Consider the following 54,830-nt stretch of genomic DNA (forward strand, 5'->3'; position numbering starts at 1 on the left):
CTCGTCCTTCTGGAGAAACAGTTCTGCTGGCGGCAGGATAGGACGCATCCGGTCGTGGCGACGGTCCTCGTAGCGTGCACGGGTGTCGGCGTCGAAGGCGCTGGCGGCCTCGTTAAGTCCGGATGCTGTGAATACCAGGGTTTCGCCGGGCAGGTAGTCAAAGAGCGTTGCGGTCTGGTCGAAGAACAGGGGCAGGTAGTACTCGATCCCCGGCGGTGTAATGCTGTGGGTGACGTCCTGGTAGATCGGGGCGTCTTTATCGGCATGGGGAAACTGCTCAAACCACCGGTTACGGAACCCTGATCGGGCTTCTTTGTGCCAGGGAAACTCGTTGGCGGGCAACAGCTCAATGCGTTCAATTCGGTCGATCGAGCGCTGGGTTTCCGGATCAAAGGTTCGCAGTGTTTCAATTTCGTCATCGAACAGGTCGATGCGGTAGGGACGGGTGGCGCCCATGGGGAAGATGTCCAGGATAGCCCCGCGCACCGCGTACTCGCCGTGTTCATAGACATTATCGGCGTGCCGGTATCCGGCCGATTCCAGCTGCATGCGCCAGTTGTCGATATCCAGTGACTGGCCAACCTCAAGAAGCAGGGTGTTGCCTTGCAGGTAACTGACCGGCGGCAACCGGTGCATCAAGGTGCGGGCCGGCACCACCAGGACGCCGTGGTTTGTGGTTGGCAACCGGTGTAGAGCCCGGATTCGACGGGAGGTAATGTCCTGGTGTGGTGAAAACAGATCGTAGGGCAGGGTTTCCCAGTCGGGCAGCGACAGTAGCTCGAGTCCATCCGGTGTGATGGCCGGTTGGTCTTCATCGGTGGGCAGGCCCAGATAGAATCGCATGGACTGCTCGAGGCGGATGGACTCCTCGGTGCTGCGGGTTATTACCAGTGTCAGGCCCTGATGGGCCCTGGCGCTCTCGCAGATGGCCAGGGCGTCGCTGCTGCCATGCAGTTGCCCCCAGATGCGGTGATCCGCAGCCTTGACAGGTGCGACCGGCGCAACCAGTGCGGTGTGTCTGTCGGAGTGGGCGGCGGCTTGCGTCATGGGCTGGTTCTTTCTCCTGGATGCATTGGGAGCCGGGGAGTGGCGAGGCGCGTATTCTACCGGCCAGAAGTGTCGCTGTCATGACAGCGGTCCAACAGTTACGAAAGGATTAACGGGGTGTATTTGCTGTCTGAGAAATAACGTTGGATAATACTGCCCCAATTTTCCAGGTTCCAACTGCAGAGGTTCAAGCGTGAGTCACGAACAGATCAACCAGCACCTGTCTAACTGGACGGAAAGAGAATCCACTGCGGAAGCCATGATTCCGCTGATCGGTCGCCTCTACCGTAAAAACAATGTGGTCACGTCCGTGTATGGCCGGTCCATTATCAACCAGTCGGTCATCGACATCATCCGCGCACACCGCTTCGTGCGTCAGGTTGAAGACAGCGAACTGTCCGTTCACAACACCCTGCCTATTCTGCAGGCGATGGACAAGATGGATCTCGGGCGTGGCCATGTCGATATTGGCAAGCTTGCGGTGAAGTTCAAGGAAGAAGGCGGGGCTCTTGACGACTTCCTCAAACGTGAGATTGGCCCGATTATCGGCGAGTACCAGACCCAGTCTCAGGAAGATGCCGAAAACGACACCAAGGATGTGGTGCTGTACGGTTTCGGACGGATCGGGCGGCTGCTGGCGCGGATCATGATCGAAAAGGCCGGTGGCGGCAACAATCTGCGCCTGCGCGCCATCGTGGTCCGTCAGGGTGGGGCAAGCAATGACCTCGAAAAGCGTGCCAGCCTGCTGCGCCGTGATTCGGTTCACGGTCCTTTCAACGGTACGATTACCGTGGATGAAGAGAACTCTGCGCTGATCGCCAATGGCAACTTTATCAAGGTGATCTACTCGCCGGGCCCTGATCAGGTGGATTACACCCAATACGGTATCAACAATGCGATCGTCATTGATAACACGGGTATCTGGCGTGACGAGGCTGGTCTTGGGCTGCACCTGAAATCCAAGGGCGTCAGCCGGGTTTTGCTGACTGCGCCGGGCAAGGGCGACATCAAGAATATTGTTCACGGCATTAACAACGACTGGATCACCCGTGAAGACAGGATCCTGTCAGCGGCGTCCTGTACCACCAACGCCATTACGCCGGTGCTCAAGGCCATTTATGATGAGTATGGTGTTGAGGACGGTCATGTCGAGACGGTTCACTCCTACACTAACGACCAGAACCTGATCGATAACTACCACAAGGGTAGCCGTCGTGGTCGCAGTGCCCCACTAAACATGGTTATTACCGAAACCGGTGCTGCGAAGGCCGTCGCCAAGGCGCTTCCGGAGTTGAAGGGCAAGCTTTCCGGTAACGCCATTCGCGTTCCCACTCCGAACGTGTCCATGGCAATCCTCAATCTCAACCTGGAAAAAGACGTAACGGTGGAGGGTGTTAACGAATACCTTCGCGATATGGCGCTGCACTCCGAGCTGCAGAAGCAGATTGACTTCGTCAACTCGCCGGAAGTGGTTTCCACCGATTTTGTCGGTTCCCGCCATGCCGGCATTGTGGATGCGCAGGCCACCATCGCCAATGGCAAGCGCCTGATCCTCTACGTTTGGTATGACAATGAGGCTGGTTACAGCGCTCAGGTGATTCGCGTGGTTAATCAGATGGCGGGTGTTACCTATCCGATCTTCCCGAAGCGGGTTAGAGGCTGACGAGCCCAAAAGTGCTCTGAGGCAATTAAGAAACCCCGGTCGTTTTCGCGACCGGGGTTTCTTTTTGGGCCCATGTAAACCACTCTCTGATTACGTTAAGGCACAAACTCCGTAGGGTTTCTGGTGGAAATAGTATTCCTTAATCTCTATAATTGGCGCGATTTTGGGTACGTCTGACACCCGCTTCCCATCGCTTTTCCTTAACCGGATGCCTGGCTGTGATTAACGCCGGTGGATCCGTTGCCCTGGCGCCATCATTCGGTTCAGGCCGGATTGGCACAACTGGGCGGCACGCGTCGGGCGTTACAAATCCATCGAATAGTTTCTGATGATTGGATGAGGCTAATGATCAAGATCAAAAAAGGCCTGGATCTTCCCATCAGCGGCGCTCCTGAACAGACCATTACAGACGGCAAACCCGTTCGCCATGTGGCGTTGATCGGTTTTGACTACGTAGGCATGAAGCCAACGATGGCTGTGAAAGAAGGTGACCGTGTAAAGCGCGGCACGCTGCTGTTTACGGACAAGAAGACCGAAGGCGTTCGTTATACTTCACCGGCAGCCGGTGTGGTCAAGGAAATCAACCGCGGCGAGCGCCGTGTGTTTCAGTCGGTTGTCGTTGAAATCGACGGCGACGAAGCTGAGACCTTTGCGCGTTACGATGCGTCTGATGTTGCTGGTCTGGAGCGTCAGCAAGTCGTCGATAACCTGGTCGAGTCCGGGTTGTGGACAACCTTCAAGACCCGTCCCTACAGTAAGGTGCCTGCCATTGATACGGCGCCGCATTCCATCTTCGTGTCCGTCATGGACACTAACCCGCTGGCAGCAGATCCCACAGTGATCATCCGTGAAAACGGTGCGGCCTTCGAACAGGGGCTGAAGATTCTCTCCAAGCTGACCACCGGTAAGGTGTTTGTGACCGGCAAGCCGGGCTCTGATGTGCCGGTTCCGTCTGACGACAGCGTGGAAGTTCAGCAGTTTGAGGGTGTTCATCCGGCGGGTAACGTAGGTACTCATATTCATTACCTCGATCCCATTGCCGGGGACAAAGTGGTATGGAGTATCGGCTACCAGGACGTCATTGATATCGCAAAACTGTTCGAGACCGGCGAGCTGTCGGTGAACCGTATTGTTGCGGTCGGTGGTCCGAAGGCCCTCAAGCCGCGCCTGATTCGTACCCGTGTCGGCGCCAACCTTGATGAACTTCTTGATGGTGAAATCGCCACGGACTGCGAGGTTCGCAAAATTTCCGGCTCTGTGTTCGGTGGTCGTCGTGGTGACGGGCCCTGTAACTACCTTGGTCGTTTCGCCAACCAGATCTCGGTTCTGGAAGAGGGCAACAAACGAGAGTTTATGGGCTGGCTGTCGCCGGGAGCCAACAAGTTCTCGGTTATGAACATCTACCTGTCCAAACTGGTCGGCGGAAAGCGGTTTGATATGACGACCACGACCAACGGCAGTGAGCGGGCGATGGTGCCAGTAGGGATGTACGAAAAGGTCATGCCTCTGGACATTCTGCCTACCCAGTTGTTGCGGTCTTTGATCGTGGGCGACACTGAAATGGCACAAAAACTGGGTGCGTTGGAGCTGGATGAAGAAGATCTGGCGCTGTGTACCTTCGTGTGCCCGGGTAAATACGAGTACGGTCCGATTCTCCGTGAGAACCTGACCAGAATCGAGATCGAGGGCTAAAACGATGGCAATCCGACAGTTTCTCGATGGTATCGAGCATCATTTCGAAAAAGGTGGCAAGTACGAGCGCTGGTATGCGCTTTACGAAGCGGTGGATACGATTTTCTATTCACCGGCTAGCGTGACATCCACTACCTCTCATGTGCGTGATGGTATTGATCTTAAACGCATCATGATTACGGTATGGCTGTGTACCTTTCCCGCAATGTTCTTCGGTATGTGGAACATTGGCTTCCAGGCCAACAGCTTCCTGGCTGAGAATCCTGACGCGCTGATGGGTGACGGTGGTCTGCGTACTGCCTTTATCAGTGCCCTGGCCGGCAATAATGCCGCCAGCATCTGGGACAACTTTGTCTACGGCATGGCGTACTTCGTACCCATTTACTTCGTCACCTTCGTGGTGGGCGGTTTCTGGGAAGTGCTATTTGCCACGGTACGTCGTCACGAAGTGAACGAAGGCTTCTTCGTGACATCCGTGCTGTTCGCGTTGATATGCCCGCCAACCATTCCGCTGTGGCAGGTTGCCCTTGGTATCACCTTCGGTGTGGTCATTGGCAAGGAAGTGTTTGGCGGCACCGGCAAGAACTTCCTGAACCCGGCCCTCACCGGTCGTGCGTTCCTGTATTTTGCCTATCCGGCCCAGATTTCCGGTGACACGGTATGGACGGCCGTCGACGGTTTCAGTGGCGCGACCGCGCTGAGCTGGGCTGCCAGTGGTGGCCTGGAAGCACTGGAAACCCAGATTGGCTGGATGTCAGCCTTTATGGGTTCGATTCAGGGCTCTATGGGTGAGACCTCAACGCTGGCGGTGTTGATCGGCGGCATTATCCTGCTGGTGATGAAAATCGCGTCCTATCGCATCGTCGGTGGCGTGTTGATCGGTATGATTGCCATGTCGCTGCTGCTGAACGTGATTGGCTCGGATACCAACCCAATGTTTGACGTGCCGGCTCACTGGCATCTGGTGATGGGTGGCTTTGCCTTTGGCATGATGTTCATGGCGACCGATCCGGTGTCGGCGGCGATGACCAACACGGGTCGCTGGTGCTTCGGTATCCTGGTCGGCGTGATGACCGTACTGATTCGCGTGATCAACCCGGCATTCCCGGAAGGCATCATGCTGGCAATTCTGTTTGCCAACCTCTTTGCACCGCTGATGGACCATTATGTGGTTCAGGCCAACATCAAACGGAGGCTTGCCCGTGGCTAAAGCTAAAGAAACTGTCTCCAGAACACTGATGGTTGCTCTGGTGCTGAGCGTTGCGTTTTCTGTCGTGGTATCGACAGCGGCGGTAATGCTTCGACCGGCGCAGATCCAGAACCAGAACCTGGACATTCGTTCCAACATCCTGGCGGCTGCCGGAATGCTGAAAGAGGGCGCAACGGCTGAAGAGATTGAGGAGACCTTCTCTCGCTTCGACGTTCGGTTGGTTGACCTCGAGTCTGGTGATTACGTTGATCCCGGGGCCGTTGGTGTGAAGGAGCCGATGAAGTACGACATGTACAAGGCGGCTTCTGATCCGTCCATGTCGGTCAATATTCCTGCATCGGAAGACAAGGCCGGCATCAAGCGCCGTCCGAACGTTGCCAAGATCTACACCCTGAGTGAAAACGGTGAACTGGTCAGGGTAGTCCTTCCGATTCATGGCTACGGTCTGTGGTCCACCCTTTACGGGTTCGTATCGCTTGAGGGCGATGCCAACACCATTGAGGGCCTGGGCTTCTATGACCACGCTGAAACTCCGGGGCTTGGTGGCGAGGTGGATAACCCCCGCTGGAAAAGCCAATGGGTCGGCAAGGAAGTGTACGGCGATGAGTTGGAAGAGCCGCAGATTCGCCTGGTCAAGGGTGGCGTGGGCGCCGGTGCATCCGACAAGGAGCACAAGGTGGATGCCCTGTCCGGTGCGACCCTGACGAGCCGAGGTGTTGAGCAGTTGGTCAACTACTGGATGGGTGACCGGGGCTTCGCACCGTACCTGAAAAAACTTCGTGAAGGGGAGGTCTGATCATGGCAGACGCTTCAGCCAAACAGGTTCTCTTCGAGCCGATATTCAGTAACAACCCTATTGCCTTGCAGATTCTCGGTATCTGCTCGGCACTGGCGGTGACCACCAGCATGAACGTAACTCTGGTTATGTGCATGGCGGTTATCGCGGTAACGGCCTTCTCTAACCTGGCCGTGTCGCTGGTTCGCACGCAGATTCCCGGTAGTATCCGGATTATCGTGCAAATGACCATTATCGCCTCCCTGGTTATCGTTGTTGATCAGGTCCTCAAGGCGTATGCCTACGAAATCAGTAAGCAGCTGTCGGTATTCGTTGGTTTGATCATCACCAACTGTATCGTCATGGGCCGTGCTGAGGGTTTCGCCATGAAGAACGGCCCCTGGCTGAGCTTCCTGGATGGCGTTGGTAACGGCATGGGCTATTCCGTTCTGCTTATTTTCGTGGCGTTCTTCCGGGAGCTGCTGGGCGCGGGATCGCTGTTCGGCGTGTCTCTGATGCCGGTCGTCAACGAGGGTGGTTGGTACATTCCCAACGGTCTGTTGCTGCTGCCGCCGAGTGCGTTCTTTATCATCGGCCTGGCGATCTGGGGTCTGCGTACCTGGAAGCCTGAGCAGGTAGAAGAAGCGGACTTCAAAATGTCCCGCCACACCGTTAAGGAGGCCTTCTGATGGAGCATTATATCAGCCTGATCCTGAAGGCCATCTTTGTTGAAAACATGGCGTTGGCCTTCTTCCTGGGGATGTGTACCTTCCTGGCGATCTCCAAGAAGATTGAAGCGGCCGCTGGCCTCGGTATTGCCGTTGTCGTGGTACTGACGATCACGGTGCCGGTGAACAACCTGCTCTACAACACTATCCTCAGGGAAGGTGCGTTGGACTGGGCGGGTCTACCGAATGTTGACCTGAGCTTTTTGGGCCTTATTACGTACATTGGTGTCATTGCGGCACTTATCCAGATCATGGAGATGGTTCTGGACAAGTATATGCCGGCTTTGTATGCCGCTCTTGGGGTGTTTTTGCCGCTGATTACCGTGAACTGCGCCATCCTGGGTGCATCACTGTTCATGGTCGAGCGGGACTACACCTTCAGTGAAAGCGTGGTTTACGGGTTTGGTGCCGGTGTCGGCTGGGCGTTGGCCATACTCGCATTGGCCGGTATCCGCGAAAAGCTCAAATACAGCGATGTTCCCGAAGGGCTACGAGGCCTGGGTATCACCTTCATTACGGTTGGTTTGATGTCCCTCGGTTTTATGTCGTTCTCAGGTATTTCACTGTAATCAACCCGGTGATTCGGTTTAACGAAAAGGCGAGACCATGAATACAGAAATTATTCTCGGCGTGGTCATGTTCACCGTTATCGTGCTGGCCCTTGTCGCGGTCATTCTCGCGGCACGGTCCAGACTCGTAAGCACCGGTGATGTGACCATTGAAGTCAACGACGACCCAGAGCATACGCTGACAACGGAAGCCGGCGGCAAGTTGCTCGGAACCCTGGCCGGAAGTGGCATATTCCTGTCCTCCGCCTGTGGCGGCGGCGGTACTTGCGCCCAGTGTAAGTGCAAGGTCCTGGAGGGTGGCGGTGCCATGTTGCCCACCGAAAAGACCCACTTCACCAATCGCGAGGAAAAGGAAGGCTGGCGCCTGTCCTGTCAGGTTCCGGTGAAGCAGGACATGAAAGTGGAAGTGCCAGAGGAGTTCTTTGGCGTCAAGAAGTGGGAATGTGAGGTTATCTCCAACCATAACGTGGCCACGTTCATCAAGGAACTGGTACTGAAGCTTCCCGAAGGTGAAGAAGTCGACTTCCGTGCCGGTGGTTACGTGCAGCTTGAGTGCCCCCCCTACGAAATCCCGTTCAAGGATTTCAAGATTGAGGAGGAGTTCCATGAAGATTGGGACAAGCACGATATCTGGCGTTACAAGGCCATCAACAAGGAGGAGACCATTCGCGCCTACTCCATGGCCAACTACCCGGAAGAGAAGGGTGTTCTCAAGTTCAACATCCGTATTGCCACGCCGCCTCCGGGCACGGATCATCCGCCGGGCATCATGTCATCCTACGTCTTCAACCTGAAGGCCGGTGACAAGGTGACGGTTATGGGGCCATTCGGTGAGTTCTTCGCCAAGAAGACCGAAGCTGAAATGGTGTTCATCGGCGGCGGTGCCGGTATGGCGCCCATGCGGTCCCATATCTTTGATCAGCTCAAGCGCCTGGAGTCCAAGCGTAAGATCAGTTTCTGGTACGGCGCACGAAGCGTCCGGGAGATGTTCTACGTCGAGGATTTCGACCAGCTGTCGGAAGAAAACGACAACTTCGAGTGGCATGTGGCTCTATCAGACCCGCAGCCAACCGATAACTGGGAAGGCGAGACCGGCTTCATCCATAACGTGCTCTATGAAAAATACCTGAAGGAGCACCCGGCTCCGGAGGACTGCGAGTACTATATGTGTGGGCCCCCAATCATGAACGCCTCGTGCATCAAGATGCTCAAGGATCTGGGTGTTGAGGACGAAAACATCATGCTGGATGACTTCGGGGGTTAATTAGCTCACATGACATTCAGCATGTTCCGACCCGTCAGGGTGGTTGCGGCCGGCGCCTTACTGGTGCTGGCCCTGGCCGCGCTGGCGGGTTGTTCGTTTGAGGAAGAGGAAAAAGTCTGGGAAATCGCCGGGCCGGTGTTTGGTACGCGTTATCATATCAACGTCGTATTGACGGACAATCCGGAGCGGCTGGAGAATCTGGCGCAAGGCATTGAAAAGGTTCTGGAAGGCGTGGACGCGTCGATGTCCACATGGCGTGAAGATTCCGAGCTTTCGCGCTTTAACCGTCTGGACGATCAGTCTGAGTGGGTGGAGATCTCAACGCCGCTCTACGAAGTGCTTGCAACAGCTGATCAGGTTTCCGAACTGACCGGTGGCGCTTTCGATGTCACCATTGGCCCGGTGGTCAATCTGTGGGGTTTTGGGCCGGATGCCCGTCCGGAGACGATCCCCAGCGACGATGAGCTCGCGGCCAGGATGGCAGTCACCGGTTACGGTAAACTGGACCTTCAGGCGGATCCTCCGGCACTGAGAGCGAGTCCCAATCAATACATCGATCTGTCAGCCATTGCCAAGGGCTACGGCGTGGACGCGGTGGCCCGTTACCTGAAAGATGAAGGTATCGCCGCGTATCTTGTCGAAATAGGTGGCGAAGTTCAGGCTCATGGGCATAAGCCGGATGGTGAAGCATGGCGCCTGGCCATTGAGCAGCCGGTGTCGGAAATGCGTGAAATCAACCGTGTGGTTGCCCTTGACCGACATGCAATGGCAACCTCGGGTGACTATCGTAACTACTACGAATCGGATGGCCGCCGGTTTTCGCATACAATAGACCCGAAAGACGGTCGACCGATTAGCCATACATTGGCATCGGTAACGGTCATTTCGGATGACTGCATGACGGCAGATGCCCTCGCCACGGCCTTTAATGTGATGGGGCATGATCGGGCAAAGGCGCTTGCCACGCGTGAGAACATAGCCGCGTATTTTATTGTGCGGGGTGACAACGGGTTTGAAACGGATTACACGCCTGCGTTTTCCTCGTTCCTAACACATTGACGGAGAGACCTTATGGGTACTTTTCTGCTGGTCCTGATGATTGTCGTGCTGCTGGTTGCAGCGATGTCCGTCGGGGTAATTTTCGGCCGCAAGCCGATCAGTGGCACTTGCGGTGGCATTGGTGCCATGGGTATCAGCAAGTCCTGTGATATCTGTGGCGGCAACACCCAGAAGTGTGAAGAAGAAAACGAACGCCTTGCCAACGACGGCAAGTCCGCGGAGGCACTGACGTATGACGCCTCCCGCTCAGACGACCGCTGATCCGGCGTCCACCAACCTATAAAAATTCCGGGAGCTTCTGAAAAGCGCCTGCGCCCTGCCAGTGCGTGCCTGCAGGGTCTTTTCAGAGGCTCCCTCACGACGTAGATAAGGAGTCACTGCAGAATGGCAGAACATCATTACGACGTCGTCGTTATCGGCGCAGGCCCTTCGGGAGAAGGTGCAGCGATGAATGCGACGAAACACGGCAAGCGTGTCGCAATCATCGAAGATAAACCCACGGTTGGCGGTAACTGCACCCACTGGGGCACTATTCCTTCCAAAGCGTTGCGTCACTCGGTCAAGCAGATCATCACCTTTAATACCAACCAGATGTTCCGTGATATCGGCGAGCCACGCTGGTTTTCTTTTCCCCGTGTTTTGCAGAATGCACAGAAGGTGATCGGCAAGCAGGTCAAGTTGAGAACCCAGTTCTATGCACGGAACCGCGTGGATCTGATTAACGGCCGTGCCAGTTTTATCGATAGCAACCGGCTCGAGATACGGGGTAATAAATCCCATGAAGTCCTGCATTTCAAGCAGGCGATTATTGCAACGGGCTCTCGTCCGTACCTTCCGCCGGATGTAGACTTCCGTCACCATCGCATCTACAACTCAGATACCATTCTGAATCTGTCCCACACGCCCCGCACGCTGATTATTTATGGAGCGGGCGTCATTGGTTCGGAATACGCCTCGATTTTCGCCGGCCTGGGTGTGAAGGTGGACCTGATCAACCCGGGAAGCCGCTTGCTCACGTTCCTGGACGATGAGATTTCGGATGCTCTGAGTTATCACCTGCGCAATAACGGTGTGCTGGTTCGACACAACGAGGAGTATGAATCGGTCGATGGTGATGATCACGGGGTCGTGCTGTCGCTGAAGTCCGGCAAGAAAATCCGTGCGGATGCGTTTCTCTGGTGCAATGGCCGTAGCGGCAACACCGAAAAGCTGGGCCTGGACAACATCGGTCTGACGCCCAACGGCCGTGGACAGTTGGCGGTTGACGACCATTATCGGACTGAAGTGGAGAATGTCTACGCGGCCGGTGATGTGATTGGCTGGCCAAGCCTCGCCAGCGCCGCCTACGATCAGGGGCGCTCTGCATCCTCCGACATCGTGAAGGACGACTATTTCCGGCTGGTATCGGATGTGCCGACGGGTATCTATACCCTGCCGGAGATCAGCTCGGTGGGTAAAACCGAGCGGGAACTAACCGAAGCCAAGGTTCCCTACGAAGTGGGGCAGGCGTTCTTCAAGGACCTGGCGCGGGCCCAGATCACCGGGGACCCGGTGGGCATGCTCAAGATCTTGTTTCACCGCGAATCCCGTCAACTGCTGGGGATTCACTGTTTTGGCGACCAGGCCGCAGAAATCGTTCACATCGGCCAGGCCATCATGAATCAGGAAGGCGAGGCCAACTCCCTGAACTATTTCATCAATACGACCTTTAACTACCCGACCATGGCTGAGGCTTATCGGGTAGCGGCGCTCAACGGTCTCAATCGGATTTTCTAGCTGCTGATTGCGGGCCGAGTGCTGTCCGTGCTTTCCGCGCTCTCTTGGGGCGTTGGAAGGTGGAGAGCTGCTTTCGCGCGGTTGTCGAAGAACATCCGCGTGCTTGTCGGATAGTCGGTGATGATGCTATCGACGCCCTTGGCTTCAAGCTGAACCATGTCGTGAATGCGGTTTACCGTCCAGGTGGATACGTGCATGCCGCGCCTGTGGGCATCGTCAACGATGGCACTGGTGCAGATACGCCAGCCGATACAGAGAAAATCGCAGTGCAAACGGGCTGCGGTATTGACCGGTCTCGGAAACTTCCGGTCCGTTACGAGTCCGATCCGCACCTTGCGGTCCCGGCGGCGGGCTTCCTGCAGGAACCAGCTGTCGGAGGAGGTAATGACCACCCGCTTGTAAAGATCGCGACGTTGAATGATTTCTGTCAGGCGATTGCACAGAATATTCAGTCGGTGACGGTTGTCTTTCTTTACCTCCAGTTGCAGGTGCTCGAAATCCGGGAATTCGTTGAGCAACGCCTCCAGAGTGGGAATGCCTGCTTTCCGCGGCCAGGCTGTGGTGTTGCGCCGGGCGTCCATGTCTGCCAGTTCGGATGCCGTGTAGTTGGCAACGTTGCCTTCCTGTCCGGTTGTGCGATCAACGGTCAGGTCGTGAATGACCATTGGCATACCATCTTTTGATAGAACCAGGTCAAGCTCAAAGTGCCGAACCCCGTGGCGGTAGGCGTGGGTAAAACCGGCCAGGGTATTTTCGGGGGCTTCCCCCTTAGCGCCCCTGTGTCCATACACGATCATTCTGGAGAAGATTCCTTCAGACGGTTATAGATTTGCTGGCGTTGCTTCCAGGTGTCGTGGCACAGCTGAATGTCTTCCAGATACGCCGGTAGTTCCCGCATCAGCAGGGCCTGAGGGCCATCCACCAAGGCTTTCTCCGGCTTCGGGTGGAAGTCCACCAGTACCATGTTGGCGCCCGCTATCACGCCCTGTGCGGTTGCGTGCATGACATCCAGGACGCCGTCGGGTGCGCGTTCGCGGCTGCCGACTGAGTGGGATGGGTCAACGCATACCGGCATGCGGGTAAGGCGCTTTACCGCCGGGACATGGGCGAAGTCCACCATGTTGCGGTGGGGTTGCCCAGCCTCGGTCTTCATACCACGCAGGCAGAAAATCACATTGGCGTTGCCTTCGCTGGCCAGGTATTCGGCCGCGTTCAGAGATTCATTCAGGGTGATGCCGAAGCCGCGTTTAAGCAACACCGGGTAAGTGCTCTGGCGGCCAATGGCTTTGAGCAACTCAAAGTTTTGCGTGTTGCGCGTGCCTACCTGCAGCATGACACCGGTAGGGCGCCCCAGTTGCTCCAGGCAATGGTCGATCTCTTCAATGTGGCTCTCGTGGGTGATCTCCATGGCAATCACCTTGATGCCATGTTTGCCGGCTTTCTCAAACACCCAGGGCAGGCAACCCTTGCCGTGGCCCTGAAAGGAATACGGATTGGTCCGGGGCTTGTAGGCGCCCATGCGGGTGCAAACCTGGCCATTGTCCTCAAGGGCCTGCATCATCTGCTCCACGTGCTCTGGCACGTCGACGGCGCACAGGCCGGCGAAAATGTTCAGGTTGGACTGGTCGAAGGTCACGCCGTTATAGGTAAAGCCACTCTGGCGCTTGTCGTCCTTGTGCCGCCCCAGAATCCGGTAGTCGTCGGAGATGCGTATCGCGCGCTCCACGGCAGGCAGGGCCTCGATCTCGTCCTTGTCCAGGGATTTGGTGTCGCCCAACAGGTACACCTCTGTCAGGCGCTGCTTGGCACCCTGGACTTCATGCACCCTGACCGATACCCCTGGCAGGTTCTCCAGAAAGTGCATGGTTTGGCGATAGGCTTCACTGTCCAGCGCGGTATCCGGGTGGAGAATGGCTAACATACTTGCTCCTTGAGGTTCAGTCAGCGCCTTCAGCGCGATGGCGGGCCTGCATGAACTCCCTGTGGTTAAGATGCAGCAGATCCGACATGCGGCGAATAAGGTGTTCCTCGTACTTGTCAATTCGGCCGTCAGCAAATGCAACCCGCCAGATGCTTTCAAGAAGTGCCTGTTTTTCTTCCTGACTCAACTGCTCGTTGATAAGGCCGGTAAACTCATAAAGGGAAGTGGCGTCGTCTGCCTGGTTGAGCGCATCCTGAAGGATCTCTTCGGCTTCGTCACGGGTGACCTGGTGCGCTTCAACCGCAAAGTTGACAATCGTCTTCAGTTCTTCGTCATCCTGATCGTTGTCGACCCTGGACAGCTGCACCATCAGCGCCGTGGCGGCCACCGCAAGCTGGTGGCTGTCAGGTTGTGTCGGTTCATCTTCGGGCGAGCCAAACAGGCTTTTCAGGCGCTCAATCATGGTGTCAGGAATCTCCTCCCGGTGGTGGCTGGCGTCAGGCGGCCTGGGACAGCCGGCGGACGCGGTTTTCAAGCTCTATCTGGTCGTTGGTAAAACGACGTATGCCATCGGCCAGTTTTTCCGTGGCCATGGCATCTTCATTGGACTCCCAGCGGAACAGGCGCTCATCAATGTCGCCTGGCCTGTCTGAGCTCTTTGCGCCCTCTGCGGACAACTGGCGTGTCAGCGCGCCGGAGTCGTTCTCCAGCTCCTGAAGCAGGGCCGGACTGATGGTCAGGCGGTCACAACCAGCCAGCATTTCGATTTCGCCGGTGTTGCGGAAACTGGCCCCCATCACCACCGTCTTGTAGCCATTGGTCTTGTAGTAGTTGTAGATGCGGGTTACCGACTGGACCCCGGGGTCTTCTGCCGCCGGGAAGGCATCACGCCCCGTCGCAGCCAGATGCCAGTCCAGGATACGGCCCACGAACGGCGAGATCAGGAAGGCGCCGGCATCGGCGCAGGCAGCGGCCTGGATATAAGAGAACAGCAGGGTGAGGTTGCAGTGTATACCCTCTTTCTCCAACTGTTCAGCGGCGCGAATGCCTTCCCAGGTGGACGCAATCTTGATCAGCACTCGGCTGGTATCCATGCCGAGGTGGTCATACAGCTCGACCAGGCGACGTGCGCGGGTGAGGGTGGCATCGGTATCGAAGGACAACCGGGCATCCACTTCGGTTGAAACCACACCAGGTATGCGCCCGAGAATTTGCTTGCCTGCGAGTACGGCCAGCATGTCAGTCGCGTAGGTCAGCTGCTCCGCATCGGAACCGCCGTGTTTGCGAGCGGCTGCCACGGCTTCGTCCAGCATCGGGCGGTAGGCCTCGGATGCCGCGGCCTTGAGAAGAAGCGACGGATTGGTGGTGGCGTCTTCCGGCTTCCACTGGGCAATGGCCTCCAGGTCCCCGGTGTCTGCAACCACCGTGGTCATGGCTTTCAGTTGTTCGAGCTTGCTGGTCATTCGTCCTGTCATCCTGATCGATTTGTTATTGATCGCCCGTTTGGCGGGCGCTTTGGGTCATACGCCTACAATAACGGGCCGCTCTGACAGGAACAAGGCAGTATTAAGGTAACAAGGTGCTCAGGCTGGCACTACCGTGGCCTCGGCAGGCTCGGGAACTTTCGCCATGGCCCGTTCGATGACTTCAATGCCGGACCCGGGCTTGTGGGCGTTCTCACTGATGTAGCGCCGGAACTGGCGACCCCCGGGCTGCCCGTGGAACAGGCCCATCAGGTGACGAGAGATGTGACTGAGGTAAACGCCACGGTCCAGTTCACTCTGAATGAATGGTAATACAGCTCGTAATGCTTCGTGCCGTGAAGAAATCGGCATGGGCTGCCCGAAAAACTCGGTATCCACGCCAGCCAGCAGCCAGGGGTTATGGTAGGCCTCGCGCCCCAGCATGACGCCGTCGGTATGTTCGAGGTGCTCCCGGCATTCGGCAAAGGTCTTGATACCACCGTTAATGATGATCTCAAGATGCGGGTAGCGGGCTTTAAGGCGATAGACCCAGTCGTATTTCAGCGGGGGTATGTCCCGGTTCTCTTTTGGGCTTAGACCTTCGAGAACGGCAATCCGGGCATGCACGATAAAGGTACGACAACCGGCCTGGGATACCTTCTCGATAAACTCACAAAGGTCATCCCAGGATTCACGGCCATCAATCCCGATACGGTGTTTGACGGTTACCGGCAGGCTGGTGGCGGCGATCATTGCCTGCACGCCCTCAGCCACTTTATCGGGGTGTGCCATCAGGCAGGCACCGATCATGTTGTTCTGTACCCGGTCGCTGGGGCAGCCCACGTTCAGGTTTACTTCATCAAACCCGTACTGTTCAGCCAGTTTGGCGCAATGGGCCAGTTCCTGCGGATTGCCGCCACCCAGTTGCAGCGCCAGCGGGTATTCCGTCGGGTCGTGCCGCAGAAATCGAGCGGTATCACCGTGGATCAGTGCGCCGGTCGTGACCATTTCGGTGTAGAGCAGGGTGTGCCGGCTGAGTTGGCGCGCCAGATAGCGATAGTGGCTGGTGGTCCAGTCCATCATCGGGGCCACACAGAAGCGGCGGGAGGGCTTCAGAGTGGGAGTTTCCTGGGGCGCGTTCATGTTCATTGACTGCTCAGTTATACCGTTCACAAGTGATTCGAGGGGGCACAGTTTATCAGGAAAACGCACCTTTTGGCGTGAGGGGGTGTGCGAAAGGTAGTGTAAACACGGATGTCGCGACTGGATTCACGAGTCGTTGACGTGGCGATCAATGCGCGACAAAATACTGTATAAATAATCAGTATTGGGTCGAAGGCATGCTCGATTCGGCCTTTCAAAATTTCAACCAGGCAGGTGGATCCGTCATGACTGGACAAGGCCCGGTATCTTTTGTTGACGTTAGGCGCCGGTTCGAATTCCGGAGCATTGAAGTGGGTCGTTGGGTTACACCGCCTGAACGGGACCGGGCGGCAGGCAGGTTCTATGAGGCTTTGTGCGATCTTATGAGTATCCTCCAGGGCCCGGAACATCTGATCTCGTTGCGTGGATCACTGGGGTTGCAGTACGGGATCGGCGGCCGGCCGGGCGTTGCCGCGCACTACATCCCTGCAACCCGACAATTGGCGCTTGCGAAGAATGCGGGGGCAGGAAGCCTGGCCCACGAATGGTTTCACGCTTTCGATCATTACATGGGGCATAAGGCGTTCCGCCGCCTGGGGAGTGGCGGATTCGCGTCCAGTGGTTGGCTGGATAGCGCTGACCAGAAGGAGCATCCTCTCAACAAACGATTGGGCGCCTGTTTTCAGGCCATCTTGCTGAATGAGGATGGCACCAGCCCCAGTTCGTTGTTTCAGTGTTCGAAGCGGGCGGATACGCAGATGAAGGTGCTTTATTACGCGAGGCCTGAAGAACTCTGTGCCCGGGCATTTGAAGCGTTTGTTGAAGACAGTCAGCCGCAGAGCAATTTTCTGGTCAGGGGGACCGTCTACTCTGACGAGGCCAGGGCAGGTCTTTATCCGGAAGGAAAGCAGCGCCAGCGAATCAACGACGCGTTTGAAGGCTACTTTATGGCACTGGGTGGAGCACTTTATCGTGAGCATGCTGAAGATGGCCCTGTTGGCCAATCTTTGTCGTCAACTTCCTGAGATCATCCACATTCGATCGATAACAAAGACAGGGTTGCCTCATGAACAACTGCATTTTTATCACTGGCGCTGCCGCCGGTATTGGCCGGGAGACCGCCCGTCTTTTTGCCTCCAAGGGATGGTTTGTCGGTGCTGCTGACCGGGATGAGGCGGCCCTGGCATCGCTTGAGAGTGAACTGGGGGATGATCGGTGCAGTACCCACATTGTGGACGTGGTGGACGAGACATCGGTCAGGCAGGGCCTGGCAGACTTTGCCAGTCGTACGGGTGGCCGGTTGAGGTTGCTTCACAATAATGCCGGCATTCTGAAAGTCGGCCCGTTCGAGAAGATCAATTTGGCCGCGCATCGGGCCGTGGTAGAGGTCAATGTGATTGGGCTGATGACGGTTCTGCACGGCGCCTTCCCGTATCTGAAGGCAACGCCGGGTGCCCAGGTGGTGAACATGAGCTCGGCATCTGCCGCCTATGGGATTCCGGACTTCGCGTCTTACTCCGCCAGCAAGCACGCCGTACGTGCGATGACCGAGGCTCTGGATATTGAATGGGAGCCACACGATATCCGCGTGTGTGATCTGATGCCTCCGTTCGTGAATACCGGCATGGTGCAGCAGAACGAGCAGGGATCCCGTTTATTTGAGCGCCTGGGTGTTAACCTGACTCCGGACGTCGTTGCAGCACAGGTGTGGGCTCAGGTCGAGCAGCCACGTCTGCACCGACCAGTTTCCATGCAGTTCCGGGCATTGTGGCCCATCGCCAAATCCGCGCCCACGTCCCTGACCCGGCGTGTGTTGAGAAAACTCTGGCGTCAGTAGTTGCCATCCGGGCAGGGCGACAGACGGCTATCTTTGATACTCTTTCAGACCTCGTCCATGAGGTATTCGGGAGAACTGTGTAATGCCGGTCATGATTCAGGCGCTGTTGCCGGTGTTTGTGTTGATCCTGTTGGGTTATCTGTTCCGGCGCTGGCATTTTCCAGGGGGCGACTTTTGGCCCCAGGCGGAGCGCTTCACCTACTACGTCCTTTTCCCGGCGATGTTGATCTTCAAGTTGGGCCAGGCTCAGGTGCCAGCGTCAGCCTACGGCGATATCCTCATTTTGATCGTTGCCATGCTGGCCGCAATGACCCTGTTGCTCATTGCGCTGCAATGGCTCTGGCGTTGGCCGGGGCCGGTATTTTCCTCGGTATTTCAGGGCGGTATCCGTTTCAATTCCTACGTGGCCCTGGCAACAGCTGGTATGTTGCTTGGGGATGACGGCCTGTCGCTGATTGCCATTGCCGTGGCAGTGAAAGTGCCGTTGCTGAACCTGCTTTGCATCCTGATGTTCTCCGTGGTGGCGGGGCAGGGTGCGGTGAAGCTGAAGCCCGTATTCAAGGCTGTCGTCTCCAACCCTCTGATCATTGGTTCGGTGGTTGGGATGTTCTGGAGCTATTTTCAGATTGGCTTCCATCCACTGGTGGCAGGTATTCTCGAGCCATTAAGTGACCTTGCGTTGCCACTGGGTTTGATGACGGTGGGTGCTGGCCTGCAGCTAAAGGCGCTACGCGGCGCCTCCATGCCATTCCTGGTGTCCTCGATGGCAAAGCTGGTAGGTTTCCCGCTGCTTACGGCAGGGTTGGCACTGCTGCTGGGCCTGGAAGGGATGATGGTTCAGGTGGCCATACTGATGGCAGCGCTGCCAACAGCCACTTCTTCATACATCCTGGCGCGCCAGCTTGGTGGTGACGCGCCCTTGATGGCGGGCATCATCAGTGGCCAGACCTTGCTGGCCATGGTGACTATTCCCCTTCTACTTGGCATCCTCTGGTAAGCACTTGAGCACAGCGTCTGCAAGGCTCTGTTGAAAAGTGATGTAGCCGTCTTGATCGGTTTCAATATCGGTGGCGAGCGGGTCCCAGGTACTGAATGTTATGTCCAGACCTTCGGTGATTGAGCGCCACCATTGACGGTTGAACTGAGGCTCAGTCAGCAGGCAGGGTTGATTGGCGTTGCGCAGTTTTTCCTGGACTTCTGCGATGTGGCCGGCACCTGGAGACAGTTCCGGGTTCAGCGTCAGAATGCCTTCCAGGTTCATGTTGTAGTGTCCCACGAAGCGGGTGAATGCGTCGTGGTATGTGAAGAGATCAATGTCGCGAGCAGTATCCAGGCGTTGATTGATCGCTGTCTCGGTCTCGGCCATAGCCCGCTCGAAACGCGCCAGATTGGCGTCAAGCACGTGGGTGTCTGCACTTTTCAGGGTTGCGAGTACCCGGTGAATATCCCGCGCCATCTCAACCGCCAGGGCCGGATCCAGCCAAATGTGCGGATCCTCTCCGGAGCCGTGGTCGTGGTGATGGTCGTCATGACCGCCTGATTCTTCATGGTCGTCATGGTGGTTGTGATGTTCATGTTCGTCATGGTCACCGTGATTGTTGTCTAACTGCACTTCCGGCACGTTTTCGCCGTGCATGAGTGAATAGGTGCGATCCCGGAACTCGCTTCCGCCGAGCAGTCGGGTCAGGAAGGTTTCCATCTCAGGGCCCACCCAAAAAATGGCGTCAGCAGCTTCCAGTGCCCTGCGCTGTGAGGGTTTCATTGAGTAGTTGTGCGGGCTGGCGCCAGGCTGAACCAGCGTGGTGATTTCCACATCGTCAGTGGCTATGGCTTTCACCAGCAGTTCGATGGGCTTGAGGGAGGTGACAACCTGGGTGCTTGCCAGGGTGCTGGTGGATGCCAGGAGTGTGGCGGCACCCAATGCGATGAGGCCTGTAAAGCGGCTAGTGGTCATGTGACTGAGACTCTGGAAAATTAATGGTACGTTATAATATAACAATACGAGCGGCGAATGAAGAGGGCGATCGCCTGACCATGCGAAATCCGGCTGTGGCCGGTATAATGCGTGGCTTTTAATGCATAGCCTTTTTCAGGCTGACACCATCAGGATGTTTTCATGACCGTACGTACCCGAATCGCACCGTCTCCCACCGGTGATCCCCACGTTGGCACCGCCTTCGTGGCGTTGTTTAACCTGTGCTTCGCCCGTCAGCACGGTGGCCAGTTCATCCTGCGGATTGAAGACACGGATCAGGTTCGCAGTACGCAGGAGTCTGAACAGGACATCCTGAATGCCTTGCGCTGGCTTGGGCTGGAGTGGGACGAAGGCCCTGACGTAGGTGGCCCCCATGGTCCCTACAGGCAATCAGAGCGGAAGGATTCGTATCGTCAATACGCGTTGGACCTTGTCACCCAGGGGCATGCGTTTTATTGCTTCCGCACACCTGAAGAGCTGGATGCCATTCGCGAAGAGCGTAAGGCTCAGGGCCTGAATCCAGGTATCAAGGGCAATCTGGAGCTGACTGAGGAAGAGGTCAAGCGTCGCCTGGATGCTGGTGACCCCTATGTTATCCGGATGAAAGTACCGGAAGACGGCGTTTGTGAAATCGACGATATGCTACGCGGCACCATCGAAATCGACTGGTCCCAGGTAGATAGTCAGATCCTGCTGAAATCCGACGGCATGCCCACCTACCACCTGGCCAATGTGGTTGACGATCACCTGATGGAAATCACCCACGTGTTGCGTGGAGAAGAGTGGATCAACTCTGCGCCCAAGCACAAATTGCTGTACGAATACTTTGGCTGGGACATGCCGGTACTGTGCCACCTGCCGCTACTGCGCAATCCGGATAAGAGCAAGCTGTCCAAGCGCAAGAACCCCACCAGCATCAACTTCTACGAGCGCATGGGATTCCTGCCGGAAGCGGTTACCAACTACCTGGGCCGTATGGGCTGGTCCATGCCGGATGAGCGCGAGAAATTCACCCTGGATGAAATGATCGAAAACTTCGACATCCAGCGGGTTTCCCTGGGCGGCCCGGTTTTCGACGTGGAAAAGCTGCGCTGGCTCAACGGTCAGTGGATCCGTGACGAACTCAGCGACGACCAGTTCGTCGAGCGCATGCGCCACTGGTGGTTCAACGAGCAGGCGCTGCGGGATCTGGTGCCTCACATCAAGGGCCGGGCGGAAGTGTTCAGTGATGTATCGCCGATGGCCTCGTTCATGTTCTCCGGCATGCTCAACCTCAAGCCGGAAGACTTCGGTCACAACAAGCTGGATGAAAGCCAGGTCAAGCGGGTGCTCCAGTTTACCCTGTGGAAGCTTGAAGCCCAGCGCCATTGGAGCAAAGAGAATATCTTTGCCGACGTTAAAGCTCTGGCCAAAGCCATGGAGCTGAAGATGGGTGATTTCATGTTCGCCATCTTCGTCGCTGTCGCCGGTACCCCTAACTCCTGGTCCGTTATGGACTCCATGGCTATCCTTGGTCCGGACATGACCCGGTCTCGCCTGCGTCATGCTCTTGAGGTAATGGGTGGATTTTCCAAGAAGGAAACCAAGCGGGTGGAAAAAGAATACGCGGCATTGCTGACGGAATAACCAATCTGTTGAATTAGTAAGCGACCAGAACAGGGATGTTCACGAAACTGAAAAAACGTTGGAAAAAAGGTTGACGCCCCAAGGGTCGATCCTTAATATACGCAGCCGTTGAGGGGCCATAGCTCAGCTGGGAGAGCGCAACACTGGCAGTGTTGAGGTCAGCGGTTCGATCCCGCTTGGCTCCACCAATTTCTAGTCCCCTTCGTCTAGTGGCCTAGGACTCCGCCCTTTCACGGCGGCAACAGGGGTTCGAACCCCCTAGGGGACGCCAATACGGCTCAACCGGTTTAGTCCGCCGGTAAGCCATCAAAAAAACCGCCTTCGGGCGGTTTTTTTGTGTCTGAAGGAAATGTCAGCGGGACGCTATAGCCCCTTTGCCGACGCCTTCATAGGCCTTGACACGAATGGCGTCCTCCGGAAACTCGGATTTCAACTGTCCGGCAATGTGCGCCGCAATAAGCTCCACTGTGGTGTCCGAATCCAGCATATAAACCCGGCTCTCCGGCAACGTCAGCGCAAATTCCCCCTGATTCGCCTCGTATTCAAAGGTGACGTACGCTGTGCCATCCTCGGCCACCCAGCGTTGGGTTACGTCCTCCTCGGAGCCCACATAGATATCCTGCCACCGCTTGGCCCATTGGTTCTCAAGATCCCGGTCTCTGTGCTCATTGCGGTCGATCCGAATAGGCGAGCGATGCCCATGGGCGATTCGCTGGCAATTACCCATGTGTTTCTTCAGGCCGTGAACATAGTGGTAGTAGGCCCCTTCAATCACATCTTCACGTAACGCAATATCCACATCCGTCACGTTTGCCGGCAAGACTGCCCGTAACTCCTGCTCCAACAGCCGGGCAACGGCAGATGGCACTACACGGTCAGACGACAGCCACACCACCGCTTCGTCCGGGGACCGATGAAGAATCCGGGTGCCGTCGGTCAGATGCCAGGTGAAGCTGTCTGGCTCATCCTCATTCCACTCAAGCCCCTTATAGGCTCTTGGGATCACCAGTCGGTGGTCCACGCGCTCGTCGATGACCCGTTTGATGGTGCGTTTGACGTTGCTGAAATCAAACACCATGCCTTGGTCATCCAGTTCGCCACCGAGCACCACATCCACAATCCAGCTTTCACCGACGAGCCCTCTGGAAGCATCCAGGTAGGCGAAGTCGATAACCGTTAGATTGTCTACGAAAAGGTGATTCATCGGAGGGGCCTGGCAAGAAAAGGTTGATTGATGCGCAGATTCTAGCAAAAATCCGCCAACGCTAGCAGCCTTGTATGACTTGCGTCAGGGGTAGCGAGGAGACCCAAGTACAAATGCACACTATTGCCGGTTCCGATTACCACGCTTTTCCTGTTCTACTCCTGGCGGCAGGAGCCTCCAGGCGTATGGGAAGGCCGAAGGCGCTACTTAAATTCAATGATGGCACGTTAATGGATCACGCTGTGTCCCAGGCCAAGCAATTGGGAGCGAACGTTACGGTTGTCTCTGGTTCTGGATACCCCTTGGTACGGTATCGATGTCGTAATCAGCCCTCTGCCTGGTGTTACACGCCTGATTGGGTATTTGGGATGGCTGCTTCATTGAAATCCGGGCTCCAGACTATAGGCCCACGAGCCAAGGGCGTATTTGTCACTCTTCTTGATCAACCGTTAGTTTCGGAGTCTGATCTTCGCTCTCTGGCATTTTGTGCGAGGCAAGAGGTGAGTGAGCCGTTTGCGGCAGATATCTACGGTAATCCCGGCGCTCCCGCCTACATACCCAGGCGCCTATGGAAAGAGATAATGATGCTGGAGGGTGATCGCGGTGCGGCTCGTATACTGACTCGTCATCAGGCCAAAACGCTTGCCATCAAGGGTGTTGAATCCGATGTGGATACGCCAGAGGATTGGAGGCGAATCCGCTACGATTAAGGCATTGCAGGTGCAGAGGATCTGTCTCTGGGCGGCCCAACGGTGTCAGGTTTTTATGCATATAGCGCTCGGATAGAAATCGAAAACACCCCTTACTCTATGAAACTCCGATGAATTGTGATTTTGGCGCGAGCTATGCTTTGGTCATGTGAGGAGGCTGGGGATTCGGCGTTGTCTCCGTGGTGGTTTGGGCATTGATCGAGCTCCCAGGCCAAAATCAAGCATGGAGGGTTAATCATGCATAACCTGACTAGAAACTCACTGACGCCTTGCCTGCTGGCATCGGCGTTACTCTTTTCCAGTGGCAACTCGTCTGCAGCGTTACTTGACGCTTTTGAAAACGGTGGATTCGAAGGTTATACCGGCAATACGAACTCATTCAACAGTGATGTGCCTCCCGGCTGGACTACAACAGAGGGTACGCCGGATGTGTTCAATGCTGGTACAACCATGAATAATTTCGCCTGGCAATCAAGCAGCACCGGCGGTGATTTTCTTCATGGTATTGGCTGGGATGGTCGAGCAGGATCGCCCTATGTGGAGAGTGCCTTGCAGGTTGGTCTCGAAGGGCTGGTTATTGGGCAGCAGTATGAGATTTCCTTTGAGCAGAGTATAAGCAATAGCGCGTTCTCCGAGGCAGGAGGTTATTGGGAGATCATCTTTGGGACAGAGAGTCAGAATTCCTCTGCTATGGAGATGCCCGACCTGGGCACAATCGCGGATTGGATGTGGGAAACCATGATTTTTACCGCGACTGCTGAGATCCAGACACTTGAAGTTATAGCGCATAGTACCTTTGGGCCAAGGGCCGACCTGGGCATAGACAGCTTTTTCCTGGGTGATCCGGGTACCAACCCGGACAATCCGGACACTCCAGATGTCCCTCCAACGGCATCTGTGCCGACTCCAGCAAGTCTTCCGTTGTTTGCGTTGGGGTTGACCGGGGTTCTGATAGCGGGATTGAGAAGACGTCGTCAGTGCTAAGAGCAGAAATACCGAGCCGGGTAACCCGGCTCGGTATTTCCGTCGTTTTGTTGTCCTGCCTTCAGGCGAACAACCCTGAAAGCCAGGCGATGCCCACCGCAAAAATACCAAGGCTGGCGGCCAGGCCGACGGTGTAGATGCGAGAGGTGGCGGAGCGCTGTTGTGCCACGAACAGGTCAATGGTGCGCTGGGCGATGTCCTCCGCGGTTTCCCGGGAAATTTCATGGGCCTGCTGGATGGCCTCGGATTGCAGGGTCTGCCAGAACTCGGTATCAATGGTTTGTACGCTGGTGATGTGATCCTTGAGTTCCGCCATGTGGTCACTGGTGAAGCCGGTATTGCGAGAGAGGTCTTTGCGCAGGTCAGCGAGTTCCCGGCCCAGGTTCAGGTTAACTTCCGCCGCCACGTCGTCACGCAGGTTGCGGGTGCGCTCTTCGATCATTTCGGTCACCGCGTTCAGGCGTTCCTCAACCGCGGTTTCCTGCTTTTTGCTGGATTCGTCCAGTACCCGCTTAAGATGGTCAAACTGCTCGTCGAACAGCGAGCTGAGTAACTCGTGCAGGCGGTTGTTAATGTGGGTTTTTACCGCTGAGCGGGCGATCTGTTCGATCAGATCGCTGGTCAGTGGGACAACCTGGGGGCCGCTGTTGTCGCTCGCGTGTAGCCCATCGTCGGCTTTTGGTGACATTTCCAGGGAGGCATCGGAGGGAATGTCGAGGATGTCATCGTCCAATTCATTTGGCTCAGCATCCAGTTCCGGCGGTTCGGGCAGATTGCCTTCGGTCACATCACTGTCGAGCTGGTCGAGAACGAGGCTAAGCCCCTCGGTGTGTGGGGGCTTGGTCAGAATGTTGTAAACGCCGAAGTTGCGGGCTTCCTCCATGAACGACGACGATTTCTTGGAGGTACACATAATGATGGGGATGGCGGCAGTGTCGGGGTTGCCCTTGATGGCCTTGGTGGCCTCCACACCGTTCATGCCCGGCATAAGGTGATCCATGAAAATCACGTCTGGACGTTGATGGGAGCTCAAAAAATCCAATGCCTCCTCTGCCGAGCCAGCCATGTTCACCTCCATGTCCCGGCCTTCCAGCAGTTTGCTCAGGGCAAATCGAGCCACTTTCGAGTCGTCTACCAGGAGTGCATTCTTGATCGCCATGTCACAACCTCAACCTTTACAGCGTGTGTGTTCATTATCGGGCCGGCGTTTACCAGCCTTCAAGTGTCGGGCACTGGGTGGCCCGGTAGCTTTTCTCCCGATAACAAACACCGGGTTCCTTGGTCCGGGCAGTAAATACCTCCCCGGCTGCCGTTGTCAGGCGTACCTGTCCATAGGGTTCGCCGTACCGGAAGGTCGCTTCAATCGAACTGCCATTGGGGTTCAGTAGCAGCCCTTTGCCGTGGAACGAGCCTTCAATATACTGGCCTTCGTATTTTTTTCCATCAGCGAAGACTTCCTTGCCGTTCCCGTGGAACTCGCCGTTGGAGAATTCCCCTTCGTAGTGGCGCCCGTCGGGGTAGGTAAGAGTGCCTTCACCATGGAATTCGTCATCCTTGAAGCCACCGACATAGAGCATGCCGTCCGAGGTGGTGAGCGAGCCATGCCCGTTGAGCCTGCCGCCTGACCATTGTCCGGTGAGAATGTCGCCATTGGCCATGGTGAGCGTGCCCTGGCCGTCAAACTGGTCATTGCGGAACTGGCCGGTGTAGCGGGTGTCATCCGCGTCACGCCAGGTGCCTTCGCCATGACGCTGGCCTTTTTCCCAGTCGCCTTCATAGCGGCTGCCGTCCGGGAGCCAGGCGGTGCCCTTGCCGTCAAATTCGCCGTCCACGAAGTGCCCCTCATACCTGAGTCCGTCGGCGTCTTCGTAGGTGCCATCGCCGGTTTTGATGCCGCCAACCCAGGTACCGTCCCGGTACTCCACCCTCGTATAGGCCTCCAGTTTGCCCACCAGGGTTTTCTCATTGCCGGCGGCGATAGCCACGGTCTGTTGCCAGGGCTTGTAACCTTCCTTGCGGATGGTGATGTCGTATTTGCCCGGCTCCAATTCCAGATCCAGCCGTGTGGCCCCGTGGTTCTTACCATTGATGGTGACGTTGTCGCCGACGACATTGGAGCGCAGGATCAGCAGCCCGGTTGTGGGAGGCTCTGGCGCATCGCTCCGAGCCTCCGTTTCCGGCATGACAGACACTGGCTCTGCCATCGCCAGCATCTTGGGGTCTTCCGGCAGGTCGGGAACGGAAAAAGGCTCTGCGTTTATGCGGTTGGCGTCGGACGCGGTCTCGGAACCGTTGACTGGCTTCTCTCCGGATGCCGCCAGGGCATCGTTTTCCAAGGGCAGTTCGAGGTCGTTTTCGGCTACGTCTTCCCTGCTATTCGGCTGGTAAAGTTCGTCCGAACGCTGCGCGTCCACTGGGGTATCCATGGACGCACGGGCAATGGTCTCTTCGGTGTCCGGGGCGGTGGCTACCGGTTTCATGCCCCTGGACAGGTCATCGCGGACAGACGCAAAGCCTGCCGTCACCAGAAGCATCAGTGCCAGTGCGTTGACAAACAGGAGGGGTCTGAAATCGACCATGGACAACCTCTCAATTCTGCATTCGTGTAACTGCCAATGTTTCGCCCGTTTCATCGTCGTTGTTCAACGGGTATGAGGGATGGCACCGCTTCATCTTACCCAGTCGGGGCAATGTTATGTAACACAAAGTCACTGAAGTTCACGAGAATGCAGGACAAATCACACTTTGTCCGGAAGCTGGTCATGGTTGAGCTGTTCCCAGGAGCGCATGTAGACGTCTGCTTCATATTCGTAGGGGGATTTGAACGGCGTTAGCACAAAATCGAAGACCAGAAAAAAGAACCCGATCGATGCCCAGGCGATGACCAACGTGCTCAGGGTGTTTGCCTGAATTTCCGGGTTGGCGTCGACGAACCCTTCGAGCAACGGGATCAGGTCGGACGCCATGACCACCGGGTTGAAGCTGGAAAGTACAAAAGGCACCCAGAACGCGATGAAAACCGGAAAGAAACCAAAGGACCAGAGCACCCGGCGAAGCAGATACATACCGATGGCGCGCCAGTAACGCTGCCTTATTTCCGGAACGCGGCGTATGCGTTCCAGGTAGCGTCGGCGCTCGGCCCAATAGGCGGCCACCTCCGGAGCGTGGATGGCGCGGCGATTGCCAGCGGCCTGGTGGGCGGTTCTGGCCGACTTTGGCGAAGCGTCCGATGTGTGGATTTCGTGGGGTTCGGTGGTCATGGCGTTGGGTACTGCCTTGTCGCTTCTGGTTAGTGCATGATAATAGAAAGTACGTGTTACCCTACAATCCCCATTTAGTTAAAGACAGGACAGTTTGAATGGCTGCAGTGATCGAAAACACCGTCCATCCGGCCTTTGAAAAGCTTCGCAGTCACCGGATCAGCACGCTGAACGTGACGGTCGAGGAATACCGTCACCGCAAAACCGGTGCCCGCCACTTGCACCTAGCGGCGGATAACGACGAAAACGTGTTCTTTGTGGCCCTGCGAACCTTTCCCATGGACTCCACCGGTGTTGCTCATATCCTGGAGCATACGGCGCTGTGTGGCAGCGAGCGTTTTCCGGTGCGCGATCCGTTTTTCATGATGATTCGCCGGTCCCTGAACACCTTTATGAATGCCTTTACCAGTAGTGACTGGACGGCTTATCCCTTCGCCAGCATGAACCGCAAGGATTTCGACAACCTGTTGACGGTTTATCTGGACTCGGTGTTCTTTTCCTCTCTGGACCCGCTGGACTTTGCGCAGGAAGGGCATCGCCTCGAATTCGATACGCCAGACGATCCGTCCACCGACCTGGTCTACCGCGGTGTGGTCTACAACGAAATGAAAGGCGCCATGAGTGCGCCCACGTCACAGCTGTGGCAGAACCTGTCCAGCCACCTGTTCCCGACCACCACCTACCACTACAACAGTGGTGGTGAGCCAGACCACATTGTAGATCTGAGCTACGACGACCTGTTGCGCTTCTACCGTCATCACTACCATCCCAGCAATGCGATCTTTGCGACCTACGGGGACATTCCAGCTCACGAGCATCATGAACGCTTCGAGGAGCTGGCTCTGAAGCGGTTTGATCGTCTGGATGTGGAGCTGCCGGTACGTGATGAGAAGCGGATGTTCTCGCCGGTGCGCGTCGACCAGAGTTACGCCGTCAGTGAGGGCGAGGAAACCGGCCACAAGACCCATATCGTGATGGGCTGGTTGCTGGGACACAGCTTTGACCTGCAGGAAAACCTGGAGGGGCAGCTGCTGGCCAGTGTTCTTCTGGAAAACAGTGCGTCGCCCCTGATGCGGGCGCTGGAAACCACCGATATTGGTCATTCGCCGTCTCCGATGTGCGGCCTGGAAGACTCCAACCGTGAAATGACCTTTGTCTGCGGCATTGAGGGCAGTGACCCGGAGAGGCAGGACGACCTTGAAGCGCTGATCGAACAGACGTTGGCGAAGGTAGTGGAAGAGGGCGTCAGTGAGGATCGCCTGGAAGCCATTTTGCACCAGTTGGAATTGCATCAGCGCGAGATTGCCGGCGATAGCTTCCCGTATGGCCTGCAACTGATCATGACCGCGATTTCGCCGATGGTCCATGGCGGCGATCCGGTTGAGCTCCTGGATTTGGAGCCGGTCCTGGCTGATATGCGGGAAAAAATCCGTGATCCTCAGTATGTGCCCGGCCTGATCCGCCGCAAACTGCTGGAAAATCCGCACCGCGTTACCCTCACGCTGCGCCCGGATGACAAGCTGGAGAGTCGTCGCCAGGCGGCAATTCGCGATGCCCTTGCCCGCCGCAAGGCCTCGTTGACTGACGAAGAGGTTCGCCAGATTATCGAGCGCGCCCAGGCCCTGGAAGAACGGCAGACACGGAAAGACGACGATTCCATCCTGCCGAAGGTTGACCTGACCGACGTTCCCCTGCAGTTGCCGGAACCCGAGGCGCGGTTCGCCGGCGACATGCCTGCGACCATTTATGCCCGTGGCACCAATGGTCTGGTGTACGAGCAGGTGATCCTGCCGGTACCGAACCTGACCGAGGAAGAACTGTTGTTGCTGCCGTACTACACCACCCTGATTCCGGAAGTGGGTTGCGGCGACTTGGATTACCTGCAGATGCAGGATCGTATTTCGGCGGAATCCGGTGGCATCAGTGCGTCCTTCTCCGCCAAGGGAAAAATCGACGATGTTCAGGATCTTGAGGGTTATATCGTCTTTAATGGCAAGGCGCTGGCTCGAAACCGCGAAGCGTTGACTCGCCTCCTGAACGACGTCTTTGATGGCGCCCGCTTTGATGAGAAGGAGCGGGTGCGGGAGCTGATTGCCCAGATTCGTTCCCGCCGCGAGCAGGCGGTTACAGGCAGTGGCCATGCGTTGGCCATGGGGGCGGCATCGCAGGGAATCAGCCCGGGTGCGTGGCTGTCGTTCCGTCTTGGGGGATTGGAAGCTATCCGTGGCGTCAAGGCGCTGGATAAGTCCCTCAGCGAACCGGCCGAGCTCGACAGATTCTGTGAGCGGCTTGCAGCACTGCACGAACGTATTCGGAACCAGTCCCGTCAATTCCTGCTGATCGGTGAGGAAGAGCAGCTGGACCCGATGCTGACGGAAATGAAGACCGTTTGGGGCGACTCCGGTGCGGGAGAGCAAGCAGCCTGGAAGCTTGAGCCCGTCAGTTATCAGGCGCGTCAGGCGTGGTTAACGTCAACCCAGGTGAACTTCTGCGCCAAAGCCTACAGCACGGTTGCAATCGACCACCCGGACGCAGCGGCACTGACCGTTTTGGGTGGTTTCCTGCGCAACGGCTACTTGCACCGGGCGATCCGTGAAAAGGGTGGCGCCTATGGCGGTGGAGCTGGCCAGGACAGCGTGAACGGCACGTTCCGTTTCTTTTCATACCGCGATCCCCGGTTGGGCGAGACGTTGGAGGATTTTGACAACGCCCTGAAGTGGCTGCAGACCGAGCAGCACGATCCTCAGGAGCTGGAAGAATCCATTCTCGGCGTGATCGGGCAACTGGATCGCCCACGGTCACCAGCTGGTGCAGCCCGCCATGCTTTCCACAATCGCCTGTTCGGCCGGACGCCCGAGCAGCGTGCGCGTTTCCGGGAACGGGTGTTGGCGGTGACCCTGGATGATATGAAACGAGTGGCCCGCGAGTGGTTGAAGCCGGGCAGCGCCAGTGTAGCGGTTGTCACCAGCTTCGAAAATCGTGATACCGCTGAAAAACTGGGGCTGGAAATTCAGGAGCTATAAGGCACCTGAAAGCACCCGAAAACGGAAGGCCGACGCTCATTAAGGGAGAGGGCGTCGGCCTTTTTGTTATCTGCTCTATCGGTTCCGTTTAAGCCCGGTGCTGACCATGATGCGCGTAGAGATTTCCTCCACGGAATACGCGGTTGTGTTGAGGTAAGGAATTCGTTCCCGGCGGTACATCAGCTCAATTTCCTCAATTTCATGCATGCACTGCTTCATGGATGAATAACGGGAGTTCGGTCTGCGTTCGTTGCGGATGGTTGCCAGCCGCTCCGGCTCGATGGTCAGCCCAAAAATTTTCTCCTTGTGAGGCCGCAGCGCAGCTGGCATTTGCTGGTCGTCCAGATCTTCCTCGGTTATGGGATAGTTGGCCGCCTTTACACCATATTGCAGGGCCAGATACAAGCAGGTGGGCGTCTTGCCGCTGCGAGAGGCGCCGACGAGAATCAGGTCTGCCTCGTCGTAATGACGCGTGCGGGCGCCGTCATCGTTATCCAGAGCGAAATTGACAGCATGGATGCGCCGTTCGTAGCTGCCTTCGTTGTTGATGGCGTGTGATTTGCCAACGGTATAGGAGGACGAGGACTGCAGCTCCTGTTCCAATGGATTCAGGAAGGTACCGAAGATATCCACCATGAAACCGTTTGCGCCGGCGATAACATCGCGGATATCGCTATTAACGATGGTGTCGAAAACCAGCGGCCGCATGCCATCGATTTCCTCCGCTTTATTGATGCGCTTGACCATCTCCCGGGCTTTGTCAGCGTCATCAATATATGGCACCGTAATGCGTTCAAACTCAATTTTCTCAAATTGTGCCAGAAGGCTGTGCCCCAAGGCCTCGGCGGTCAGGCCGGTGCCATCGGATATAAAGAAAGCGGTTCGTTTCATGGTGTGCGGTCCGGCTCCGTATTTGGCGGCTACCCTAGGTAAATTCCACAGGTTACAGTATCATACACGCCAAGTTCGAGAGCCCGCAGTGGAGAATGCAGTAATTGCAGGGTTGAAATCAGCTCCACCTGTCCGGTTTGGCTCTTTGCTACAATGAATCAAGGGAGACACGCTTTGGAAGATTACATTATCTGGTTTGATCACCTGGGAATGTCAGACGTTGACCGGGTCGGGGGAAAGAATGCCTCCCTCGGTGAAATGATCAGTAATCTTGCCAACGCAGGTGTTACCGTTCCGGGTGGCTTTGCTACAACCGCTCACGCCTACCGTGAATTCCTGGCCAAAGACGGTCTTCGTGAAAAGATCGACAACGCTTTGGACGCTCTGGACATCAATGATGTGAACGAGTTGGCTCGGGTCGGCTCCGAAATTCGCCAGTGGATTCTTGATACGCCATTTCCGGACGCGCTGGAAAAGCCACTTGCGGATGCCTACGCAAAGCTACGTGACGGCAACGACAACCTCGCGGTGGCGGTGCGTTCGTCAGCCACTGCGGAAGATCTTCCGGATGCGTCATTTGCTGGCCAGCAGGAGACTTTCCTTAACGTTGTGGGCCTGGAACAGGTGCGGACGTCAGTAAAGGAGGTCTTCGCCTCCCTGTTCAATGACCGCGCCATTTCCTATCGTGTCCACCACGGTTTTGATCACAAACAGGTAGCCTTGTCTGCTGGCATTCAGAAAATGGTGCGCAGTGAGACCGCTGCCAGTGGCGTTATGTTCACCCTGGACACGGAATCCGGTTTCCGGGATGTCGTGTTTATCACCGGCTCCTACGGCCTGGGTGAAACGGTGGTGCAGGGTGCTGTGAACCCCGATGAATTCTACGTTCACAAGCCCACCCTCACGGCGGGCAAGCCTGCCGTTCTGCGCCGCAACCTGGGTAGCAAGGCCATCAAGATGGTTTACCACACTGACCCCGCCGCAGAGCAGTTTGTGGAAACGGTCAAGGTTGAACAGGACGAACGTAATCGCTTCTGCATCACTGACGCGGAAGTGGAAGAACTGGCCAAGCAGGCCATGATCATCGAAAAGCATTACCAGCGCCCGATGGACATTGAATGGGCGAAAGATGGCGACGACGGCCGTATCTACATTGTGCAGGCCCGTCCGGAAACCGTTAAGAGCCGCGCTTCGGCCAACGTGATGGAGCGTTATCTGCTCAATGAGACCGGCACCATCCTGGTGGAGGGCCGCAGTATCGGCCACAAGATTGGCAGTGGCCCGGTCAAGATCATCACCAGTATCAAGGAGATGGACCGCGTACAGGCGGGCGATGTTCTCGTTACGGATATGACCGACCCGGACTGGGAGCCGGTGATGAAGCGGGCGTCCGCCATCGTAACCGACCGCGGTGGGCGTACCTGCCATGCTGCCATTATCGCGCGGGAGCTTGGTATTCCGGCCGTGGTGGGCTGTGGCGATGCCACGGAGATTCTGAAAGACGGCCAGGAAGTGACGGTGTCCTGTGCCGAAGGCGACACCGGGATGATCTACGAGGGCAGCCTCGATTTTGAGCTGAAGGAAAACACGGTAGACTCCATGCCCGCCATACCGTTCAAAATCATGATGAACGTGGGTAACCCGGACCGGGCCTTCGACTTCCAGGCGCTACCCAATGAAGGTGTCGGCCTGGCGAGACTCGAGTTCATCATCAACCGCATGATTGGCGTTCACCCAAAGGCGCTGCTGAATTTTGACGGCCTGCCGCGAGATATTCGTCAGACGGTGGAGAAACGGATCTCCGGGTACAGCTCGCCGGTGGACTTCTACGTCGACAAGCTAGTCGAGGGAATATCCACCCTTGCCGCTGCCTTTGCGCCCAAGAAGGTGATTGTGCGGCTGTCCGACTTCAAGTCCAATGAATACGCCAACCTGATCGGCGGTACCCTTTACGAGCCCGATGAAGAAAACCCGATGCTGGGCTTCCGTGGTGCCTCTCGGTATATCTCCGAAACCTTCCGTGATTGTTTCGAGCTTGAATGCCGGGCGTTGAAGAAAGTCCGTAATGAAATGGGGCTGACCAACGTTGAGATCATGGTGCCTTTTGTCCGCACGGTGGGAGAAGCCGAGCAGGTGGTGAACCTGTTGGCGGAAAATGGTCTCAAGCGTGGCGAGAACGGATTGCGCGTGATCATGATGTGCGAGCTCCCCGCCAACGCCCTGTTGGCCGAGCAGTTCCTGGAGCACTTTGACGGCTTCTCGATTGGTTCTAACGACCTGACCCAGTTGACCCTGGGGCTGGACAGGGACTCCGGCATCATTGCCCACCTGTTTGACGAGCGGAATGACGCCGTCAAGGCGTTATTGGGCAGTGCTATCCAGGCCTGCAAGAAGGCGAATAAGTACATCGGTATCTGCGGCCAGGGGCCCTCGGATCATCCTGACCTGGCCAAATGGCTGATGGATCAGGGGATCGATTCCGTATCCCTGAATCCGGACTCGGTACTGGATACCTGGTTCTTCCTCGCGGACGAGAAAATCGACTGACCATTTCGAGAAAAGGAGCACGTGCGTGCCTATCGTAACCCCTGATCTGTGTGACGATTACCCCGAAATCCTGGTGGTAGAGCCGGGTTTCCGCAACTTTGGTGGCGTGGACGCCTTCGGGGGCGAGATCGTGACGGTGAAATGCTTTGAGGACAATTCCATCGTTAAGGAACAGGTTGCCCTGCCGGGTAACGGTCGTGTGATGGTTGTGGATGGTGGCGGATCAAAGCGGGCCGCTCTGCTGGGTGACATGCTGGCCGAGAAAGCGGCGGGTAATGGCTGGGCTGGCCTGGTGATCTATGGCTGTATCCGCGATGTAGATGTCATTGGAAAGACAGCCCTGGGAGTGCAGGCGCTGGGTACGCATCCGCGCAAGACCGAGAAGCGTGGAGTGGGTGATCTGGACGTGCCGGTCACCTTCGGAGGCGTGACCTTCCATCCTGGCCATTACATCTATGCCGATAACAACGGTATCGTGGTTTCCGAAAAGCCACTGAAGATCGACTGATACGGCCGTTTGCCCGGTAGTTCCCCCGTACTCTACCGGGCTACATTTCCCTTGACCGCACCGGTCAGCGTTTTACCTTTACAATCTCCATCCCCAGGAGAAACCCATCCCCGTCAGGAACACAGCGAAGCACGCGGCAGACCGTTTCGAATGGCGGGAATTGCTCGCTGGTGGAAGGTAGAAGGGTGTGGATTTCATCCCCTTCGGCAAACGCCCTTTCTACGTAAAGCTGCATGCCAGTGCCGCTGAGATCCCGGCAAATGCCTGGAATCGCGACGCCATTGCTGTCTGTGAGTTCGATTTCCGAGTTCATTGTCATGCGGTGGAAATCGCGTTTTTCTGAATAGTCCTTCATGGTTTCAGACATCCCGGCACCTCGCGGTTGTTGTTTTGTTAGTTATAAATGCTAAGGGCGGAAGCGTCAAAGAATTCATGGGAATAAAAATTCGGGAAGCCCTTATATTTAGTATTTAGGTTTCCCGAATGACACTATATGTGGGTTTTCGAAGAGGCGCTTCCTCCAACGTCTCCCTCGATGGGGAGGTGTTCTATGCCCAGTTGTCCGTTTTCCGTGAAGGCTTGAGCAGCGGGATAACAAGGGCCAAAATCACCCCGAGCAGCACAAGGGCTGCACCCAGTAGCATGAAATCGGATTCCTTTTTGGCTTCCAGGCGCTCCTTTTCTGCAGTGAGCACTTCCAGGTCGTTGCGCAGCTTCTGGTTCTCTTCGCGAAGCTCGCTATTCCGCCGATTCAGATTGATGGAGTCCGAAGCGACTTCCTTGATATTACGAAGCTCTTCGCTGAGTCTTCCTGCGCGGGCTTCCAGGGACTCTTCCGAGCTCCTGAGTTCGTTCCGTTCCGTTGTGACTTCCTCAAGCTGCGTCCTGAGATTATTCAGTTCATTGCGGGCTTGTTCCAGTTGCCGGTTGGTGGCTTCCAGACGTTGGCGCGCAATAGGAGTGTCGGTGAGATAGCGTGACACCATCCAGCCTTCGATGCCGTCCGGCGTGCGTACACGGCTATACCCTGATTCCGATGTTTCCAGCAGCTCAAGCGAGGTTCCGCTCCGGACTCCTGAGTGCAGGATTCGGTACTGTGTCCCTTCACCACTTCGGATCGGAGCGTAGAGCGTGTCATCGACATAAACGGTTTTGGCGTGGGTTGACGTTGCAGCCACCATCAAAACGATAATGCAGGTAATCAGACGTAAAGGCGTCACTGGTTTTATTCCCTGGAACAGCGATTTAAGGCGCAATTTTGTCATAGATGCCGGGTCATACAAGGTGGAGTTCATTACAAAAAGCTCATGGTGCCAGGTGCAGGCAACCGTGCGCCCTCAGGGCAGTACAGCCTTGAAGGGTTTGACGATCACTTTCTGGTACACACCGGCATCCACGTAGGGGTCGGCATCGGCCCAGGCCTGGGCCGATGCCAATGAATCAAATTCGGCTACAACCAGGCTGCCGGTGAACCCTGCGTCACCGGGTTCCGGTGTGTCCAGGGCCGGGTGGGGACCCGCGACCAGAAGGCGGCCTTCGTCTCTGAGCAGCTTTAGCCGTTCAATGTGGGCAGGACGGGCAGAAGACCTCAGCGGCAGGCTGTTCTCGACATCTTCGCTGATGATGGCGTAATACATGATATTCTCCGGATATTTACTGACACAGTGTAATACCTGGCTGGTAAACTGGCGTTGATGGTATTTACTCTGAAATCGGGAAAGATGTGACTATAACCCAAGAAGCTGACTTCTGCATTGATCTGCATTGCCACACGACGGCGTCCGACGGCGCGCTGCCACCGAAGGAATTGGTCGCACGTGCGCACGCCAGAGGTGTTACCCACCTTGCCATAACAGATCACGATACCATCGCCGGGCTTGAAGAAGCATCGGAGGCCGCACGGGAGGCTGGTCTTACGCTGATCGCCGGTACCGAGCTGTCCTGCCTCTGGAAAAGTCACACCATACACGTAGTCGGGCTTGATTTTGACGTTGATGACGACCGTCTGAAGCAGGCATTGGAGCGGCAGAACACGAACCGTTGGTCCCGAGCCCGCACCATTACCGACAAGCTTTCAAAGCTGAAAATTGAAAACCTGCTCGAGAAGGCAACGGATAAGGCGGGCGGCGACGTGCCCGGTCGGCCTCATTTTGCCAGGGTGCTGGTGGAAGAGGGGGTGGTAAAGGATATCGCCCAGGCGTTCAAGCGCTACCTTGGAGCTGGCAAGGCGGGGGATGTAAAGGGTTTCTGGCCTGAATTGCCGGAGGTTGTCCGCTGGATTACCGAGGCTGGAGGTGTGGCCGTGCTGGCCCATCCCAGGAAGTACAAACTTACGGCGACAAAATTGCGAGCGCTCGTTGCTGACTTCCGTCAGGCGGGTGGTCGGAGTATCGAGGTATCAACGTCGGGGCAGTCCAGTGGCGATCTGGGCTTTTTGGCGGAATTGTGTCGCCGGGAAAACCTGCTTGCCTCCCAGGGCAGCGATTTCCATTTTCCCGGTGCGCCTTGGTGTGAGCTTGGGGTCATCATGAAAATGCCAGACGGGCTTGAGCCTGTCTGGCATCATTTCAAAGAACCGGCAGGGGTTTTCGCAGCGGTTTAATCCGGTGCGTGGAACAGCAGGTATAGGTCGGTCAGCGAGTCGGGGATGGCGTCCGCCATTTGCCGGGACAGCTTCTCGCTGTTGCGGACATTCTGGAAGTCTTCATCCTCGAACAGCCCGGACAGCGTAAGCATCGGCACCAGCAGGTCTGCGGTTTCTTCCTCTCCGGCCTCCAGCCAGGCTTCCTCATTCTCAAGGAAGGTGTCCACGAACCCGGCACACCAGTTTTCCAGTGCGTTCATCGGATCGCCATCTTCAGGTTCCGGCAACTCAAGAGACTGGCCCATGTCCAGTGCGTGTGCCATATCCCTGCCGAGCTGTTCAACGGCTTGTCGGAACGCATCCGGAACCTGGCCGCTGGGCGCCTGTTCAGCGCCCGTGGCCAGTCTGAAGATGTCCTCAGTGCTCAAGGATGTCGGGCCCACCACGCTGGCGCAGACAACCCCGTGCAAACCGAAGAAATCCAGGGCTTCGTCGCCCCAGGGTTCGGCGAAAAGGATGTCTTCCAGCGCTTCGATGTCCGAATCTGATAGCATTCGTCAGTTACTCCCGGCCTTTTTGGCCTCTTCGGCAGCCCGCTGACGCTTACGGACTTCCCTCGGATCATTGTAGGCGCGGCCCGGTGTGACCGGTACATCCACCTGTCCACTCGGCGTTTCTTGCTCGGCAGCGGGCGCGGGCTCAATTGCCTTCTCGTTGGGCTTTTGCTTGCCCTCTGCTTGGGACGTCTCAGCCTTCGGCTCCGCAGGTGGCTTGCTGGTGGCTTCCTGCGATTCTTCAGCCTTACCTGCTGCTACCGGCTCGCTAGCCGGCGGAGGGGTTTCGGGTTGTTCCGCTTTCTCGGCTTGGGGCGTAGACGGCTCGGCATCAGCAGTACTGTCGGCTTTGGGTTTCGCCTTGGGTTTGGTGTCGGCTTCTGTTGGTTGTGGCTTGGCTTCCGCTTTCTGCTCGGGTGCCTCAACCTCGGCTTCAGCCACGGGCTTCGGGGCTTCTCTTTCCGGAGCCGCCTTTTCAACATTGTCGACCGTCGCATCTGCTTGGGCGGTTTCGACCTTCTTTTCAGCTGGTTTCCTGGGCGACCGGCGTGGTCGGGCAGGGCGTTTCGGCTTCTCCTCAACACTGGTGTCGGCTTCAGATTTCGCCGTCTCATTGCCAGAGGTGTCTGCCTGATCGGTCTTCGCGGTGCCAGAAGTTGCCGGCTGCGGCTGCTTTTCAGGCGTTTCACCGGGTTCTGCGCTATCGGCCGCTGGTTCAGCGGGTTTCTCCGCCGATTTTTCCATCGGTGTTTCCGTCGCGCTTTCCGCGGACGTCGCTTCGACAGGTTTTTCAGCCACGTTTTTCGCCGGCTTCGGCTCTGCCGTATTGGCCGCCGCTACGTCCGGTTTTCCTGCTGGTTGAGTGGCAGATTGCTTATCGGTCTGCTCTTCTGGCTGAGTATCCTTCTGATGCTTTTCGCTGCGGGCGGACTTCCGGTCTGCCGGTGTGGACGCCGGGTTATCAGTGGGGGAGCCGTCGCGACTACGATTGCGTCTTGGTTTACGGCGTTTTTCGTCGGAGCCGGACTTTTCGGCGGCAGCACTTTTCTGGGTGCCGGAGTCCTGTTGTTCCTGACGGTCCTTCGGGTCCTTGGCCTGAGACTTGTTGCGCCCCTGTCCGCGTCCCTGGCCCTGGGGTTGGCCGTCTTTGCGGTTGCCATCCCTGCGGTTATCGGCTGTCTTGTCGGCGCTCTTGTCAGCACTTCCTTGCTGGCCCTGACCACTGCGGCCCTGGTCGTCTCCGCGATTGCGGTTTGCACCTCGGTTACGTCCCCGGTTGTCATCGCTGCGGCTGCTGTCGCCGCGATTAGCGCCGGCCTGACGGCGATCAGCACCGCTACGATTGCCGGAACGGTTGTCGTCGCGGGCTACCCTGGATTTGCGACGGTCCTGGCGGTCCTGGGTGCGACGGTCGTCACGGTTGGAGCCGGCGGGCTGTTCCCGTTTCACTGGTGGTTCACCGATGACTTCCTCACCGCTGAAGAAATCCGCTATCTTGCGGCCAAGTTTGCTGAACAGGCCATCACTCTGTTCGGCCGGTGTCTCTTGTGCTGCCTTTTCCGGAGCCGGAGCGGGCGCAACCGGTCGAATGGCTTTCACCGCAGCCTGTTCGCGAACCGGTGGTTGGGCAGCAGGGGCCTCGAAGATTTCCTCTTCCCTTTCACTGTACTCCTGAGCCACCTGGTAGCTCGATACATGCTCCACGCCACTCTCATCGTCACGCATGCGCAGGATTTCGAAGTGCGGTGTTTCCATGTGAGGAGCGGGTACGACCACTACTTCGACTTCCTGCCGAGCCTCGATATCGGCCAACTGTTTGCGCTTCTCGTTCAGCAGGAAAGTGGCGACGGCGACAGGCACCACGGCGCGAACCTGACCGGTCTTTTCCTTGGATGATTCCTCGTAGATCAGACGCATGATGCTCAGGGCAAGAGACTCGATGCCCCGGATGGTGCCCTGGCCTTCACAGCGAGGGCAGACTTCGCTGCGGGTCTCGCCCAGGGATGGGCGCAAACGTTGGCGCGACATTTCGAGCAGACCAAAGCGGGAAATCTTGCCCACCTGGACCCGGGCGCGGTCGATTTCGAGTGCCTCGCGCATCTTCTGCTCGACTTCGCGCTGGTGCTTGGCCGGGGTCATGTCGATGAAGTCGATCACGATCAATCCGCCCATGTCCCGGAGGCGCAGTTGGCGAGCAATCTCTTCTGCCGCTTCCAGGTTGGTCTGAAGCGCGGTTTCCTCAATGTCGTGGCCTTTGGTGGCACGGGAGGAGTTGATGTCGATAGATACCAGTGCTTCGGTGGGATCGATCACGATGGAGCCACCGGAGGGCAGCTTCACTTCACGCTGGAAGGCGGTCTCGATCTGGCCTTCAATCTGGTAGCGGCTGAACAGGGGGATTTCGTCCTTGTACAGCTTGATCTTGTTTTCGAACGAGGGCATAACCGCACGAACGAAGTTCAATACGTCCTCGTAAACCGTTCCGGAGTCAATCAGCACCTCGCCAATGTCCTGACGAAGATAGTCGCGTACAGCGCGGATAATGACGTTGCTTTCCTGGTGAATCAGGAACGGCGCTTTGCGCTCGCCGGCGGCCTGGGAAATGGCTTCCCAGAACTGGACGAGGTAGTCCAGATCCCATTGCAACTCTTCGGTGGTGCGGCCAATGCCGGCAGTGCGAACAATGATGCCCATGGATTTGGGCACCTGTACATCGTTCATGGCCTCTTTCAGCTGCGCCCGCTCTTCACCTTCGATACGACGGGAAATGCCGCCGGCGCGAGGATTGTTGGGCATGAGCACGAGGTATCGGCCCGCAAGGGAGATGAAGGTGGTGAGGGCGGCACCCTTGTTACCACGCTCTTCCTTGTCCACCTGGATAATGACTTCCTGACCTTCGGCAACCACATCCTTGATGTTGATCTTGCCTTCAATCTGGCCGGGTGATTTCTTGAAATACTCCTTGGAGATTTCTTTGAGAGGAAGGAATCCGTGGCGTTCCGCGCCGAAGTCCACAAAAGCGGCTTCCAGGCTGGGCTCTACACGGGTTATGCGACCCTTGTAGATATTGGCTTTTTTCTGCTCGCGGGAGCTGGACTCGATGTCGAGGTCAAACAGACGCTGGCCGTCAACCAGGGCTACGCGCAACTCTTCGGGATGAGTCGCATTGATTAGCATTCTTTTCATGGAAAGAAATGGTTCCTGTCGTTTGGTTTGGACAGAAAACCTGGGGAATAGCATCAGCGAAGCAGAACTTGCGTGCCGCGGGCCCCTTGTAACAGGGGCAACCCGACGGCCAGACGAATCAGATCCCTGCGGGGAATTTTCCCGGAGTTCCGAGGCCACCGCCGACGGTTCGCCTGCTTGTAGGCAGGAAAGAGTCGCTTTGGGTCAGAGTCTGTTGGCGCATGTTATCCGTTTTCAGGTTCACGCGGGTGCCTGGGTCTCACGTCGTATTCGTATGCTGGACGGCCCGGCCCTGCGTGCTGGTAATGATTCTTCGCGATGTCGCCCGACGGTTTTCCGTACGGTTTCTTGTTCCCCCGGCTTTCGGGCAGTCGCTGTAATCAGCGCCTTCCGTATGGATCCGGGAGGATTTCAATCGCCGAGCCCGGTAATGATTGGGCTTCCGGCGTTCAAACTCTCAAATAGTGTCGGTATACTCCTGCCGCTCCGGCTTCTGGCATACTGGCCAGGCCGTAGACAAACGGCAGAGCACGCCGGAATATAACAGTATTCGCCGGCTCCTTCAATCCCGCAGGGTTTCCAGCGGTAAGGTATCCATGTCCAGATCGACCAGGCAAAAACGTTCCCCTTCCTCACCACGGTCTGTTGGTGATGGCAAGAGTGGCCCTGCGCCCGGCTCCAGAGGCGGTGAGGTCAAGCAGGGTGTGCAAAAGGTGGTTGTTGATGAGGATAATCACGGCCAGCGCGTGGACAATTACCTGATGGCGCAGATCCGAGACGTGCCGCGCAGCATTATTTATCGCATTATCCGCAAGGGTGAGGTGCGCGTGAACAAGGGCAGGGTTAAGCCCGACACCCGTCTGAACACGGGTGATGAGGTGCGCATTCCACCTGTCACCCGCAAGGAAAAGCCGGCGCAGGTTGTTCCGGGGTCGCGGGTTCAGGGAGTTATGCAGGACGCAGTGGTGTTTGAGAATGATCAGATGCTGGTAGTTAATAAGCCATCCGGTATAGCGGTTCACGGTGGTAGCGGGCTGGATTTCGGGCTGATCGAAGTCTTGCGGGCGGCGAGGCCGGAGGCCCGGTTTCTGGAACTCGTACATCGGCTTGATAGGGATACATCGGGATTGGTGATGGTTGCAAAGAAGCGTTCTGCGTTGCGTTATTTGCAGGACGAGTTGCGTCACAAGCGTATTCGTAAGCATTATCATGCTCTGGTGGCGGGTGACTGGCCTGGGTCTGTCAGGAAGGTCAGTGAGCCGCTGCTGCGGTTTGAACTTGGCTCCGGTGAGCGCCGAGTTCGCGTGGATGAGGCAGGAAAGGACTCTCTCACCCGTTTCCGGGTATTGGACTCCTTCTCCGGGTATACGCTGGTTGAGGCCTCACCGGTAACTGGTCGTACCCATCAGATCCGTGTTCACAGTGCCTGGGCCGGTCATCCGATTGCCGGCGATGACAAGTATATGGATGATGTAAGCCTGCGGGCATTTCGCTCCGCCGGCGGTCAGCGTTTAATGCTCCACGCCCGCGCCCTGGACTTTACGCTGCCCTCCACGGGAGAGCCTGTTCACCTTGAGGCTCCCTATGATGAAGCTTTCAGCGAACTCATGGCCAAGCTGGCGGCGCGCCGGAAGGCATCCGAATAATCCGTTGTTCTGTGGCTCGCAAGCAGGATGACCGCACCAAGGTAGTATCAATGGACGTAAAGGTTGTGATTTTTGACTGGGACGGAACGCTGGTGGATTCCGTTGATCATATTGCAGACAGCCTTCACCAGGCAGCCACCGAATTGGGGTATCCGGAACTGGAGCGCGAAGCCTATCGCGATATCATTGGTTTGGGCATGATTGAAGCTCTGGAAAAGCTGTATCCCGGCATAACGCGGGAGGAAATGACGGCGATTCGCGAAGGTTATGCCCGTTACTTTTTCTCCAAGGTGACCACGCCCCAGAATGTGTTTGCGGGCATGGCGGACGTACTGGCTGACCTTCGTACAGCGGGGCGCGGCTGCTCGGTGGCGACCGGCAAGAGCCGCCGCGGCCTGGAAGGTGCTTTGGTGTCCAGCGGGCTTGGGTCGCATTTTGATATTACTCGCTGCGCGGATGAAACCCGCTCCAAGCCCGACCCGGCGATGCTCGGAGAGATCATCCGCTTTTACGGCATTGAGCCGGCTGAAGCGGTTATGATTGGCGATACCCGTTACGATCTGGAGATGGCTCAGCGTATCGGTATGCCGTCTATTGGTGTGGAATGGGGTGTGCATAAACGGGATGTACTGGGGCACTATGCGCCACACGCGATCGTCGATTCGGTCAAAGACCTGCGCGACGTACTTGGCCTCTGAACCGTAACAGCAACAGGAAGCAGCAATGAGCGATTGGGAATCAGACAGGCATCCCGGCTGGGGAAGCGAACCAGAAAACCCAGAAAGCAGGGCGAGCAAATCCGCGGGAAGTCGCCGCAAACCGGCGATGCCACCGGAGTCAGCTCGTGATTGGAAACTGATCGAAAAGCTGGTGATGTCGCTGCAGTCAGAGCAGAGAAAAAGCCGCCGCTGGGGGATATTTTTCAAGCTGCTGACGTTCGGGTATCTCTTTGCCTTACTGTTGATGATCCAGTTCCCGTTGGGCGGGGCGCTGGAATCCGCTGCCAAGGGAGAGCATACGGCGCTCGTGGAGATCGAGGGCACCATTGCGGCGGATGAGCTGGCCAGTGCCGACAACATCGTGGGTTCCCTGCGAGAAGCGTTCGAGGCGGAAAACTCAGTGGGTGTGATTTTGCGGATCAACAGTCCGGGCGGCAGTCCGGTCCAGTCTGGTTACGTCTATGACGAAATCGTTCGGTTGAGGAGCGAGTATCCGGATAAGAAAGTGTACGCGGTGATTTCCGATATTGGTGCCTCTGGCGCCTACTATATTGCTGCGGCTGCTGATGAAATATACGCCGACAAGGCGAGCCTGGTGGGTTCCATTGGTGTGGTGGCTGGCGGTTTCGGTTTTACCGAGATTATGGATAAGTTGGGGGTCGACAGGCGTCTATATACCGCTGGCGAGAACAAGGCTTTTCTGGACCCGTTCTCACCGGAGGAAGAGAAAGAGGTGCAGTTCTGGCAAGACGTTTTGGAAACCACCCACAGCCAGTTTATCGAAAGTGTGCGTAAGGGGCGGGGTGATCGGCTTGCGGATGACGAGCAACTGTTCTCAGGACTGGTCTGGAGTGGCGAGCAAGCACTCGAGCTTGGTCTGATCGATGGCCTTGGCAGCTCCTCCCATGTGGCACGGCAGGTCATCGGCCAGGAGGATCTTGTGGACTATAGTCGCCGTGAATCGCCACTCCAGAATATCGTTGATCAGTTCGGCGTTTCCGTGGGCAGTGGTATTGCCCGCTACTTCGCTGAATCGCGGTTGGAGCTTCGGTGAGAGGCGGGCAGCGGATGCAGCGGGTTGAGCCCCCAGTTTCGAAGCATTTCGGTGAGCGCGATCAATGGCAGGCCGATCAGGCTGTTAGGGTCGCGCCCGTCGAGGCGGCTGAATAGGGCGATGCCCAGGCCTTCCATTTTAAAGCTGCCGGCACAGTCGTAGGGTTTCTCGGTGTGCAGGTAGTTGTTGATTTCGTCTGCGTCGAGCTGGCGGAAGTGGGCGTGAAAGTATTCGCAGTGGCTCTGTCGTTGCCCAGTACTGGCGTCCACCAGCACCAGGCCGGTCAGGAATGAGACGCGCTGACCGCTGCTGCGTTCCAGTTGTTGCGCTGCGCGCTCATGAGTTCCTGGTTTGTTCAGTATGGTGCCATCCTCCAGGCATGCGATCTGGTCCGAGCCGATGATCCAGTGTTCCGGGTAGTCACCACAAAGGGCTTCCGCTTTTTTAAGCGCAAGCCGCACGACCAGATGCTCTGCACTCTCATCCATACGCTGCGATTCATCCACGTTCGGCGATGCGGTATGGAATGGCAGTCTTAGCTTCTCCATCAGTTGTCGCCGATAAGGTGAGGATGAAGCAAGCAGAAGCGGGTGTTGTTTCATTGGGGTTCCTTTTATCAGCGCTTGGAGTTGTCCGAGTGGTCCCGGTTGCACTGTTAATATCGTAGAATACACCTATCAGCAGTGTAACCCTTGCCCAAAAGCGCATGAAGTCTTTGACAGCGGGCGGCCAGGTCCCTAAAATTGCGCGCCTATGTCAAAAGCCTCAAGCACCGAACTGCCCAAAACTGTCGATCCTTACCGGTTGGCAGAGCAAGAAATAGTGTTGGAGGGAGAAATTCCTCTGCAGGCATTGTCTCGTTTTGGTGATTCTGTATTTGGATTTGAGGATGGCGCTGTGTGCCGGGTAAGCCTGTCATTCTCCATGGACGGCGAGCGCCGGCGCATGGTGACAGGTGAACTGGAAGCACCGGTTACCCTGGAGTGTCAGCGCTGCATGGGGCCCATGCAAAAGACACTGGTCTCCCGCTTTACGTTGGGGTTGGTGACCAGCGACGAGCAGGCCCAACAGTTGCCAAAAGAACTTGAACCGTTTCTGACGGACGATTTCAGCGCGGATTTGTGGTCCTTGACTGAGGACGAGCTGCTGCTGGTTCTGCCTCCGTTTCCGCTCCACGAGCGTGACGAATGTCCCGCCCGAGAAGAGCTGGAAGCCTTTGAGTCGGATGAATCCGTGGACGAGCCGGTCAGGAAGTCTGAAGACAACCCGTTCAGCGTGCTGGCGGATCTCAAGACTAAGAAACATTAATCAGGCGTCGTTTTCTCTGGAAACCGTCGCGAATTTAACGAACACACGTTTATCAGGTCAGGAGCATAATCATGGCTGTACAGAAAAACCGAAAGACCCGCTCAAAGCGCGGTATGCGCCGTTCACACGATGCTCTGAGCACGGCAGCTCTGTCCACTGACACGACAACTGGTGAAGTGCATCGTCGCCACCATGTGTCTCCGGATGGTTTTTACCGTGGCAAGCAGGTAATTGAGGCTAGCGACGAGTAAGCCGTCGCGAGCAAATCCACCCGCCAGTGCGAGATGGAGGAACGGTGAATCCGGTCACCATCGCAATTGACGCCATGAGTGGTGATCGCGGAGCCGACGTTGTGGCCTCCGCTGCACTGGCCGCGGTGAAAGAAAACGAAGCCTTGAGTCTTGTTCTGGTGGGAATCCGGAGTGAGCTCGAGGCTTTGTTGCATCCTGGGCATTCGCGGATTCGTATCGTCGAAGCTGCCGATGTCGTGCGGATGAATGAGCGGCCCTCCCATGCGCTTCGCCACAAACGTAATTCGTCGATGGCCGTGGCGTTGGGGCTTGTCCGCGACGGTGTTGCTCAAGGTTGCGTCAGTGCTGGCAATACCGGTGCGCTCATGGCGTTCGGCCGTTCTGTTATCCGCATGTACCCGGGCATTGAACGCCCTGCAATCGCCAAACTGATTCCGTCGCTTCGGGGGCGTTGCCACGTGCTCGATCTGGGCGCCAACGTGGATTCCACCGCGGAAAACCTCTATCAGTACGCACTGATGGGCTCACTGATGGCGTCGGCGATCTGCAATCAGCCAGAACCTCGAGTCGCTCTGCTTAACGTTGGCGAAGAGGAAATCAAGGGTAATGAGCAAGTGCGGCTTGCCTCTCATATGCTGGCTCAGTGCGATACCATCAACTATATCGGATACATTGAGGGCAGTGATCTGTTCCGTGACGTGGCGGACGTGGTGGTGTGCGACGGTTTTGTCGGGAATATTGCCCTAAAGACGGGTGAGGGCGTTGCCGGTCTGCTGATTGAGCTGCTTGAACAAGCTTTCACGCGAACTTTTTACGGCAAGTGTGTCGGCGTTTTGGCGCGGCCGATCATCGGACGGCTGCTTCGGCTTATGGACCCGTCAAGACACAATGGCGCCAGTCTCCTGGGGCTTCAGGGTGTGGTGATAAAGAGCCATGGCAATGCCAACGAGCGCGCCATGCTGGCGGCCATACGTCAGGCGGTTCGTGAAGTAGAATTGGAAGTGCCCAGCCGTATCAACGAACGTCTTGACGACCTGATGATCTAAGCGCTCAAGCCTTGGCCTCTCCCTGAGACTAAAGTCTCTCCCCATTTTTGCTAGATTGGCCGGATCGGCCCCCAGGTTGTACTATTGGCTAATCTCCCGTAACCCCTCATTGACGGTAAGATTCCCACTATGAAATCAGCCTTTATTTTTCCCGGACAAGGATCGCAGTCTGTCGGCATGCTGGGAGCAGCTGCCGAGAACTGGCCGATCATAGAAAAAACGTTTTCCGAAGCCTCCGATGTGCTGGGCTATGATCTCTGGCACCTGTGCCAGCATGGACCTGCGGAAGAGCTCAATCAGACCACGGTTACCCAGCCAGCGCTGTTGGCAGCGAGTGTCGCGCTCTGGCGGCAGTGGTTTGTAGCCGGAGGTCAGGCGCCTGACTTTGTCGCCGGGCACAGCCTTGGTGAGTACAGCGCGCTGGTCGCCGCGGAAAGCCTGAACTTCTTTGACGCCATTAAACTGGTGCGCCTGCGTGGGGAGCTCATGCAGGCCGCTGTGCCAGCCGGCGAAGGCAAGATGGCAGCCATTATTGGTCTCGAGGACGACGACGTAACCGCCGCCTGTGCCGAGGCGGCAAATGGCGATGTGGTGGCCGCCGTCAATTTCAATGCCCCTGGGCAGGTCGTGATTGCAGGTGCTGCTGGGGCGGTTGAACGCGCCATCGAAGCCTGCAAGGCCCGAGGCGCCCGCAAGGCCATGCCATTGCCGGTGAGTGTACCTTCCCACTGTGCCCTGATGAAGGGAGCCGCGGAGGAACTGGCAACCGCGTTGGACGAAGTAACGTTTAACGATGCTGTCATCCCGGTAATACAGAATGTTACCGCTTCTGTCGCTCAGGACAGTGAATCCCTCAAGGCTAATCTGGTCAAGCAGCTATACTCTCCGGTGTTGTGGACCGATACAGTTCGTAAACTGGTGGCAAATGATGTGCGGATCGCTGTAGAGTGCGGCGCCGGTAAGGTCCTTGCAGGGCTGGCGAAGCGCATTGACCGTGAATTGTCGGTTTACGGCATTGACGAGCCGGATGCGCTGGCAAAGGCGTCAGAGGCATTTGGACAGTAATAAATAGGAGCAACACATGTCTCTTGAAGGCAAAACAGCGCTGGTAACGGGTGCAACTCGCGGGATCGGAAAGGCCATTGCAAAGGCGCTGGCAGATCAGGGCGCCATGGTGGTCGGTACGGCAACCAGTGAGAATGGCGCCGAGTCGATTTCCGCTGACCTGAAAGCAGCAGGCGCGAAGGGTTTCGGTATCGTAATGAACGTCGCCGACCCGGACAGCATCGAGGCTGGCCTGAAGGAAATCAACGAGAAAGCTGGTGCGCCGGCGATCCTGGTCAACAACGCAGGGATCACTCGTGATAATCTGCTGATGCGGCTGAAGGACGATGACTGGGCGGCCGTGGTGGAAACCAACTTGTCCAGCGTCTACCGAACCAGCAAGGCCGTATTGCGGGGAATGGCCAAGGCGCGATGGGGTCGGGTGATCAATATCAGCTCGGTTGTGGCTGGTATGGGTAACCCAGGACAGGCCAACTATTGCGCTGCCAAGGCCGGAGTTGAGGGTTTTACCCGCAGCCTGGCGAAAGAAATGTCGAACCGGGGCATTACCGCCAATTGTGTAGCGCCCGGATTTATCGATACGGATATGACCCGAAAACTGGACGACAAGCAACGTGAGGCTATGATGGAAGTCATACCTGCCGGTCGTCTGGGTGAGCCGGAAGAAGTGGCTGCGGTGGTTGCCTTCCTGGCGTCGGAGGCCGCTGGTTACGTGACGGGTGAAACGATCCACGTTAACGGTGGTATGTACATGGGATAGTCCCTGAGGGGGGCGTGTGCGCAAACCCTTGTCGCACAACATGTTTGAATGGAACCCCTGCTTGTTTGCAGGTATGGTTTAAACTAAACTGGCAGCACTTAAGTTGCTTGGTTGACACAAAAGTGAGGACATTATGAGTACAGTTGAAGAGCGCGTGAAGAAGATCGTTTGTGAGCAGTTGGGCGTTAAAGAGTCCGAAGTTCAGAACACATCTTCTTTTGTAGAGGACCTTGGCGCTGACTCACTGGACACCGTTGAGCTGGTCATGGCACTCGAAGAAGAGTTCGAGACCGAGATTCCCGACGAGGAAGCGGAAAAGCTGGCGAGTGTCCAGGACGCGATCGACTACATCGTCGCGCACACCTGATACTCCGCACGCTTTATACGCCAGGCAAAAGCCGTCCATGTGATTAGACATCGGACGGCTTTTTTATTGGCAGGAATGACAGTTCATGATCAGCAAGAAACTCAGGTGAAGGGGTATGGCTAAACGACGTGTTGTAATCACAGGCATGGGAATGCTCTCGCCACTGGGTAACGATGTGGATTCGTCCTGGGACGGTATTCGTTCCGGTCGCAGCGGCATTGCCGGGATCGACCGCTTTGATACCACCGGATACAACACACGGATCGGCGGTGGCATCAAGAATCTGGATATGGAACCTTACCTGTCCACGAAGGACGCCAGAAAATTGGATGCCTTCATTCATTACGGCCTGATTGCGGCCCAGCAGGCCGTGGACGCCAGTGGCCTTGATGAATACACCGATCTTGATCGTGAAAGGGTTGGGGTTGCCATCGGCTCAGGCATCGGTGGCCTTGAATACATCGAGAAGAACGTGATCACCATGGAGAAGTCCGGGCCGCGAAAGGTGTCTCCGTTCTTCGTGCCAGCCTCCGTAATCAACATGATTTCAGGAAACGTGGCTATCCGCTTTGGCTACAAGGGCCCAAACATCGCGATCGTGACAGCCTGCACGACCGGCACCCATAACATTGGCTATGCGGCGCGCACCATTGCTTACGGTGATGCCGATGTGATGTTGGCTGGCGGTTCGGAAATGGCCACCACCCGAAGCTCAATTGCCGCGTTTTCGGCAGCGCGTGCGTTGTCCACCCGCAATGACGAACCGGAAAAGGCCAGCCGGCCGTGGGATCGAGGCCGGGATGGCTTTGTGCTCAGCGACGGCGCTGGCGTGCTGGTGCTGGAGGATCTCGAGCATGCTAAACGCCGTGGAGCCACCATTCATGGCGAAGTAATCGGTTTCGGTATGAGCGACGATGCGTTCCATATAACCGCTCCCCCTGAAAACGGTGAGGGTGCCGCGCGCTCCATGAAGAATGCGATTCGCGACGCCGGGCTCGGCGCCAACGACATCGACTACATCAATGCCCATGGCACTTCCACGCTCGTAGGGGATCTGGCAGAGGTGTCTGCAGTGAAATCGGTATTTGCCGACCACGCTTACACGCTGGCAGTCAGCAGTACCAAGTCCATGACCGGGCACTTGCTTGGCGCTGCAGGGGCCATTGAGGCGATTTTTTCAGTATTGGCGATCCGGGAGGGTGTGCTGCCGCCGACCATCAACCTTGACGATCCCGATGATGGTTGTGACCTGGATTTTGTAGCCGGCAAGAGCCGCAAGGCAGATGTCCGGGTTGCGTTGTCCAACTCTTTTGGTTTTGGCGGTACAAACGGCACCCTGATTTTCCGTCGTTACGAGGGCTGATCGGGTTGTGTTGAACGTTATTCGTCCCGACGGCAACGGTATTTCCGCGACAGATCGTGGGTTGGCCTACGGCGACGGGTTGTTTGAAACTATCCGCATGCGTGGCCGGCAAGCCCTGCTGCGATCACACCATCTGGATCGTATGGTGGCCGATGCCGGCCGCTTGGGCATTCCGGTCGAGCGTAGTGACCTGGATGCTGAAATTACCCGCTCGGGTTGCGATTTGGCCTCCCGATACGGCAATGACGGCTGGGTGCTGAAGTTGGTCCTCACTCGGGGGAGTGGTGGGCGAGGATACCGGTTGCCTGTCGAATGTGTGCCAAACCTGATTGTTACCTCCTCACCGATGCCCACGCTCCCCGCACCGGGGGGTGTGGTCGCAGCGCTGTCGCAGTTTCCACTCACCGTGAATCCGAGGCTGGCGGGTATCAAGACCCTGAACCGGCTGGAGCAGGTGATGGCAAGCCGTGAGTTCAGTGGCGAGGAATTCGAACTGATCATGGCGAATGCCGACGGGCAGTTGCTTGAGGGGACGCGAACCAACCTTATTGTCAGGATGGAGAGCGAGTGGGTAACTCCGCCGGTTGAGAGCCTTGCGGTGGCAGGTGTCATGCGGCAGTACGCCCTTGAGTGTCTGCGCGCATCCGGCCATACCATCCGGGAGCAGATCATCCAGCCTGCGTTACTGTCGTCACCCGGGCTGCGTGGACTGTATCTCGTTAACAGCGTTGTCGGCATTGTCGCGGTTCGCAGATTGGGCAGCGTTGATTTGCCAGTTGATGATGGGCTTGAGACAATCTGCGACCCTCTGAAAACTTTGGAATAAAAGCTTGTTCAAGAAGTTACTCATCTGTGTGTTCTGTCTCTCCGTCCTGGCGCTTGCCGGGGGTGGTCTCTGGTTATGGCAGGGGCTTCAGACCCTTGAGCAACCTGTAGCGTTGGATGAGCCGGTTCTGTTCAGCGTGCCCTCCGGGAGCGGTTACGGTCAGGTTGCGCGTAAACTCGAAGCGGAAGGCCTTGTGGGCGACAGTCTGTGGCTGAAGATTCATGGTCGTCTTTACCCGGAGCAGGCGCTATTAAAGGCTGGCGAATATGAATTCACCGATGGCATGACCAGTCTCGACATGATCAATGCGATGGTCGCCGGTGACACCAAACACTGGCAGATTCAGTTTATTGAAGGCTGGACCTTCCGTGACATGCGCGCCGCGCTCGCCAGCAGTGAGCGTCTTGGGCAGGTGACCGCCGACTGGACCGACGAGCGGATCATGGAAGAGATGGGTGCCAACGGGTCGCATCCTGAAGGCCGCTTTTTCCCGGATACCTATCTGTTTACCAGCAGTGAAACCGACCTTGACCTGCTACGCAGGGCCTTTGAGCGAATGGAAGAGGTGCTTGCGACGGAATGGCAGGCTAAGGCTGAAAACCTGCCTTACGATTCTCCCTATGAAGCTCTGATTATGGCGTCGATTGTTGAGCGCGAAACCGGTGCGGTCCATGAGCGAGAAGAAGTCGCCGGTGTCTTTGTCCGGCGCCTGGAGAAAGGTATGAGGTTGCAGACCGATCCTACCGTAATCTATGGGATGGGGGAGAAGTACCAGGGGCGAATCACCCGTAAGGATCTGCGAACCCACACCGACTACAATACCTATCGGATCGACGGGCTGCCGCCCACGCCCATCGCGTTGCCAGGCAGGGAAGCGATTCATGCGGCCCTGAATCCGGCTGAAGGCGACACGCTCTACTTTGTGGCGCGCGGCGATGGCACCCACAAGTTCTCGAAAACCCTGGCGGAACACCAGAAGGCCGTGAGGGCGTTTCAGCTCAACCGCCGTTCAGACTACCGTTCCTCTCCAACTCCGTCTCCAGATACAGCAGCGGAAGAGGGTGACCAATGACCCGACGGGGGCAGTTTATTACCTTTGAAGGTACGGAAGGGGTTGGGAAGTCCACTCAACTGGCGAACGCCGCAAGTACGCTGGACGCGCTTGGTGTTGAATGCGTTGTGACCCGAGAGCCCGGCGGCACCCCGATGGCGGAGTCCATTCGCGAGCTGTTGCTGGCGCCGCGTGATGAGCCCGTGAACGAAACCACCGAGCTGCTCCTGATGTTCGCCGCCAGGGCACAACACCTCCATACGCGTATTCTTCCTGAATTGGAGGCTGGTCGCTGGGTGCTGTGTGATCGGTTCACCGACGCCACCTTTGCCTATCAGGGGGGAGGGCGTGGTGTGCCCGCCGATCGCATAGCGCTACTGGAAAGCCTGGTGCAGGGTACGGTGCGCCCGGATCACGTTATCCTGCTGGACGCACCGGTGGAAACCGGTATGACCCGTGCCCGCCACAGGGGCGACCTGGACCGGTTCGAACAGGAAGCGGTAGCATTTTTTGAGCGAATACGCGAAACCTATCTCGCTCGCGCCGCCAACGCGCCGGGCCGTTATCACATTGTGGACGCCTCTCAGCCGATTGAGACGGTCAGCGACGAGGTCGCGGGCTTGCTTCGGAATCTGGTGAATCGGGCGTAGTCGTGCAAGTTTGCCGATGATCTGCTTTAATTGAGCTACATTCTCAGGAAATTTCCGGATCGCGGGCATGTTGGACGCACGTTTGCTCAAGCTTCCCACCGCTTCACACCACCATCGTCACGAGCATCACCAGATTGTTGTCGGTGTTCGTGGAGAGGCCGACCTGAGTGTGGACGGAACAGGTTCGCACCTGGACACCTGGCGAGCCTGCCTGGTCCCCACTGAAGCGCGCCATGATTACTGTGGTGACCTGCAGAACCACGTTCTGGTTATCAATCTCGATCCCTACATGCCAGCCATCAATAGTCCGGGCCACAGTGAGTATGAAACGCTCGCGCCCCTGTTTGAGCGGCCGCGGACACTGGTTCTGGACAATAAGCTGCAAGGGCTGGTTCAGTTCGTGGCGGGAGAGTTCGATCGCTCGCCGGATAATCAGGATATGCTGCGGCACATGGGGGCAAGCATCCTGCACTGCATGGCCGAACGCCTGAACGAAGGCAGGGAGGTTCGCCAGAACCGCCATGCCATCAGCCCCGACACGATCCGCCGTTACATCATGGAGAATATTCAGCGCAAGATATCGGTAAGCGACCTTGCCGGTGTGGCCTGCCTGAGTGTCAGCCGCTTCCACGAGATGTTCCGTGACGTGACGGGTATTACCCCCCACCAGTTTCTGCTCCAGACCCGACTTGACCAGGCCGTGCAATTCCTGACCATGACATCCCTTTCGGTCTCCGAAGTCAGTTATCGAACTGGATTTTCCTCCCAAAGTGCCCTCACCAACGCCCTCAGAAAACACAAGGGTACGACACCCTCCAGGTTGCGTTTTGGTGACAAAGTCGCCTGATTTGTTAAAAAAGCCTCATTTTCGGACGAATTTACAAAAGAATCGTAGGATTTTGTAAGCTTGCAGTCCGTAGTAATACTAACTTAACAGGGTAGCTGATCACGTCACAGCGCAGTTCGGTATGTGCGCGTTGTTTGACCCAACCATAAAAAGTTCGAGGGGCCCGGCCATTGACGGGAACCGTCGGCGAGGCGCTCAGATGTTCAATGCAAGCAAGGTGCTCGAGCCTGCATTTCAGGAACAGCCAAAGTCGTTCTTCTGGCAATCGATTACTGCCAACTACGCCGTCGACGAAACACGTTACCTCAAAGAACTGATTCCCCTTGCCCAAAGCAATGCTTCTGAGCATCGAGACGTCGCTGAAACGGCAACGAGCCTGATCAGAAAGGTCCGCGAGCAGGATGACTCGGTCCATATGGTTGACGCATTGCTGCAGGAATACAGCCTTGATACCGAAGAAGGCATCCTGCTGATGTGTCTGGCCGAGGCGTTGATGCGTATCCCCGACAAATACACCGCCGATGCGTTGATTCAGGACAAGCTGTCGGACGCCGACTGGAAGAAGCACGTGGGCCGCAGTGAGTCGACCCTGGTTAACGCCTCCACCTGGGGACTGCTGCTGACCGGCCGTGTGGTCAAAATGGATAAACGGCTGGATGGTTCCCCGTCCAGTATCTG

51 protein-coding genes, 2 tRNA genes and 2 pseudogenes are annotated in these 54,830 nt (G+C 56.8%); 37 read left to right on the forward strand and 18 right to left on the reverse strand.

The annotated features are described in order from the left end of the window. Positions 1-1,047 (reverse strand): annotated as a pseudogene (locus tag AXW11_RS08350) (transcription-repair coupling factor); the annotation flags it as partial. Between the two features lie 259 nt (positions 1,048-1,306). On the opposite strand from AXW11_RS08350, the gene AXW11_RS08355 reads away from it, so the two are divergent. The 10 genes from AXW11_RS08355 (at position 1,307) to sthA (ending at position 11,783) form a co-directional block, all read left to right on the forward strand. Continuing rightward, entirely contained in the window at positions 1,307-2,710 is a 1,404-nt protein-coding gene (locus AXW11_RS08355; RefSeq protein ID WP_374700701.1) for a glyceraldehyde-3-phosphate dehydrogenase, read from the forward strand. Between the two features lie 345 nt (positions 2,711-3,055). After that, the gene (locus tag AXW11_RS08360) at positions 3,056-4,402 is read left to right on the forward strand and encodes a Na(+)-translocating NADH-quinone reductase subunit A (RefSeq protein WP_036204959.1); all 1,347 of its coding nucleotides are present in this window, start codon (positions 3,056-3,058) and stop codon (positions 4,400-4,402) included. A 4-nt stretch (positions 4,403-4,406) separates the two neighbouring features. After that, complete coding sequence (locus AXW11_RS08365; protein WP_036204961.1) at positions 4,407-5,612, forward strand: NADH:ubiquinone reductase (Na(+)-transporting) subunit B; 1,206 nt, start codon at positions 4,407-4,409, stop codon at positions 5,610-5,612. Then, positions 5,605-6,408, forward strand: a complete 804-nt coding sequence (locus AXW11_RS08370; RefSeq protein ID WP_036204962.1) for a Na(+)-translocating NADH-quinone reductase subunit C — start codon at positions 5,605-5,607, stop codon at positions 6,406-6,408. The genes AXW11_RS08365 and AXW11_RS08370 overlap by 8 nt, the downstream gene beginning before the upstream one ends. Before the next feature lie 2 nt (positions 6,409-6,410). Continuing rightward, positions 6,411-7,076, forward strand: coding sequence for an NADH:ubiquinone reductase (Na(+)-transporting) subunit D (locus AXW11_RS08375; RefSeq protein ID WP_007153910.1), 666 nt, complete (start codon positions 6,411-6,413; stop codon positions 7,074-7,076). Further along, positions 7,076-7,684, forward strand: a complete 609-nt coding sequence (nqrE, locus tag AXW11_RS08380) for an NADH:ubiquinone reductase (Na(+)-transporting) subunit E (protein WP_007153909.1) — start codon at positions 7,076-7,078, stop codon at positions 7,682-7,684. The genes AXW11_RS08375 and nqrE overlap by 1 nt, the downstream gene beginning before the upstream one ends. Positions 7,685-7,721: 37 nt before the next feature. Further along, positions 7,722-8,948, forward strand: coding sequence for an NADH:ubiquinone reductase (Na(+)-transporting) subunit F (gene nqrF, locus AXW11_RS08385; protein WP_036204964.1), 1,227 nt, complete (start codon positions 7,722-7,724; stop codon positions 8,946-8,948). 9 nt (positions 8,949-8,957) lie between these two features. Further along, on the forward strand, positions 8,958-10,007 hold the full coding sequence (locus AXW11_RS08390; RefSeq protein WP_041333735.1) for an FAD:protein FMN transferase: 1,050 nt from the start codon (positions 8,958-8,960) through the stop codon (positions 10,005-10,007). 12 nt (positions 10,008-10,019) lie between these two features. Continuing rightward, positions 10,020-10,268, forward strand: a complete 249-nt coding sequence (gene nqrM, locus AXW11_RS08395) for a (Na+)-NQR maturation NqrM (RefSeq protein WP_036204968.1) — start codon at positions 10,020-10,022, stop codon at positions 10,266-10,268. A 123-nt stretch (positions 10,269-10,391) separates the two neighbouring features. Beyond that, on the forward strand, positions 10,392-11,783 hold the full coding sequence (gene sthA, locus AXW11_RS08400; RefSeq protein WP_036204970.1) for a Si-specific NAD(P)(+) transhydrogenase: 1,392 nt from the start codon (positions 10,392-10,394) through the stop codon (positions 11,781-11,783). On the opposite strand, the gene AXW11_RS08405 is transcribed toward sthA, so the two are convergent. From AXW11_RS08405 to dusA, 5 genes are all read right to left on the reverse strand, one after another. Then, on the reverse strand, positions 11,780-12,580 hold the full coding sequence (locus tag AXW11_RS08405; RefSeq protein WP_075194764.1) for a glycerophosphodiester phosphodiesterase: 801 nt from the start codon (positions 12,578-12,580) through the stop codon (positions 11,780-11,782). The genes sthA and AXW11_RS08405 overlap by 4 nt on opposite strands. Beyond that, positions 12,577-13,704, reverse strand: a complete 1,128-nt coding sequence (locus tag AXW11_RS08410; protein WP_007153903.1) for a 3-deoxy-7-phosphoheptulonate synthase — start codon at positions 13,702-13,704, stop codon at positions 12,577-12,579. Before AXW11_RS08410 ends, AXW11_RS08405 begins: the two co-directional genes overlap by 4 nt. 16 nt (positions 13,705-13,720) lie before the next feature. Beyond that, on the reverse strand, positions 13,721-14,167 hold the full coding sequence (locus tag AXW11_RS08415) for a tellurite resistance TerB family protein (RefSeq protein ID WP_041333737.1): 447 nt from the start codon (positions 14,165-14,167) through the stop codon (positions 13,721-13,723). 34 nt (positions 14,168-14,201) lie between these two features. Beyond that, positions 14,202-15,167: a transaldolase gene (gene tal / locus AXW11_RS08420; protein ID WP_041333738.1), complete on the reverse strand. Its 966-nt coding sequence runs from the start codon at positions 15,165-15,167 to the stop codon at positions 14,202-14,204. A 120-nt stretch (positions 15,168-15,287) separates the two neighbouring features. Continuing rightward, positions 15,288-16,310, reverse strand: coding sequence for a tRNA dihydrouridine(20/20a) synthase DusA (dusA, locus tag AXW11_RS08425; RefSeq protein WP_041336589.1), 1,023 nt, complete (start codon positions 16,308-16,310; stop codon positions 15,288-15,290). 245 nt (positions 16,311-16,555) lie between these two features. Here dusA and AXW11_RS08430 point away from each other — a divergent pair, with 245 nt between their 5' ends. The 3 genes from AXW11_RS08430 (at position 16,556) to AXW11_RS08440 (ending at position 19,144) form a co-directional block, all read left to right on the forward strand. Then, positions 16,556-17,335, forward strand: a complete 780-nt coding sequence (locus AXW11_RS08430) for a CLCA_X family protein (protein ID WP_041333739.1) — start codon at positions 16,556-16,558, stop codon at positions 17,333-17,335. A 41-nt stretch (positions 17,336-17,376) separates the two neighbouring features. Further along, positions 17,377-18,147 carry an SDR family oxidoreductase gene (locus tag AXW11_RS08435; RefSeq protein WP_041333741.1) on the forward strand — a complete coding sequence of 257 codons (771 nt, stop codon included), beginning with the start codon at positions 17,377-17,379 and terminating at the stop codon, positions 18,145-18,147. 82 nt (positions 18,148-18,229) lie between these two features. Continuing rightward, positions 18,230-19,144 (forward strand): AEC family transporter, encoded by a 915-nt coding sequence (locus AXW11_RS08440; protein WP_041333742.1) that lies wholly within the window; start codon positions 18,230-18,232, stop codon positions 19,142-19,144. Here the strand turns inward: AXW11_RS08440 and AXW11_RS08445 are convergent. After that, the gene (locus AXW11_RS08445) at positions 19,124-20,101 is read right to left on the reverse strand and encodes a zinc ABC transporter substrate-binding protein (protein WP_041333744.1); all 978 of its coding nucleotides are present in this window, start codon (positions 20,099-20,101) and stop codon (positions 19,124-19,126) included. The two genes, AXW11_RS08440 and AXW11_RS08445, sit on opposite strands and share 21 nt — an antisense overlap. Before the next feature lie 162 nt (positions 20,102-20,263). On the opposite strand from AXW11_RS08445, the gene gltX reads away from it, so the two are divergent. From gltX to AXW11_RS08460, 3 genes are all read left to right on the forward strand, one after another. Next, the gene (gltX, locus tag AXW11_RS08450; RefSeq protein ID WP_036204988.1) at positions 20,264-21,748 is read left to right on the forward strand and encodes a glutamate--tRNA ligase; all 1,485 of its coding nucleotides are present in this window, start codon (positions 20,264-20,266) and stop codon (positions 21,746-21,748) included. A gap of 112 nt (positions 21,749-21,860) precedes the next feature. Continuing rightward, positions 21,861-21,936 (forward strand) — tRNA-Ala (locus tag AXW11_RS08455). Positions 21,937-21,943: 7 nt separating this feature from the next. Continuing rightward, positions 21,944-22,019: transfer RNA gene (locus AXW11_RS08460), tRNA-Glu, on the forward strand. An 81-nt stretch (positions 22,020-22,100) separates the two neighbouring features. On the opposite strand, the gene AXW11_RS08465 is transcribed toward AXW11_RS08460, so the two are convergent. After that, entirely contained in the window at positions 22,101-22,952 is an 852-nt protein-coding gene (locus AXW11_RS08465) for a 6-pyruvoyl trahydropterin synthase family protein (RefSeq protein ID WP_075194771.1), read from the reverse strand. Between the two features lie 113 nt (positions 22,953-23,065). On the opposite strand from AXW11_RS08465, the gene AXW11_RS08470 reads away from it, so the two are divergent. Continuing rightward, positions 23,066-23,662, forward strand: coding sequence for a nucleotidyltransferase family protein (locus AXW11_RS08470; protein ID WP_085680070.1), 597 nt, complete (start codon positions 23,066-23,068; stop codon positions 23,660-23,662). Positions 23,663-23,899: 237 nt separating this feature from the next. Further along, positions 23,900-24,646 (forward strand): hypothetical protein, encoded by a 747-nt coding sequence (locus AXW11_RS08475; RefSeq protein ID WP_036204995.1) that lies wholly within the window; start codon positions 23,900-23,902, stop codon positions 24,644-24,646. Positions 24,647-24,707: 61 nt separating this feature from the next. Here AXW11_RS08475 and AXW11_RS08480 read toward each other — a convergent pair whose 3' ends face one another. The 3 genes from AXW11_RS08480 to AXW11_RS08490 form a co-directional block, all read right to left on the reverse strand. Further along, positions 24,708-25,805 (reverse strand): response regulator, encoded by a 1,098-nt coding sequence (locus AXW11_RS08480; RefSeq protein ID WP_041333750.1) that lies wholly within the window; start codon positions 25,803-25,805, stop codon positions 24,708-24,710. Positions 25,806-25,854: 49 nt separating this feature from the next. After that, positions 25,855-27,225, reverse strand: coding sequence for an MORN repeat-containing protein (locus AXW11_RS08485; protein ID WP_091644330.1), 1,371 nt, complete (start codon positions 27,223-27,225; stop codon positions 25,855-25,857). 159 nt (positions 27,226-27,384) lie between these two features. Further along, positions 27,385-27,906 carry a hypothetical protein gene (locus tag AXW11_RS08490; protein WP_227544174.1) on the reverse strand — a complete coding sequence of 174 codons (522 nt, stop codon included), beginning with the start codon at positions 27,904-27,906 and terminating at the stop codon, positions 27,385-27,387. A gap of 98 nt (positions 27,907-28,004) precedes the next feature. On the opposite strand from AXW11_RS08490, the gene AXW11_RS08495 reads away from it, so the two are divergent. Further along, a complete protein-coding gene (locus tag AXW11_RS08495) occupies positions 28,005-30,929 on the forward strand; it encodes an insulinase family protein (protein WP_036204998.1) in 2,925 nt (974 codons plus the stop codon). Positions 30,930-31,004: 75 nt separating this feature from the next. Here AXW11_RS08495 and ppsR read toward each other — a convergent pair whose 3' ends face one another. After that, the gene (gene ppsR / locus AXW11_RS08500; RefSeq protein ID WP_007154087.1) at positions 31,005-31,820 is read right to left on the reverse strand and encodes a posphoenolpyruvate synthetase regulatory kinase/phosphorylase PpsR; all 816 of its coding nucleotides are present in this window, start codon (positions 31,818-31,820) and stop codon (positions 31,005-31,007) included. Between the two features lie 153 nt (positions 31,821-31,973). Here ppsR and ppsA point away from each other — a divergent pair, with 153 nt between their 5' ends. Next, positions 31,974-34,367: a phosphoenolpyruvate synthase gene (gene ppsA, locus AXW11_RS08505; protein ID WP_369810883.1), complete on the forward strand. Its 2,394-nt coding sequence runs from the start codon at positions 31,974-31,976 to the stop codon at positions 34,365-34,367. Positions 34,368-34,392: 25 nt separating this feature from the next. After that, positions 34,393-34,875, forward strand: a complete 483-nt coding sequence (gene rraA, locus AXW11_RS08510; protein WP_036205000.1) for a ribonuclease E activity regulator RraA — start codon at positions 34,393-34,395, stop codon at positions 34,873-34,875. 64 nt (positions 34,876-34,939) lie between these two features. On the opposite strand, the gene AXW11_RS08515 is transcribed toward rraA, so the two are convergent. The 3 genes from AXW11_RS08515 to AXW11_RS08525 all read right to left on the reverse strand — a co-directional run bounded on the left by AXW11_RS08515 (position 34,940) and on the right by AXW11_RS08525 (position 36,512). Then, on the reverse strand, positions 34,940-35,242 hold the full coding sequence (locus AXW11_RS08515; RefSeq protein ID WP_226909933.1) for a PilZ domain-containing protein: 303 nt from the start codon (positions 35,240-35,242) through the stop codon (positions 34,940-34,942). A 181-nt stretch (positions 35,243-35,423) separates the two neighbouring features. Then, on the reverse strand, positions 35,424-36,095 hold the full coding sequence (locus tag AXW11_RS08520) for a TIGR04211 family SH3 domain-containing protein (protein ID WP_036205846.1): 672 nt from the start codon (positions 36,093-36,095) through the stop codon (positions 35,424-35,426). Positions 36,096-36,212: 117 nt separating this feature from the next. Beyond that, the gene (locus tag AXW11_RS08525) at positions 36,213-36,512 is read right to left on the reverse strand and encodes a YciI family protein (RefSeq protein WP_007154082.1); all 300 of its coding nucleotides are present in this window, start codon (positions 36,510-36,512) and stop codon (positions 36,213-36,215) included. A gap of 86 nt (positions 36,513-36,598) precedes the next feature. On the opposite strand from AXW11_RS08525, the gene AXW11_RS08530 reads away from it, so the two are divergent. Next, entirely contained in the window at positions 36,599-37,477 is an 879-nt protein-coding gene (locus AXW11_RS08530) for a PHP domain-containing protein (RefSeq protein ID WP_052479452.1), read from the forward strand. Here the strand turns inward: AXW11_RS08530 and AXW11_RS08535 are convergent. Then, positions 37,474-38,013: a YecA/YgfB family protein gene (locus AXW11_RS08535; RefSeq protein ID WP_041333755.1), complete on the reverse strand. Its 540-nt coding sequence runs from the start codon at positions 38,011-38,013 to the stop codon at positions 37,474-37,476. The genes AXW11_RS08530 and AXW11_RS08535 overlap by 4 nt on opposite strands. A 3-nt stretch (positions 38,014-38,016) precedes the next feature. Further along, on the reverse strand, positions 38,017-41,199 hold the full coding sequence (rne, locus tag AXW11_RS08540) for a ribonuclease E (RefSeq protein ID WP_091644332.1): 3,183 nt from the start codon (positions 41,197-41,199) through the stop codon (positions 38,017-38,019). Between the two features lie 596 nt (positions 41,200-41,795). On the opposite strand from rne, the gene rluC reads away from it, so the two are divergent. From rluC to AXW11_RS08555, 3 genes are read left to right on the forward strand one after another with little or no spacing between them, the layout of a single operon-like run. Then, complete coding sequence (rluC, locus tag AXW11_RS08545) at positions 41,796-42,845, forward strand: 23S rRNA pseudouridine(955/2504/2580) synthase RluC (RefSeq protein ID WP_228301430.1); 1,050 nt, start codon at positions 41,796-41,798, stop codon at positions 42,843-42,845. Positions 42,846-42,895: 50 nt separating this feature from the next. Next, positions 42,896-43,543, forward strand: coding sequence for an HAD family hydrolase (locus AXW11_RS08550; RefSeq protein ID WP_041336591.1), 648 nt, complete (start codon positions 42,896-42,898; stop codon positions 43,541-43,543). A 25-nt stretch (positions 43,544-43,568) separates the two neighbouring features. Further along, a complete protein-coding gene (locus tag AXW11_RS08555) occupies positions 43,569-44,618 on the forward strand; it encodes a S49 family peptidase (protein WP_041333760.1) in 1,050 nt (349 codons plus the stop codon). Here AXW11_RS08555 and AXW11_RS08560 read toward each other — a convergent pair. Next, on the reverse strand, positions 44,585-45,220 hold the full coding sequence (locus AXW11_RS08560) for a Maf family protein (protein ID WP_041333764.1): 636 nt from the start codon (positions 45,218-45,220) through the stop codon (positions 44,585-44,587). The two genes, AXW11_RS08555 and AXW11_RS08560, sit on opposite strands and share 34 nt — an antisense overlap. 151 nt (positions 45,221-45,371) lie before the next feature. Between AXW11_RS08560 and AXW11_RS08565 the strand changes: the two genes are divergently transcribed. The 12 genes and pseudogenes from AXW11_RS08565 to AXW11_RS08620 form a co-directional block, all read left to right on the forward strand. Then, positions 45,372-45,926, forward strand: a complete 555-nt coding sequence (locus AXW11_RS08565) for a YceD family protein (protein WP_041333766.1) — start codon at positions 45,372-45,374, stop codon at positions 45,924-45,926. 71 nt (positions 45,927-45,997) lie between these two features. Further along, positions 45,998-46,177: a 50S ribosomal protein L32 gene (rpmF, locus tag AXW11_RS08570; RefSeq protein ID WP_041333767.1), complete on the forward strand. Its 180-nt coding sequence runs from the start codon at positions 45,998-46,000 to the stop codon at positions 46,175-46,177. Between the two features lie 44 nt (positions 46,178-46,221). Then, the gene (gene plsX, locus AXW11_RS08575; RefSeq protein WP_258955231.1) at positions 46,222-47,223 is read left to right on the forward strand and encodes a phosphate acyltransferase PlsX; all 1,002 of its coding nucleotides are present in this window, start codon (positions 46,222-46,224) and stop codon (positions 47,221-47,223) included. Positions 47,224-47,352: 129 nt separating this feature from the next. Beyond that, on the forward strand, positions 47,353-48,288 hold the full coding sequence (gene fabD, locus AXW11_RS08580; RefSeq protein WP_091644335.1) for an ACP S-malonyltransferase: 936 nt from the start codon (positions 47,353-47,355) through the stop codon (positions 48,286-48,288). A gap of 16 nt (positions 48,289-48,304) precedes the next feature. Further along, positions 48,305-49,048, forward strand: coding sequence for a 3-oxoacyl-ACP reductase FabG (fabG, locus tag AXW11_RS08585; protein WP_041333768.1), 744 nt, complete (start codon positions 48,305-48,307; stop codon positions 49,046-49,048). A 133-nt stretch (positions 49,049-49,181) separates the two neighbouring features. Further along, positions 49,182-49,415 (forward strand): acyl carrier protein, encoded by a 234-nt coding sequence (gene acpP, locus AXW11_RS08590; RefSeq protein WP_007154069.1) that lies wholly within the window; start codon positions 49,182-49,184, stop codon positions 49,413-49,415. Between the two features lie 115 nt (positions 49,416-49,530). Continuing rightward, positions 49,531-50,778: a beta-ketoacyl-ACP synthase II gene (fabF, locus tag AXW11_RS08595; protein WP_091644337.1), complete on the forward strand. Its 1,248-nt coding sequence runs from the start codon at positions 49,531-49,533 to the stop codon at positions 50,776-50,778. A gap of 7 nt (positions 50,779-50,785) precedes the next feature. Further along, the gene (locus AXW11_RS08600) at positions 50,786-51,604 is read left to right on the forward strand and encodes an aminotransferase class IV (RefSeq protein WP_091644340.1); all 819 of its coding nucleotides are present in this window, start codon (positions 50,786-50,788) and stop codon (positions 51,602-51,604) included. A 4-nt stretch (positions 51,605-51,608) separates the two neighbouring features. Continuing rightward, complete coding sequence (gene mltG / locus AXW11_RS08605; protein ID WP_091644341.1) at positions 51,609-52,676, forward strand: endolytic transglycosylase MltG; 1,068 nt, start codon at positions 51,609-51,611, stop codon at positions 52,674-52,676. Then, entirely contained in the window at positions 52,673-53,305 is a 633-nt protein-coding gene (gene tmk / locus AXW11_RS08610; protein WP_091644344.1) for a dTMP kinase, read from the forward strand. The genes mltG and tmk overlap by 4 nt, the downstream gene beginning before the upstream one ends. A 67-nt stretch (positions 53,306-53,372) precedes the next feature. Then, positions 53,373-54,152 carry an AraC family transcriptional regulator gene (locus tag AXW11_RS08615; RefSeq protein ID WP_041333774.1) on the forward strand — a complete coding sequence of 260 codons (780 nt, stop codon included), beginning with the start codon at positions 53,373-53,375 and terminating at the stop codon, positions 54,150-54,152. A 199-nt stretch (positions 54,153-54,351) separates the two neighbouring features. Continuing rightward, a pseudogene (locus AXW11_RS08620) lies at positions 54,352-54,830 on the forward strand (bifunctional proline dehydrogenase/L-glutamate gamma-semialdehyde dehydrogenase); the annotation flags it as partial.

It is taken from the genome of Marinobacter sp. Hex_13, from assembly GCF_001566815.1.
Classification (GTDB): Bacteria; Pseudomonadota; Gammaproteobacteria; order Pseudomonadales; family Oleiphilaceae; genus Marinobacter; species Marinobacter salarius.

Excerpts from the sequence above, each read along its gene's own strand:
- nqrM (WP_036204968.1), top strand. The coding sequence starts at position 10,020 with ATGGGTACTTTTCTGCTGGTCCTGATGATTGTCGTGCTGCTGGTTGCA.
- AXW11_RS08435 (WP_041333741.1), top strand. The coding sequence starts at position 17,377 with ATGAACAACTGCATTTTTATCACTGGCGCTGCCGCCGGTATTGGCCGG.
- acpP (WP_007154069.1), top strand. The coding sequence starts at position 49,182 with ATGAGTACAGTTGAAGAGCGCGTGAAGAAGATCGTTTGTGAGCAGTTG.
- AXW11_RS08485 (WP_091644330.1), bottom strand. The coding sequence starts at position 27,225 with ATGGTCGATTTCAGACCCCTCCTGTTTGTCAACGCACTGGCACTGATG.
- AXW11_RS08480 (WP_041333750.1), bottom strand. The coding sequence starts at position 25,805 with ATGGCGATCAAGAATGCACTCCTGGTAGACGACTCGAAAGTGGCTCGA.
- AXW11_RS08555 (WP_041333760.1), top strand. The coding sequence starts at position 43,569 with ATGAGCGATTGGGAATCAGACAGGCATCCCGGCTGGGGAAGCGAACCA.
- AXW11_RS08375 (WP_007153910.1), top strand. The coding sequence starts at position 6,411 with ATGGCAGACGCTTCAGCCAAACAGGTTCTCTTCGAGCCGATATTCAGT.
- AXW11_RS08475 (WP_036204995.1), top strand. The coding sequence starts at position 23,900 with ATGCATAACCTGACTAGAAACTCACTGACGCCTTGCCTGCTGGCATCG.
- AXW11_RS08465 (WP_075194771.1), bottom strand. The coding sequence starts at position 22,952 with ATGAATCACCTTTTCGTAGACAATCTAACGGTTATCGACTTCGCCTAC.
- rpmF (WP_041333767.1), top strand. The coding sequence starts at position 45,998 with ATGGCTGTACAGAAAAACCGAAAGACCCGCTCAAAGCGCGGTATGCGC.
- rluC (WP_228301430.1), top strand. The coding sequence starts at position 41,796 with ATGTCCAGATCGACCAGGCAAAAACGTTCCCCTTCCTCACCACGGTCT.
- AXW11_RS08390 (WP_041333735.1), top strand. The coding sequence starts at position 8,958 with ATGACATTCAGCATGTTCCGACCCGTCAGGGTGGTTGCGGCCGGCGCC.
- fabG (WP_041333768.1), top strand. The coding sequence starts at position 48,305 with ATGTCTCTTGAAGGCAAAACAGCGCTGGTAACGGGTGCAACTCGCGGG.
- fabF (WP_091644337.1), top strand. The coding sequence starts at position 49,531 with ATGGCTAAACGACGTGTTGTAATCACAGGCATGGGAATGCTCTCGCCA.
- AXW11_RS08550 (WP_041336591.1), top strand. The coding sequence starts at position 42,896 with ATGGACGTAAAGGTTGTGATTTTTGACTGGGACGGAACGCTGGTGGAT.
- AXW11_RS08535 (WP_041333755.1), bottom strand. The coding sequence starts at position 38,013 with ATGCTATCAGATTCGGACATCGAAGCGCTGGAAGACATCCTTTTCGCC.
- dusA (WP_041336589.1), bottom strand. The coding sequence starts at position 16,310 with ATGAACGCGCCCCAGGAAACTCCCACTCTGAAGCCCTCCCGCCGCTTC.
- AXW11_RS08495 (WP_036204998.1), top strand. The coding sequence starts at position 28,005 with ATGGCTGCAGTGATCGAAAACACCGTCCATCCGGCCTTTGAAAAGCTT.
- AXW11_RS08525 (WP_007154082.1), bottom strand. The coding sequence starts at position 36,512 with ATGTATTACGCCATCATCAGCGAAGATGTCGAGAACAGCCTGCCGCTG.
- AXW11_RS08615 (WP_041333774.1), top strand. The coding sequence starts at position 53,373 with ATGTTGGACGCACGTTTGCTCAAGCTTCCCACCGCTTCACACCACCAT.
- AXW11_RS08360 (WP_036204959.1), top strand. The coding sequence starts at position 3,056 with ATGATCAAGATCAAAAAAGGCCTGGATCTTCCCATCAGCGGCGCTCCT.
- AXW11_RS08470 (WP_085680070.1), top strand. The coding sequence starts at position 23,066 with ATGCACACTATTGCCGGTTCCGATTACCACGCTTTTCCTGTTCTACTC.
- AXW11_RS08565 (WP_041333766.1), top strand. The coding sequence starts at position 45,372 with ATGTCAAAAGCCTCAAGCACCGAACTGCCCAAAACTGTCGATCCTTAC.
- rne (WP_091644332.1), bottom strand. The coding sequence starts at position 41,199 with ATGAAAAGAATGCTAATCAATGCGACTCATCCCGAAGAGTTGCGCGTA.
- AXW11_RS08405 (WP_075194764.1), bottom strand. The coding sequence starts at position 12,580 with ATGATCGTGTATGGACACAGGGGCGCTAAGGGGGAAGCCCCCGAAAAT.
- AXW11_RS08430 (WP_041333739.1), top strand. The coding sequence starts at position 16,556 with ATGACTGGACAAGGCCCGGTATCTTTTGTTGACGTTAGGCGCCGGTTC.
- gltX (WP_036204988.1), top strand. The coding sequence starts at position 20,264 with ATGACCGTACGTACCCGAATCGCACCGTCTCCCACCGGTGATCCCCAC.
- AXW11_RS08355 (WP_374700701.1), top strand. The coding sequence starts at position 1,307 with ATGATTCCGCTGATCGGTCGCCTCTACCGTAAAAACAATGTGGTCACG.
- tmk (WP_091644344.1), top strand. The coding sequence starts at position 52,673 with ATGACCCGACGGGGGCAGTTTATTACCTTTGAAGGTACGGAAGGGGTT.
- AXW11_RS08410 (WP_007153903.1), bottom strand. The coding sequence starts at position 13,704 with ATGTTAGCCATTCTCCACCCGGATACCGCGCTGGACAGTGAAGCCTAT.
- AXW11_RS08490 (WP_227544174.1), bottom strand. The coding sequence starts at position 27,906 with ATGACCACCGAACCCCACGAAATCCACACATCGGACGCTTCGCCAAAG.
- fabD (WP_091644335.1), top strand. The coding sequence starts at position 47,353 with ATGAAATCAGCCTTTATTTTTCCCGGACAAGGATCGCAGTCTGTCGGC.
- tal (WP_041333738.1), bottom strand. The coding sequence starts at position 15,167 with ATGACCAGCAAGCTCGAACAACTGAAAGCCATGACCACGGTGGTTGCA.
- sthA (WP_036204970.1), top strand. The coding sequence starts at position 10,392 with ATGGCAGAACATCATTACGACGTCGTCGTTATCGGCGCAGGCCCTTCG.
- AXW11_RS08440 (WP_041333742.1), top strand. The coding sequence starts at position 18,230 with ATGCCGGTCATGATTCAGGCGCTGTTGCCGGTGTTTGTGTTGATCCTG.
- ppsA (WP_369810883.1), top strand. The coding sequence starts at position 31,974 with ATGAATCAAGGGAGACACGCTTTGGAAGATTACATTATCTGGTTTGAT.
- ppsR (WP_007154087.1), bottom strand. The coding sequence starts at position 31,820 with ATGAAACGAACCGCTTTCTTTATATCCGATGGCACCGGCCTGACCGCC.
- AXW11_RS08515 (WP_226909933.1), bottom strand. The coding sequence starts at position 35,242 with ATGTCTGAAACCATGAAGGACTATTCAGAAAAACGCGATTTCCACCGC.
- nqrF (WP_036204964.1), top strand. The coding sequence starts at position 7,722 with ATGAATACAGAAATTATTCTCGGCGTGGTCATGTTCACCGTTATCGTG.
- AXW11_RS08415 (WP_041333737.1), bottom strand. The coding sequence starts at position 14,167 with ATGATTGAGCGCCTGAAAAGCCTGTTTGGCTCGCCCGAAGATGAACCG.
- AXW11_RS08560 (WP_041333764.1), bottom strand. The coding sequence starts at position 45,220 with ATGAAACAACACCCGCTTCTGCTTGCTTCATCCTCACCTTATCGGCGA.
- nqrE (WP_007153909.1), top strand. The coding sequence starts at position 7,076 with ATGGAGCATTATATCAGCCTGATCCTGAAGGCCATCTTTGTTGAAAAC.
- AXW11_RS08445 (WP_041333744.1), bottom strand. The coding sequence starts at position 20,101 with ATGACCACTAGCCGCTTTACAGGCCTCATCGCATTGGGTGCCGCCACA.
- AXW11_RS08365 (WP_036204961.1), top strand. The coding sequence starts at position 4,407 with ATGGCAATCCGACAGTTTCTCGATGGTATCGAGCATCATTTCGAAAAA.